The sequence below is a fragment of the Microbacterium hanjuni genome (assembly GCF_043556395.1).
Classification (GTDB): Bacteria; Actinomycetota; Actinomycetes; order Actinomycetales; family Microbacteriaceae; genus Microbacterium.
On sequence record NZ_JBIGIK010000001.1, the window covers coordinates 892356 to 947796 of the forward strand.

Genomic DNA, 55441 nt, shown 5'->3' on the forward strand with positions numbered 1-55441 from the left:
GGCGCACCGCGGTGCCCGGCCTGTACGCGGTCGGCGAGGTCGCCCGCACGGGTGTGCACGGGGCCAACCGGCTCGCCTCGAACTCGCTGCTCGAGGGAGCCGTCTTCGGCGCTCGCGCCGGCGACGTCATCACGCGCGACGCGGCGAGCGCACCCTGGCCGGTGCGTCGGGCCTCGCCCTCCCCGACCCTTCCCGCGACACCCGCGCGGGACGCGGGCCCCTTCTCGCGCGCCGCGCTGCAGCAGCTGATGTGGGCGGATGCCGGCCTCACCCGATCGACCGGGGGGCTCGGGCACGCAGCATCCGTTCTCGCCTCCTGGCAGCACGCCCCCCACACGCTCCGCACCGCCGCCGACCACGAGGACGCCAACCTGCTGCTCGTCGCCGCCCACGTGGTCGATGCCGCGCGGCGGCGCACCGCCTCGGTCGGCGCGCATCACCTCGCCGACCCCGGACGCGCGGTGCGTCCGGTCGTCGAGCTGCGGGGCGGCCATCGATCCCGCGCTGCGGCGCCGCTCGAGAAGGAGCCGCTCGAGAAGGAGCCGCTCGAGAAGGAAGGAACGTTCGCATGCTGAACCGCACGATCATCGACCGCACCGTGGGGGCAGCGCTCGACGAGGACGCCCCGTGGGGCGACCTCACCAGCGAGAGCCTCATCCCGGACACCGCGAGCGCCCGCGCCGAACTGGTCGCCCGCGAGCCCGGCGTGTTCAGCGGCGGTGAGGTCTTCGCGGCGGCGTTCCGCCTCACCGACCCCCGCGTCCGCGTCGACGTCCTGGTGGCGGACGGCACCTCGTTCACCACCGGCACGACACTCGCGCTCGTCACCGGTCCCGCCCGCGGCATCCTCACCGCCGAGCGGGTGGGGCTCAACTTCGTGCAGCGGATGTCGGGCATCGCGACCCTCACCTCCCGCTACGTCGCCGAGGTGGCCCACACCGGTGCGCGCATCGTCGACACCCGCAAGACCACGCCCGGCCTCCGCGCGTTCGAGCGACAGGCGGTGCGCGACGGCGGCGGGCACAACCATCGGTTCTCGCTGTCCGACGCGGTCATGGCCAAGGACAACCACCTCGCCGTCCTGACGTCCAAGGGCGTGAGCGTCACGGCTGCGCTGCAGGGCGCGATCGCCCAGCTGCCGCACACGACCCACGTCGAGGTCGAAGTCGACCGCCTCGATCAGCTCGACGCGGTGCTCGCCGCCGGCGTCGGCACGATCATGCTCGACAATTTCACCCTCGACGACCTCCGCACCGGTGTCGAGCGCATCGCCGCCCGCGCCACCGTGGAGGCCTCCGGCGGGGTGGACCTCTCCACCGTCCGCGCGATCGCCGAGACCGGCGTCGACGTGATCTCGGTCGGCGCGCTGACCCACTCGGCGCCCGCGCTCGATCTGGGCCTCGACATCGACGTCGATCCGAACTGAGCGCGATGCTCTACCTCGACAACGCGGCCACCACCCCGATCCGCCCCGAGGTGCTCGAGGCAATGACGCCGTACCTCACCACGGTGTTCGGCAATCCTTCGAGCGTGCACACCGTGGGCGAACAGGCAGCATCCGCTCTCGACGACGCACGATCGCGGGTGGCCGCCGTGCTGGGGATGCGGCGGGGCGACATCGTGTTCACCTCGGGCGGCACCGAGGCGAACAACCTGGCCGTCAAGGGCATCGCGATCGCCGCGCAGGTCGAACGCGGGGCGCGTCGCGTCGTGACCACCCCCGTCGAGCACGAGTCGATCCTCGCCTCGGCGGATTACCTGCGCCGCATCCACGGCTTCACGGTCGATCTGCTCCCGGTCGACGAGGTCGGCCGGGTCACCGCCGACGATCTCGCCGCGGTGCTGGCGGCAGACACCGCCCTCGTCGCGATCGGGTACGCGAACAACGAGACCGGGACGGTGCAGGATGCTGCCGCCCTCGCCCACGTCGCGAAGCAGGCCGGCGTCGTGCTGCACCTCGATGCCGTGCAAGCGGCGGGGTGGCTGCCGCTGCAGGGTCTCGGCGCCGACGCCCTCGCTATCGCGGGACACAAGCTCGGCGCTCCCAAGGGCACCGGGATCCTGGCGGTGCGGGGACGGGTGAGCATCGAGCCCCTCCTGCACGGCGGCGGTCAGGAGCGCGGCCGGCGGTCGGGTACCCCCGACGTCGCGGGCGCGGTCGGCTTCTCGACCGCTCTCGAACTCGCCGCCCGCGAGCAGGAGGAATCCGCGCGGCGCGTCGGCGCGTGGCGCGACGCGTTCGTCGCCCGGGTGCACGAGCTGGTGCCGGGCGCGCGGTCGACGGGCGACCCCGCCCACCACCTCCCGGGAACGGCCGGCTTCGTGTTCCCGGGCACGAGCGGCGAGGCGATCCTGCTCGAACTCGAGCGGCGTGGCGTCGTATCCTCCAGCGGTTCCGCGTGCGCGGCGGGAAGCGACGAACCCTCGCACGTGCTGACCGCGATCGGCATCGACGCCGACCTCGCCCGCACGGCCGTGCGCTTAACCTTCCCCCACGACCTCGACAGCCCGCTCGATCGGGTGGCCGACGCCGTCGCCGCGGCCGTCACGGCCGTGCGGTCGGCCGGTTGAAGCGAACGCCGTCGCGACCGCGGCCGGTCAGTCGGTGGAGGCGTCGAGGGTGACTTCCTCGGTCAGCACCCGCGACGCGGCCAACTGCTCCGCCGCGAGGCTGGCGTACAGCCCGCCTTCGGCCAGCAGCTGGCTGTGGGTGCCCGACTCGACGATGCGGCCCCCGTCGACGACGTGGATGACGTCCGCCGCGATGATGGTGGAGAGGCGATGGGCGACGGTGAGCGTCGTACGGCCTCGAGCGGCAGCATCCAATGCCTCCTGCACGATACGTTCCGACACCGTGTCGAGCGCGCTGGTGGCCTCGTCGAGCAGCAGCACCGGCGGATCCTTCAGCAGCACGCGCGCGATCGCGATGCGTTGCTTCTCACCGCCCGAGAGGCGGTAGCCGCGCTCGCCCACGACCGTGTCGTAGCCGTTCTCGAATCCGGCGATGACGTGATGGATGTTCGCGGCCCGGCTCGCCGCCTCGAGCTCGGCGTCGGTGGCGTCGGGCTTGGCGTAGCGGAGGTTCTCGCGGATCGTGGCGTGGAAGAGGTAGGTCTCCTGCGAAACGATGCCCACGGCGTCGATGATCGACTCACCGGTGAGGCGGCGTACGTCTTCACCCGCGAACAGCACGGCGCCCCCGGTCGCCTCGTAGAAGCGCGGCGCGAGGTAGAGGATGGTGGTCTTGCCTGCACCGGACGGTCCGACGAAGGCGACGTGCTTGCCCGGCTCGGCGACGAAGGACACGCCGTTCAGCGTGGGACGGGTGGTCTCCGAGGCGTCGGGGTAGGCGAAGGCGACGTCGCGGAACTCGATGCGCCCGACCGGGCCGGGAGCCTCGGAGACGGCGATCGCGTCCGGCGCGTCGCTGATCGCGGGAACGAGATCGAGGTATTCGAAGATGCGGGCGAACAGCGCCGCCGAGGTCTGCAGGTCGAGGGCGACGCGCATGAGTCCCATCAACGGCATGAGCAGCCGCGCCTGCACGGTGGTGAACGCGACGATCGTGCCCGCGGTGATCGTGTCGGCGCCGTCCGTGACGAGGATCCCGGCGACGAGATAGATGATCGCGGGAACGCTCGACATGAGCACCGACACCACCGCGAAGAAGCCCTGACCGCTCATCGCCCGCCGCACCTGCAGGCGCACCTGGTTGATGTTCTCCGCCTCGAACCTGGCGGACTCGGCACGCTGGCGGTTGAAGGATTTCGACAGCAGGATGCCGGAGACGCTCAGCGTCTCCTGGGTGATCGAGGTGAGCTCCGACAGCGATTCCTGCGTCTCGCCCGCGATGCGGGCGCGCACCTGGCCGACGCGACGCTGCACGATGATGAGGAACGGCATCATGACGACGGCGATGAGGGTCAGCCGCCAGTCGATGAGGATCATCGCCACGAGCGACGCGATGACCGTGACGGCGTTGCCGAGGATGCTGGTGACGGTGTTGGTGAGCACTCCCGATACGCCGCCGACGTCGTTCTGCAACCGCGACTGGATCACCCCGGTCTTCGTGCGGGTGAAGAAGCCGAGCTCCATCGACTGCAGATGATCGAACAGTCGCAGGCGCAGGTCGCCGGTGACCGCGTTGCCGACCGTCGCGGTCAGCCAAGTCTGTCCGACCCCCAGCACGGCCGAGAGGAGGAAGAAGGCGATCATCGCCGCGACCAAGCGGGTGAGGAGAGGGATGTCGGGGGCGCCGCCGGCTACCGGGAACAGGGCATCGTCGAACACGCGCTGCACGAGCAGCGGCGGGATGACGGCCACCGCCGCGCCGGCGATGACGAGAATGGCCGTGAACGCGATCCGCCACCGATAGGGCTGGAAGAGGACGATCACCCGTCGGCCGAGGTGGGGCACGCGGGGGGCGGTGGCGTTCAGCTTGCGCTGCGCCTCACGATCGACGCCCCGGAACCCACCGTGGGCGCCCCCAGCCATACTCATGCCGGTCAGCCTATGTCGGCCAGCGGATGCCGAGGGTCGAGCGGGCCAGGTGGGGGCCGTGGATCGCTTCCGGCCGATCGGGAATGAGACGTCGATCGCGATCGTTAGGTTGGGAATGCCACCCGCCCGAGGTGGCGACCAGCCTCCCCCCGCACTTTGAGGAGCCAGACATGGCCGCCCCCGCCGCAACGGACAGCATCCGCGTGTCTTCCACCAACGCCTCCGGCGTCACCCCCGAGCAGAACCGCGTCATCTGGCTGCTGCTCATCGCCGCGTTCGTCGCGATCCTCAACGAGACCACGATGGGCGTCGCGATCCCCGAGCTCATCGTCGACCTCGGCATCACCGCGGTCCTGGCCCAGTGGCTGACGACGGCCTTCATGCTCACCATGGCCGTGATCATCCCGATCACCGGCTTCCTCATGCGCCGCTACTCGACCCGGCAGATGTTCATCGCCGCGATGTCGCTGTTCTCGGCCGGCACGCTGGTCGCCTTCCTGTCGGTCGGCTTCCCCATGCTGCTCGTGGGCCGCATCATCCAGGCCTCGGGCACGGCGATCATGATGCCGCTGCTGATGACCACCCTGATGACCGTCGTGCCGCCGCACCTGCGCGGCCGGATGATGGGGCGCGTCAGCGTCGTCATCTCGCTCGCGCCCGCCATCGGCCCCACCGTCTCGGGCTTCATCGTCGACCAGATCGGGTGGCACTGGAACTTCGGCTTCGTGCTTCCCATCGCCCTGGTGTCGCTCGCGATGGGCGCGAAGTGGATCCGCAACCTCACCGAGCCCGAGCACTCGCGCATCGACGTCGTCTCCGTCATCCTCTCCGCGTTCGGCTTCGGCGGCATCGTCTTCGGTCTCAGCCAGATCGGTGCCGGCGGCCACGGCGGCGACACCGAAGCCGCGCCTTCGGTCATGCCGATGGTGCTCGCCCTGGTCATCGGGGTCGTGGCCCTGGCACTGTTCGGCTGGCGCCAGCTGCGACTGCAGCGCACCGACAACGCCCTGCTCGATCTGCGCGTCTTCCGCGTGCGCAATTTCACCCTCGCCGTCACCCAGCTGGGCGTCATGTCCATGGCGTTCTTCGGCACGATCACCCTGCTTCCCCTCTACCTGCAGCAGGGTCTCGGCCTCGGCGCAGCCGAGAGCGGGCTCGTGCTGCTGCCCGGCGCGCTCGCGATGGGTCTCGCGGGGCCTGTGATCGGCCGGATCTACGACCGGTTCGGCACCCGGGTGCTGCTCGTTCCCGGCGCGCTCCTCGTGAGCGCGATGCTCTGGGCCTACGCGTTCGCGGCAACCACGACCACGCCCATCTGGGTGATCGTGGTCATGCAGACCGCGCTGTCGCTCGGTCTCGCGCTCTCGTTCACCCCGCTCATCACGGCGTCGCTGGGTTCGCTGCAGCCGCGGCAGTACTCCTACGGCTCCGCCGTCGTGAACACGCTGCAGCAGGTCGCCGGTGCCGCCGGGGTCTCGATCCTGATCGCGACGATGGCCGCGGTCATGAGCGCCTCCGCCGAGACCGGAGCGGTCGCCGAATCCTCCGGCGCACGCGGCGCGTTCCTCGTCGCCGCGATCATCTCGCTGCCCCTGATCCTGGGCGCCTTCCTCATCAAGAAGCCCGCGGACGTGCCCGAGGGCCTGCCCATGGGTCACTGACGGCCCCCGCCTCCCGCGGGGCTCGGTACCCTGTCCTCGTGCAGACCACCGAACCCCACGCGGCCGAGCAGCCCACCCTGACGGACGCGCAATGGACGCGGCTCGTCGCCTTCGGCGAGGGTGAGGACGTCGAACCGGGCGATTACGCCTTCCGCTCCGGCGACCGCGATTACGACCTCGTGCTGGTCGACACCGCCCGCCTCGAGATCGTGCGCGACTCGCTGTGGTGGATCGGGGAGACGGTGCTCTCGCACCTCGGACCGCGCACGTTCGCGGGCGAACTCGGACTGCTCAACGGCCAAGGGGCCTTCCTCTCGGCGCGCGTGACGGAGGCCGGTCGCATCGTGCGGATCTCGCGCACGGCGCTTCGCAAGATCATGAGCGAAGACGACGAACTGTGCGATCTGCTGCTGCGCGCGCTGTGGCTGCGCCGCGAATCCCTTCGCAAGGGTCCGGCCGCGCTCACGCTGAAACTCGTTGGAGCGGCCAACTCGAAGGATTTCCAGGCCCTCCGTCGGTTCGCCGAGCGCCTCGACCTGGTCTACTCCGCCGCCGAGGTCGACCTCGACGACCACGCCGACCTCGCGAAGCACAAGATCGTCGTGGACGACCTGCCGATGGCCTACATCCAGGGTGAGCCGCTGCTGCGCGCGACGCCGGGTCTCGTGGCCGACCGGCTGGGACTCAGCTACCAGGGTGACGCTGACGAGGTGGTCGATCTCGTCGTCATCGGGGGCGGACCCGCCGGGCTCGCCGCCGCGATCTACGGCGCGTCCGAGGGCCTCAGCACGGTGCTGCTCGACGCGGTGGCGCCCGGCGGCCAGGCTGCCGCCACGTCTCGCATCGAGAACTTCCTCGGCTTCCCGTTCGGGGTGAGCGGCGAAGACCTCATCGGCCAGGCCTCGCTGCAGGCCCTCAAGTTCGGCGTGCGGGTGTACGCCCCGTGCGAGGCGGTCGATCTGCAGAGCACCGACGACGGACTGGAGATCACCCTGACCGACGGGCGCATCATCCATGCCCGGACGGCGATCGTCACGTCCGGGGCCGCGTACCGCCGGCTTCCGCTCGACCGTTGGGACGACTTCGAGGGCGCCGGCATCTACTACGCCGCCACGCAGCTCGAACTGCGCCGTGTCGTCGACTCCCCCGTCGTCGTGGTCGGCGGGGCGAACTCCGCCGGGCAGGCGGCGTTGTTCCTCTCGGCCGCGGGATGCCCGGTGCGCCTCGTCGTGCGCGGCACCGACCTCAGCGGCCGCATGTCGGCCTACCTCGTCGACCGGCTGCTGGAAGACGCCCGTGTCGACGTGCTCACCGGCGCGAATGTGACAGCCCTCGAAGGCGCCTCCTCCCTCGAGCGGGTGCGCATCGACGCCGTCGGCGACGTGGACGCCCGCGGGCTCTTCTGCTTCATCGGCGCGGAGCCCGCCACCGCGTGGCTCAGCGACCTCGACCGCGACGTCGACGGGTTCCTGCGGACCGGCACCGACATCCCCGAAGACGCGCTCCCCAGCCCCTGGCGTTCGCTCGGGCGCGAACCGCTCCCCTTCGAGACCTCGATCCCGCGCGTCTTCGCCGCGGGCGACGTGCGCCGCGGTTCGATGAAGCGCGTCGCCGCCGCGGTCGGCGAAGGCTCCAGCGCGGTCGCCTCGGTGCACCGGGCCCTCGCCGGCTGAGCGCCGAGGCGCGCGCGGGGCGCAGCATCCCCCCGCCGTCGCCTCGAGAAACCACGATCGGCATCAGACACTCCGCCTGGCGGCGTTTCTCAGCCGGATGTGGTTTCCGACGCCACGAGCGCGGGGTCAGGCGAGCGGAACGCCGCCGGCCTGACGTCGCGGGCAGTACTGCGCGCCGCCCTTCGACCCGGGAACGTCGAGCACGGTGCCGTCGCCGTCGGGGCAGGGCTCGCCGGCGCGACCGTGCACGTTCATCGCCGCGACCTTGGCGGCCTTCTGATCGGGAAGGGGGATGCCTCGGCGCGCGCTCGTGGCCTCGGTGAGCACCTGCCGCATCGCCGTGAACAGTCGCTCGCGCTCGGGGGCGGTGAGCTCAGCCGCGTGCACGAGCGGCGACAGCCCCGCGGCGTAGAGGATCTCGTCGGAGTAGGCGCCGCCGATGCCGGCGATGGACTCCTGCTCCTGCAGCAGGGCGCGCAGCTGCTTGCGCCGCCCGACGAGTACCGCGTCGAACTGCTCGCTCGTGTACGTCGGGTCCGTCGGATCAGGGCCCAGCTTCGCGATCGCCGGAACATCCGAGGCGGCGTCGGCGACCGAGAGGCCGAGCGACAGGAACGACCCCGCGTCGGTCACCGTGAGCACGGAGTCGTCGTCGAATCGGATGCGAGCGAGCACGGCAGCATCCGTCTGCGGCTCTTCGCCCGGTGAGGTGAGCAGTGCCCATCCCGCTCGACCGAAGCTGATGACGAGGTGGGCGCCGGTGGTCTCGATGTCGACGTGCTTGCCGAAGCGGCGCACCGCCGTGACCGTCGAGCCGATCAGCTCGTCGAGGGGGCGCCCGCGCGTCTTGAGGGCGCGGAACTCCTCCAGCTCGACGGCGACGATCGCATGGGACACGAGGCGATCGTCGAGCACCTCGGTGAGGATCTGCACTTCCGGTGACTCGGGCACGCAACCATCCTCACACTGCGGTGCGCCGCCCGCACCGAAAAGAACCCCGGCCCCGCGCCACGGAACGTGGGCGGGGCCGGGGTTCTCCCGCGGGATCCGAGGATCAGTGCGTGGGCGAACCGCCGGTCACGGCGATGGTCTCGCCGATCACGTAGCTCGACTCCTGCGAGGCGAGGAACACGAACGGCGGGGCGAGCTCAACCGGCTGGCCGGGGCGCCCGATCGGCGTCTCCTCACCGAAGGCCTCGATCTTCTCGTTCGGCACGAAGGCGGGCTGCAGGGGCGTCCACACCGGGCCGGGAGCGACGCCGTTCACGCGGATGCCGCGTTCGATGAGCTGCTGCGCCATCGCGCGGGTCCAGTTCGCGATACCGGCCTTGGACACGGCGTACTCCGCGAGCGAGGGCGACGGCACGAAGCCCTGGATGCTCGAGGTGGTGATGATCGACGCGCCCGGCTTGAGGTGCGGCGATGCCGCCTTCGTGAGCCAGAAGAGCGGGTAGATGTTGGCCTTCAGCACGTGGTCGAGCGTCGCCGTCTCGAAGTCGTCGATGCTGTCGACGGTGGGCATCGTGCCCGCGTTGATCACGAGGATGTCGAGGCCGCCGAGTTCGGCGACCGTCTTTTCGACGATCTCCTTGTCGACGTTCTCGTCCTGCAGGTCGCCCGGCAGCAGCACGGCCTTGCGGCCGGCGGCCTCGATCAGCGCAGCGACCTCTTCGGCCTGCGCCTGCTCCTCGGGGAGGTAGCTGATCGCGACATCCGCACCTTCGCGGGCGTAGGCGATGGCGACCGCGCGGCCGATGCCGGAGTCGCCACCGGTGATGAGCGCCTTACGGCCGGGAAGGCGGTTGTTGCCGACGTAGCTCTTCTCGCCGTGGTCGGGAGCGGGGTCCATCAAGTGGATGTCGCCGGGGCCGTCCTGCTGCTGCGGGGGGAACGGCGGGCGGGGGTACTGCGTCGTGGGGTCCTGGGGCGTGTACATGTTCTCGGACATGTGAGCAACGCTAAAGCGAACGACCGTCGCCGCTCCCGGGGGTTGCGGCGACGGTCGTTCGGGGTTACCGGCGTGGGCGCTCAGCGCTTGCGCGGCACGCGGTTCTCGGCGCTGACCATCCAGGCGAGCTGTTCGAGGCGCTCGAGGATCGAGTGCAGGATGTCGGCGCTCGTGGGGTCTTCGTCGTCGACGTCGTCGTGCACTTCGCGCACCGTGGAGGTCGCCGAGTCGAGGCGCTCGGTGATCAGGTCGACGACCTCGCTCGTGTCGACCTCGCCCTGGGGGAACTCCGGCAGGGTGGTGGTCTCGGCGATCGTGTCGCTGCGCCCGTCGGGCAGGGCGTGGAGGGCCCGCATGCGCTCGGCGACGGTGTCGCTGAACTCGCGCGCGGCCTCGATGACCTCGTCGAGCTGCAGGTGGGTGTCACGGAAGTTCTTGCCCACGACGTTCCAGTGGGCCTGCTTGCCCTGGATCGACAGTTCGATGAGATCGACGAGCACGCGCTGCAGGTTCTCGCTCAGTTCGGCCGAGGCGATGAAGCCGCTCTCCGCGTTCTCGGTGGCCGTGAGGCCTGCTCCGGTGCCGCCCTTGGCGGGACGGCGCTTGTTCTTGGGGGTGGTGGTGGTCGACGTGGCCATGTTGTGTCTCCTCACGTTGGCACGGGATTCCACGAGAGACGCTAGACCTGCGCGGTGGGGCGCGGGGCAGGGGTTGTCGCGGCATCCCCGCGTTGCTAGGGATGCCGGGTCACCGGCTAGTCGGGTGGTCGAGCGGGCGCAACCCCGCCGCGTTCCGTCGGCGGGGTTCCTAACGTGGAGGGCATGCCCGATCTCCCCTCTGCCGCCGACGACCTGCGTTCGTACGCTCCGATCGGCGACGGTCGCACCGTGGCGCTGGTGGGACGACGAGGACAGATCGACTGGATGCCGCTTCCCAACCTCGATTCGAAGCCGACCTTCGCGCGGCTCCTCGACGCCGACACGGGCGGCGCGCTCGAGCTGGAACCCACGGCCGAGTACGAGGTGCGGCGGCGCTACGTCGCCCGGACGAATGTGCTGCAGACCACCTTCATCACCGCCACCGGGCGCGCCACCGTCACCGACGCGATGGTGACCGGGGTCGCCGGGCGCCTGCCCTGGGCGGAGCTCGCCCGCCGTGTCGACGGGGTCGAGGGCGAGGTCGAATTCGCGTGGCGCATCCAGCCCGGCACCCAGCTGCAGACCGCGTCGCCGTGGATCGACGAGATCGACGGGGCGTGCATCATGCGCGTCGACGGCATCTCCCTCGCGATCGTCGGCAACAATCACGGTCCGGCCGGCTCCCCCGACGACGGCATCACCGGCCCCAGCATCCACGGCCGTTTCACCACGGCGAAGGATTCGCGTCACGTGCTCGTGCTGGCCGCGACCGAGGACGAACCGCTGCACCTGCCGAACGTCGACAACGTCGACCGAGGCATCGACCGCACGATCGAGGGCTGGCGAGCGTGGTCGCGGGAGTTCTCGTACGAGGGCCCCTGGTCCGAGATGGTGCAGCGCAGCGCCCTCGTGCTGAAGCTGCTCGTGTTCGCCCCGACCGGCTCGATGGCGGCCGCCGCGACGACCTCGCTTCCCGAAGATCCGCGTGGCGGGAAGAACTGGGACTACCGCTTCGCCTGGGTGCGCGACCTCGCCTACGCCGCCCACGCCCTCGTGCTGTTCGGCCTCCGCGAAGAGACGCACGCCGCTCTCGCGTGGCTGCTGCGCACGATCCGACGAAACGGCCCCGACCTGCACGTGATGTACACCTTGAGCGGTGACACCGCGACCGAGGTCGAGCGCTTCGACGTTCCCGGGTTCCAGGGGATCGGCCCCGTCGTGACGGGCAACCCCGCGCAGGGGCAGCTGCAGCTGGGCGTCTACGGCGACCTGTTCGCGATCTGTCGCACCTACGTCGAGGCCGGGAACGTGCTCGACATCGCCACCGGACGGATGCTCGCCGACATGGCCGATCGCACCTGCGACGTCTGGCGCAACCCCGACTCGGGGATGTGGGAGCTGCCCGAGATCCGGCACTACACCTCGTCGAAGATGGGATGCTGGCAGGCCCTCAACGACGCGGTGGCCTTGGCGGAAGCCGGCCAGATTCCCGGCAGCCCGCAGCGGTGGGCGGCGGAGCGGGAGCGCGTGCGCGAGTGGATCGACGAGCACGGGTGGTCCGAGGAGCACCAGAGCTATGTGATGTACCCCGGCTCCGCCGACCTCGACGCCTCCGTTCTGCTGCACGCTCCGAGCGGCTTCGATCGGGGCGAACGCATGTCGGCCACGATCGACGCGATCACCCGTGACCTCGGCGCAGGGCACCTCGTCTACCGCTACACCGGCATGGATCAGGAGGAGCACACCTTCGTCGCCTGCGCCTTCTGGCGGGCCACCGCCCTCGCGTGCGTCGGCCGTCACGATGAGGCCATCGAGGCCATGGCCGACCTGGTCGGCCGCGGCAACGATGTGGGCGTGTACGCCGAGATGATCGCCGAGGACGACGGGGCCGCCTGGGGCAACCTGCCGCAGGCGCTCAGTCACCTCGCGCTCGTCACGACCGCCCTGACCATCCGCGAACTGATCCCCAAGGAGAAGCTCCGTGGCTTCTGAACCGACCGTCTTCCGCGAACTCCGCTCCGTGCTGGTCGAGAGCATCTTCTGGGACGCACGCACCGACGAACTCGCGTGGGTCGACATCACCGCGGGCACCTTCCACCGCGGCCGCCTCGACGCGCCCGTCGACGGGTCAGCCGACCGCGTCGTCTCGCTTCCCGCCCCGCTCAGCGCCGTCCAGCCCGCCGCCGGCGGGGGCTTCGTCGCGGCGCTGAAGGATCGGGTCGTCGCGCTCGATCAAGACGGCCGCATCACGGCAACGCTCGGCACGGTGCGCCACGCACACGACGGCATCCGCTTCAACGAGGGCAAGGTCGACCCCTTCGGTCGCTTCATCGTCGGCTCGATGGATGTGACCGAGTCGGAACCGGATGCTGCTGTCTACGCCTTCGTCGACGGGGCGGAGCCCGAGCTCTGGCTCGGGGGGTTCGGCACGACGAACGGTTTCGAGTGGTCCGACACCGGTGACGAGATGTATCTGACGGATACCGCCACCAAGACCGTCTACCGCAGCGACTACGGTCCCGGAGCGTTCCCATTCGGTGAGCTGCGGCCCCACCTCCGCGGCTACACCTCCGACGGCCTCGCGCGCGATTCCCGAGGCTGGTTCTGGAACGCCGTCTACGGCGACGGTCGCGTGCTGCGGTGGAATCCCGACGGCTCCGTCGCCGGCTCCGTCGCGGTCGCTGCCCCCAATGTGACCTCGGTCGGCTTCGGCGGGCCCGACCTCGGCGCCCTGTTCATCGGCTCGGCGCGGGAGAATCTCACCGAGGAGCAGCTCGAAGCGGCTCCCCTGAGCGGGTCGATCTTCCGTCTCGACATCGACGTCCCCGGGCGGCCGGTCGGCACGTTCGCCGCAGGCTGAGCACCGCACCGGAGCCTCATCGGGACTCTCTCGAGGCCTGTCGCGTCCCGCAGCGTTGCAGTAGCGTCGCGAGCGGTTGCCGTCCTCCCGGACGGCGCGTGTCCAGATGAGGAGAATGTGCAATGTCCGATCTGATTGTGATCGCCTTCGACAACGAAGCCGACGCGGAAGCCGCCTACACGACCGTGCAGGGTCTGCAGGATGACCTCATCGTGCAACTGACCGGGCTCGCCCTGGTGAAGGTCGACCCGGACGGCAAGACGAAGGTGGAATACCCCGGTTCAGCTACCCGGATCGGCGCGGGAGCCACGGGCGGCGCGCTGTTCGGAACCCTCATCGGCATTCTGTTCTTCGTGCCGCTTGCCGGTCTCATCTTCGGCGGCGTGTTCGGAGCGCTCTTCGCGGGGCTCGACAAGACGAGCCTCGACGCGCAGTTCCGAGACCGGGTCAAGACGGCGGTCTCCCAAGGCCACTCGGCCATCGTGATCTACGCGAGCAAGATCACCGAGGACAAGTTCGCCGCGGCCCTCGCCCCCTTCAACGGCACCGTCGTGCAGACCTCCCTTTCCGAAGACGAAGAGCGGGAGCTCATTCAGGACCTGGGCAGCCCGACGACCACGCCCACCACCAGCGCCAGCTGATCCCCGGCGATCATCCGGCGCGGCGGGTCAGGTGAACGCGAGCAGCGCTCCCCCCGCCGCGCCGACCAGCACGACGAGCCACGGTGCCCACCGCCACGACACCAGCAGGACGAAACAGACGAGCGCCAGGACGAAGCTCCACCCGTCGACGATCGCTGACACGAAGACCGGGTCGTAGAGTGCGGCTGCGAGGATCCCGACCACTGCCGCGTTGGCCCCGCGCAGCAGGGCGGACGCCCAGGGGCGCGCCCGCAGGTCGTTCCAGAACGGCATGACCCCGGAGAGCAGGAGAAAGCCGGGGGCGAAGATCGCCGTCAAGGCCAGCACACCGCCGACCACTCCCCCCGGACCGACGTCGGCGAGTGCGCCGAGGTACCCGGCGAACGTGAACAGCGGGCCCGGCACCGCCTGGGCGACCCCGTACCCGGCGAGGAACTGCTCGGGCGTGACCCAGCCCGGCTGAACGACGCCGGCTTCGAGCAGCGGCAGCACAACGTGTCCGCCGCCGAAAACCAGGGCGCCCGCGCGGAAGAACGCGTCGACCAGAGCGAGTGCGCCAGAGCCTGTTGCCGCAGCGATGACCGGCAGCCCCACGAGCAGCAACGCGAAAAGCCCGAGGCACACCGCGCCTGCGGGGCGCGACACCGGGAAATGAAGCGCAGGCCGGACGGTGTCGCTCGCGTCGCGGCACCACAGCAGACCGGCGACTGCCCCGAGGCCGATCGCAACCACCTGGCCGGCGGCACCGAAGAGGAGGACGGTGGATGCCGCCGCGGCGACGGCGATGGTCGCACGCCGCGCGTCGGGGGTCAGCGAACGCGCCATCCCCCACACGGCCTGCGCCACGATGGCCACGGCCACGATCTTCAAGCCCGCGATGATGCCGTCGCCCAGCGGCCCGCCGACGAGGTCAGCGCCGTAGGCGGCCGCGATCATCAGTGCGGCGGACGGCAGGGTGAACGCGAGGAACGCGGCGAGCGCACCGGCGACCCCGGCGCGCAGCATCCCGATCGCGAACCCCACTTGGCTCGACGCGGGGCCCGGGAGGAATTGGCAGAGGGCGACGAGATCGCTGTAGCGCTCGTCGTCGATCCATCGCCGCTTGGTGACGATCTCGTCGCGGAAGTACCCCAGGTGCGCGATCGGCCCGCCGAACGAGGTGACACCCAGCTTGGCGAAGACGCCGAGAACCTCCCTGGCGGTACCGGGTGCGGCCACGACTCAGCCGGCGGGGGCGATCTCGGCGATCAGCGCCTCGACCCGTCCGCGGATGTCGTCACGGATCGGACGAACCGCCTCGATCCCCTGACCGGCCGGGTCATCCAGCTCCCAGTCCTCGTAGCGCTTGCCCGGGAAGATCGGGCACGCGTCGCCGCACCCCATCGTGATGACCACGTCGGACGCGCGCACCGCGTCGACCGTGAGCACCTTCGGCACGTTGTCGGCGATGTCGATGCCCTCCTCCGCCATGGCCGCCACGGCCACCGGATTGACCTGATCCTTCGGCTCGGAGCCGGCGGAGAACACCTCGACGCGGTCACCGGCAAGGGCCTGCAGGAAGCCCGCCGCCATCTGCGAACGACCGGCGTTGTGAACGCACACGAAAAGGACGGTGGGGGGAGGCATGAGGCCAGTATGCCAAGGGATAGCAGCCACCCCGACGCCGGGCAATACCGGCTTGTTCCCCGCCCGCTCCCCCGTAGGATTTCGCGCGATGGATGACAGCGCGATCGAGGACGGCGGCGGGGCGCGCTTCGCGCTCGACGCGGGCGAGCCGGCCACGGCGACGCTCGCCGGTGACCGCGCAGCGGCTGAGTCGGGCTTCGGCACCGACCTCGCAGCAACGCTGGCTTTCGCCGCTCGCGAGGGGCACCGCCTGGTCGCCCTGTCGAAGGGCGATCGGTGGAGCGCCCTGGCCGCCGTGGCGGCCGTCGATGTGGCGGGAGCACGGGTGCTGGAGCCGCACCTCGATGCGTTGAGCATTCTCGACGAGTACGCCGCAGACGGTGGCGGTGAGACGCCGTCTGGGGTGGACGCCGATGCCGGCTCGACGTGGGGCGTGTTCGCCGCCGAGGGCCCCGGCGTGTCCCTGCAGGCCCGCGAGCAGAACGGCACCTGGCGGCTCTCCGGAACGAAGCCGTGGTGCTCTCTCGCCGCCCACCTCACGCACGCCCTGGTGACCGCGTGGACCGCGCCCGACCGGCGACGGCTTTTCGCCGTGGATCTGAGAGCGCCGGGAGTCCACCCTCACGACGGCCCGTGGGTCTCTCGCGGTCTGTCCGAGATCGTCAGCGCGCCGGTGGACTTCGACGAGGTGGCCGCCTCCCCTGTCGGTGGCGACGGCTGGTATCTCCGTCGTCCGGGCTTCGGGTGGGGCGGGATCGGGGTGGCCGCGGTGTGGTGGGGCGCGGCCGCACCGCTCGTGGACCGCATCGTGGCGGCCGCGTCCACGGACGGAGCCGACCAGCTCGCCGCCGTCTACGCGGGAGAGGCGGATGCTGCGTGGTGGGCCGCGCGCGCCGTGCTGCGCGATGCGGCACAGCAATCGGCCTCGACCGACCCGAGCGTCGTGGCGCACCGGGTGCGGGCGATCGTGGCCGGAGCGAGCGAGACGATCCTCTCGGTCGCGGGTCGCGCGCTCGGACCGGGCCCGCTCACCACGGACAAGCCCTACGCGCGGCGAGTCGCCGACCTCGCCCTCTACCTGCGCCAGCACCACGGCGAGCGCGACCTCGCTCGCCTCGGACGCAAGCTCGCGACCTCATGAGCATCGTGTTCGACCACCGCGATCCCGGCACCGCCGAGCAGGCCTGGCAGACCCGCGCGCCGTGGAACGACGCTCCTCCCCTCGCGCTGTCGTTCGATGCGGTGGTCGTGCTCGCCGCGCATCCCGACGATGAGACCCTGGGCGCGGGAGGTCTCCTCGCGGCCTGCGCCGCGCACCGCATCCCCGCGCACGTGGTCATCGTGACCGACGGCCAGGCCTCCCACCCGGGCGTCGACCTCGCGCGCGAGCGCCGACACGAGGTGCTCGACGCGGTCGCCGACCTCGCTCCCGCGGCGAAGCTGACCTTCCTCGGTTTCCCGGACGGCAGCGTGCGTGAGCAGCGCGTCGCCATCACCGCGGCGGTGCGCAGCATCCTCGACCGTCACCGCTCGCACCGCATCCTCGTGGTCGCTCCCTGGTGGGGCGACGGGCACCGCGATCACCGGATCCTCGGTGAGATCGCCCTCGAATTCGCCGACGCGTCGACGACCGTGCTCGGCTACCCGATCTGGCTGTGGCACTGGGGAGACCCCGCCGTCGTGGACACCGCGGACTGGCGCGTGCTGCGTCTCAGCGAGGCGGACCGCGCGCTCAAGACCCGGGCGATCACCCGCCACCGCAGCCAGCTCGAGGCGGGCGTGCACCCCGAGGTAGGGCCGATCCTGCATGACGGGATGCTGCAGCACTTCGACCGCGATGTCGAGGTGTTCATCGGGTCCGTGGGCGCCCAGACGGTCGCCGACAGGAGCGTGGACACCGCCTGGTTCAACGACTTCTTCGCCCGCCATGACGACCCGTGGGGATTCGAGACGCGGTGGTACGAACAGCGCAAGCGCGCCCTCCTGCTCGCAGCCCTCCCCCTCCCCCACTTCGGCGACGCGCTGGAGCTCGGCTGCGCCACCGGAGTACTCACCGCCGAGCTCGCCGGCCGCGTCGACCGCCTCGTCGCTGTGGATGCGGCCGCGGCTGCGGTCGACGCGGCGGCACGCCGGTGCGCCGATCTTCCCGGCGTCGAGGTCTTGCAACGCCGGCTCCCCGACGAGTGGCCGGAGGGCACCTACGACCTCGTCGTGGTGTCCGAGGTGATGTACTACCTGTCCGCGCCGGATCGTGCTCGTTTGATCGCCCGCCTCCGGGACTCCGTGTCGAGCGACGGCTTCGTCGTGGCATGCCACTGGCGCCACCCCATCGCGGGGGCCGCCACCGACGGAGGCGGGGTGCACGCCGAACTCGCCGCCGGCCTCGGTATGACGGTGCTCTTGCGCCACGAGGAGGCGGACTTCCTGCTCGAGATCTTCGCCGTCGACGGCCGTTCCGTGGGCGAGCGGGACGGCGTCGCATGAACGAGGTACGAGCGATCGCGGTCATCGTGCCGGTGCACGACGAAGAGGAGCTCTTGGCCCGGTGCCTCTCCGCGATCGACGCGGCCCGCGAGCGCGTCGCCATGACCGTGGCCGTCATCGTCGTGCTCGACGCCTGCACCGACCGCTCGGCGGAGATCGCCGCCGTCCACGCGGTGCAGACCGTGGTGATCGATGCCCGCAACGTCGGCCGAGCCCGCGCAGCCGGTGTCGCTGCCGCTTCCGAGCTCTTCCGTGAATTGCCGCCCGAGCAGTGGTGGACGGCACACACCGACGCCGATTCCGTCGTGCCGCCGAACTGGCTGCAGCACCAGCTCGACCTCGCGCACCACGGTGCCGACGTCGTGGTCGGCACCGTGCGGCCCGACTTCGCCGACCTCACTGCTCCGCAGCGCGCCGCGTGGCTCGCCCGCCACGTGCCCGGGGTGGCGAACGGCCACGTCCACGGCGCGAATCTCGGGATGCGAGCCGACACCCTGCTCACCGCAGGCGGGTTCCCGCCGCTGGCGGAGCACGAAGACGTCGCCCTCGTCGACAGGGCTCGCGCACTCGGCGCCCGAGTGGTCGCCTCGGACGCCGCCGGGGTGCACACGAGCGGCCGGCAGCACGGCCGTACTCCCGGGGGCTACGCGCGCTATCTGCGTGATGACCTCGTGACGTCGGGCGGCAGCGCGCCGCCGGACGCGGCGTGACACGCTGTCAAGAGCGTGCGCGCGCGGGCGACTCGGCGTAGTTTCAGACCGACACCCCGAGGAGGCGGCCATGACCGACGACAAGAAGCAGATTCCCGACGAGCTCAACGAAGGCTCGTACACCGACGAAGAGACCAAAGACGGTCAGTACACGCACGAAGCCGACGTGACTCCGGGCGAGTACACCGACATCGACCTGGGCGACGGCGCCTCGAAGTAGAACACCCGCCGCCCGCCATGGCACCGAAGGTCGACCTCAAGAGAGAGATCGACGGGTACCGTGCCACGGCGGGCGTGTTCCGGGTGGTGACACTGCCGCCGCTGCCCTATCTGATGATCGACGGCAGCGGCGATCCCAACACATCGCCGGCCTTCACCGGTGCGGTCGAAGCCCTGTATCCGCTCGCGTACGCCCTCAAGTTCGCGAGTAAGAAGCAGCTCGACCGCGATTACGTCGTCATGCCCCTCGAGGGGCTGTGGTGGGCGGACGAGATGGATGCATTCACTGCCCAGCGCGACAAGTCGCGCTGGGAGTGGACGCTCCTCATGATGATCCCCGAGTGGATCGACGACGATCTTCTCGGCGCAGCCGTGGCGAGGGTGGCGTCCGCCTCCGACCCGGTCAGACTCCACGACATCCGCCGCGGGGTGGTCGACGAGGGCACGTGCGTGCAGACCCTCCACGTCGGCTCCTTCGACGACGAGGGCGAGGTGCTCCGGCGGATGCACGAGCAATTCCTTCCGGCGAACGAGCTGCGCTTGACCGGGCGCCACCACGAGATCTACCTCAGCGACGCGCGCAAGACGCCCCCCGAGCGGCGGCGCACGATCCTGCGCCAACCCGTGCGCTGACGCGCGGCGCGCAGCATCCGTGATTCTCGACCGGTAAAGCGCCGGGCGAGTCGGTCGCTAGATTGAGGGTGCACCACACCGCCGCGTCGGACTTCGCCCGACGCCCGACGCAGGAGTCGCAATGGAACTGGCCGGAATCGGATTTCTGATCATCATCGGGTTGGTGGTCGCAGCCGTCGTGCTGTTGATCGTCGTCGTGCTGATCCGCTCGTGGTACCGCGTGGCGAAAGCCGACGAGGCTCTGGTCATCGTCGGTAAGCGCCAGCGGAGCACCGACGGGCAGAGCTCCTCGCGTATCACCGTCATCACCGGCGGCGGCGCCATCGTCAACCCGCTCACCCAGCGCGCCGAGATGATCTCGCTGCGGGCGCGCCAGATCAAGATGGAGCCGACCGCGCAGTCGGCGAACGGCGTGACCGTCAACGTCAGTGGTGTCGCCCTCGTCAAGATCGGGTCCGACCCCGACCAGGTACGACGTGCAGCCGAGCGCTTCGCGTCGCAGGATGCGGCCATCGAGCAGTTCACCACCGAGCAGCTCGAAGGAGCCCTGCGCGGCGTCGTCGCCACTCTGACGGTGGAAGAGCTGATGCGTGACCGCCAGCGCCTGTCCGACCAGATCGCCGAGGGCATCAAGAACGACCTCGCCTCCCAGGGTCTGATCCTCGACTCGTTCCAGATCCAGGGCATCACCGACTCGAACGGTTACATCTCCGCCCTCGGTGCTGCCGAAGTGGAGCGCGTCAAGCGTGAGGCGGAGGTGGCCCGCATCAATGCCGTCCGCGAGGTGCGCGCGCGCCAGATCTCGAGCGACGAGGCGAACCTGATCGAGCAGACCGCGCTCGACAAGAACAATGCCGCCGCCAAGGCCGAGGTCGGTCGCGCCAACGCCGAGGCGGAGCAGGCCGAGGCCCTCGCCCGCGCTGAGCGTCAGCAGGCGGTGCTCGTGCAGGAGGCCGAGAACACCCAGGCGCGGCTCGAGTCCGACGTGAACAGGGTCGCGGACGCCGACCTCTACCAGCGCCGACAGGACGCCGACGCGACCGCGTATTCACAGGTCAAGGCGGCCGAGGCCCGGGCCCAGATCGCCGCTCAAGAGGCGACCGCCGTGAGGCTGCGGGCCGAAGCCGAGTCGGAGGCCGTGCGGCTGACCGGTCTCGCTCGCGCCGCCGCGATCAGCGCGGAGGCTGAAGCGCTCTCCAAGAACCAGCAGGCGCTGCTCGCCCAGCGAGCCCTCGAGACGCTCGTGCCGATGATGACGGAGTTCGCCAAGGGCTACGACAAGGTCGGATCGATCACCGTGCTGGGAGGCGAAGGGGCGAGCAGCCACCTCGCGGCGGAGTCTGCCACCGGGCTTCGCGCCTCGTTCGACGCCGTTCGCGCGGCGACGGGCATCGACCTGTCCGCGATCATCCAGGGCCGCGCGGTGGGCGAAGCGATCGCCGACGGCACAGCTCGGGAACGGGATGCTGCGCCCGCTCCGACCGTGAGCTGACACCTCGGTGGTACGAGGGGGCGACCGCCGGATCGGCGGTCGCCCCCTTGCTTTACGGGCCTAGCTGACGTCAGGCACGTGCCCGACGCGAGCGCCAGACGAGCAGTCCACCGAGCGCGAGCGTGCCGGCACCTGCGGCGTAGAGCCACGCGGGAAAAGCGTCGGAGCCCGTAGCGGCGAGTGCACGCGGCTGGGCGGTCTCCGTGGTCGTGACCGACTCGAAGGTCGGCTGCTCGACGGGCGGGGTCACCACAGGCGCCTCCTCGACCGGGGGCGTCACCACGGGCGGCTCCTCAACCGGCGGGGTCACCACAGGCGGCTCCTCAACCGGGGGCGTTACCACGGGGGGCTCCTCGACCGGCGGGGTCACCACGGGCGGCTCGACCGGCGGGGTCACCACGGGGGGCTCTTCAACGGGGGGCGTCACCACAGGCGGCTCAACCGGCGGGGTCACCACGGGGGGCTCGACCGGGGGCGTCACCACAGGCGGCTCAACCGGGGGCGTCACCACAGGCGGCTCAACCGGGGGCGTCACCACAGGCGGCTCAACCGGCGGCGTCACCACAGGGGGCTCGACCGGCGGGGTCACCACAGGGGGCTCGACCGGCGGGGTCACCACGGGCGGCTCGCACGGGGTCGTGCTGCCGCTCTTCTTCCAGTCGTAAGCGTCGCCGTCGGACGAGTCGACGACGACCGAGAACGTGTGCGCGACGGTGGAGTCGAGCTTGATGACGCCCGAGGAGTAGCTGTTCGTGAACGTCTGGGCCCCCTGGGTCTTCCCGTCGATCGTCGTGAGCACCGTCGAGTCGGCCGGGTAGCCCGTCAACGAGATCTCGAGCGAGTCGCAGTCGGACGCGAGCTCAGGGGTGTGTGCCTGCGCGGCGGCAGGTATGCCGAAGGTGACGAGGGCGGCGGCGCCCAGGCCGAGGAGGCCGAGAGTGGATTTTTTCATGGTGGCGTAGTGCCTTTCGGGTTGGTCGATGCGCGGGCGTCGGTTGACGGAGGCGCGGCGGACCGCCTCGGGCACGCCGAAGGCGCGACGAGACGACCCTGAGCCGGACGCACAGCTCAGCGCTCCCCCAAGAAGCGCTGGCGGTCGGGGCTCAGAGAGCGACGAGCACCGGGACGTCCGTGAAGACGGGCGCCGGGATCGTCGTGGAAGCGCTACTGCAGCGCAGGCCTGCCGTGGGGCAGGTCAGCGGACAGCCGCGCACGGCGAGATGGCATAGCCGAGGGCATGGTCGTCGGCGCAAGCAAGGCGCCGTCTGCGCCCGCGATAGCGGGCACGAGCATCAGCGAGACGGACTGTCGTCCATCGATCGCCGGCGTGGTCTGCGTTCCCCCGAACGCGAGAATGTTGGTGACAGCAGAAACCGCCGTCGCGTGAAATCTTCCCCCTGAAGAAATGTGTGCTTCTGATCGTTTTACCTGGCCGAGGGTGCTATGCACCTGTACCTCCGGTTTTCAGGCCCCCCCGAGCACCGCGCCGCAACTCTACGGCCGAAACCTCAGTGGACAAACACGAGCGCCGACCCTTGCGCGCTGCGCCGCGGTGGCCTACGGTTCGCGCGCGCCCCCCGGTCGGACGAGCCCCCCGAGCGGGGCCGCGGCGCTTAACATCAGAACGGCTCCTCACCACCATGGAGGGGCCATCCATGTGCTGGCGGCGAGGAGCCGTTCGACGCTGTAGAGCTTGCCACGTTTGCGTGGCTTGTCCACCAAAAGGGGGACAAGAAAAGCGCAAGATTTCCCCCGGTAAATCGCCAATCGAGCGGCCGCCACACGTCACAGCCCAGGCATTCCAAAATCGGAATATGCCGCTGACCGGGCGATCCTTCCGCCTCACCCGAGATCGGTCACGGTCCGCGCCACAGCGTCCCAGCGACGCAATCCCAGCGCGAATCCGTGGAGCTCTTGACCGATCAAGGCAAGGGCGGTCGGGAGCGACTCCGATCGCGCCCTGCGGGCGAGTGTGACGTGCGGCATCCACTCCTCCGGCGCGGTATGAGGGAGGTCGACGCCGTCGCCCACCGACGAATGCACCTCCGCGTGCAGCGCGAGCAGTCGGGCGGACGGGATCACGCTCCGGGCGAGCACCCTCCGCTCACCCGACCCGAAAAGCACGGGGGCGCCGAGCGTGATGGGGAGAGGAAGCATCCGCTTTCCGATCCCCCCACCGATCTCGACGGGTCCGTTGCGAGCGAGGAGGGTGATGTGCGGCCGGTTGCTTTCCGAGGTGTGGGCGGCCATGCTCGACAGCCCCGCCGCGGCGAGCGCCTCCCATTCCGCTCGGACGGCAGCCTCGGTCGCCGGATCGAGGAGCAGCTCGATACTGGTGACCTCGCTCATGCGTCGGATGCCCGACGCGGCGTCCAGCCCAACGGCCGCGGACCCTCGATCGTCGCGCGGTGAAGGTCGGCGCGCGCCGACCAGCCTTGTGCGGCGTCGACCGCGTCAAAACCCCCGCGCGCGACGCGGACGCCGACGTCATCATGGCTCATGCGCGGCGCACCCCCGCGCCGGGTAGAAGCTCGCACGCTCCAGGCGTCGTCGGCGAAGCCACCACCGCGGAACACTCGGTCCTCGTCGTAACGCGCCGGGTCGAGAAAGTCCCAGCACCACTCCCAGGCGTTGCCGAGCGTGTCGAACAGTCCGTTGAGATTGGGCAGCTTCAGGCCGACGTCCTGCGGAGACGACACCCCGTCGGCACTGGTCCAGGCGACGTCCGCGAGCGGCCCGTAGTGAGGGCCCGTCGAACCTGCGCGACAGGCGAGCTCCCATTCCGCCTCGGTCGGCAGGCGATAGCCGTCGGAGTCGACGTGCCAGCTGACCGCTTCCCCGTCGAAGGTGTAGGCGGGATCAAGCCCCTCCCATTCCGACGCGGCATTGCACAATCGGACGGCGCGCAGCCAACTCACCTCCACAACAGGACGAAGCGGATGCGGAGCGGACCCGCCGATGAGCTCTGCTGCCTGCTGCTGCGTGATGGCGAAGACGCCGATCTCGAAGGATTCGAGCGCGACAGCCCACCGCTGCTTCTGCCGGGCATCGTGGAGGGTGACCTCTCCCCCCGCGATCGCCGCCATCTCGATGTCGGTCACCGGCGCAGTCTTTCACGTGGCGGTCAATCCCAGCCGAGGTAGTCCTCGATCTCGGCGCCGATCTCACCCGGGTGGGTCAGGACGAAGAGGTACCCGCCGCCCGCGATGGTGGCGAGGCTCGCCCGTTCCGGGGCGGACGCCCGAAGCCGCTCACCGTTGGCGGGGACGGCGATGGCATCGTCGGATCCCTGGATGATGGCGACCGGGATCCGCGGCGCGAGGGACGACCACTCCGCCCCGGGGGTGGCTGCGAGCGCTGCGCTCAACATCGGCTCGACCGCGAGGTCGCGGTTGCGCGAGAGTGCCCGCCGCGCGAAGCCCGGGTCGACGGAGGGGCCGGCGACCAGGCGAATCACCTCGTCGCTCGCGGTCTCGTCGACATCCGAGAGCGCCGACTGCAGGGCGCGAGCCGCCGTCTCGTCGACCGGCTCGGCACCCTCGACGCCCAACAGCACCAATCCCTCGACACGGTCGGGGTGATCGAGGGCCACGGTGCGGGCGACCGCCCCGCCGAACGCGTGGCCACCCACCCACGTCGTGGAGACATTCAGCTCGGTGAGGAGGTCGACCACGTCCTGCGCCAGATCGTGCATCGTGAGCGCGGCATCGGCGACCGGGCGGCGGTAGCCGACGCGGAGGATGCGGAACCCTTCCTCCTCCAGTACGTGGGAGAGCGTGCCGAGCGAGGCGATGCTCAAGCCGCGTGCCGGAAGCAACACGACGAGCGGACCCTCTCCCTCCTCGCTGAACGGGATGGCGCGGCCGTCGGGCTCGAAGGTCTGGGACGTGCTCGTAGTCATGGACCCATTCTCTCGGACGTCCCGGCCGCCTGTGTCCTCGCACAGACGGCACCGCCGGGCAACTGAGATGATCGAGGTGTGAACATCACGCTGCTTTCCCGCTTCGTCGCGGTCGCTGAAGAGCTGCACTTCCCGCGCGCGGCGATCGCTCTGCAGATCCCGCTGCCGTCGTTGTACTCGTCGATGGACAAACTGGAGGCCGAGGTCGGGCATCCGCTCTTCACCCGCGTCGAAGGGAAGACGGCGCTCAGCCCGGCCGGGGAGCTTCTGCTGGAGGAAGCACGGCAGCAGATCGCCGACGCACCCGCAGCGGAGACGAAGCCGGCGGTTCCCGCGGGCGGCAAGGCCAAGGCTTCGAAGGGCAAGGGACGCGCCCCGGTGGTCAAAGGCCAGCCGAAGCCGTACAAGAAGCGCCAGGGGCGCTGAGCGTCACAGCTCGCTGACCTGCCCGGCGTCCACTTGCCAGTGGCGGTCGGTGTGCACGGCCTCCAGCATCCGCCTGTCATGTGTCACCAGCAGCAGGGTGCCCTCGTAGGAGTCGAGGGCCTGCTCCAGCTGCTCGATCGCGGCCAGGTCGAGGTGGTTCGTCGGTTCGTCGAGCACGAGAACGTTCACCCCGCGCGCCTGCAGCAGGGCGAGGCCCGCGCGGGTTCGCTCCCCCGGTGACAGCTCGTCGACCGGGCGGTTGACGTGGTCTGCCTTCAGGCCGAACTTGGCGAGCAGGGTGCGCACCTCGGCGGGAGACAGGTCGGGCGCGAGCGTCTCGAACGTCGCAGCCAAGGACCCTGCCCCCACGAAAAGTGAGCGGGCCTGGTCGATCTCGCCGATCTGCACGTTGGCCCCGAGGCTCGCCGACCCCTCGGTGGGAGCCTGCCGCCCCAGCAGCGCGCGCAGCAGCGTCGACTTGCCGGCACCGTTCGGCCCGGTGATTCCGATGCGCTCGCCCGCGTTCACCTGCAGCGACAGCGGACCGAGGGTGAACGTGCCCTGGGTCAGCACCGCGGAGCTCAGGGTGGCCACGACCGAGCTCGAGCGGGGTGCGGCGCCGATCGTGAACTCGAGCTGCCACTCCTTCCGCGGCTCGTCGACCTCGTCGAGCCGCGCGATGCGACTCTCCATCTGGCGCACCTTCTGCGCTTGCTTCTCGCTGGACTCCGTCGCAGCCTTCCGGCGGATCTTGTCGTTGTCGGGCGACTTCTTCATGGCGTTGCGCACGCCCTGGCTCGACCACTCCCGCTGCGTGCGCGCCCGCGAGACGAGGTCGGCCTTTTTCTCGGCGAACTCGTCGTACTGCTCGCGCGCGTGACGGCGCACCGTTGCCCGCTCCTCGAGGTAGGCGTCGTAGCCGCCGCCGAAGATGCGGTGGGAGTTCTGCGCCAGATCGAGCTCCAGCACCCTCGTCACCGAGCGCGCCAGGAACTCACGGTCGTGGCTCACCAGCGCCACCCCGCCGCGGAGGCCGCGGACGAACGCCTCGAGCCGCTCGAGGCCGTCGAGGTCGAGGTCGTTGGTCGGCTCGTCGAGCAGAGCGATGTCGAAGCGCGACAACAGCAGCGCGGCCAGGCCGACCCGGGCGGCCTGGCCGCCGGAGAGGGAGGTCATCGACGTCTCGGTCGGAGCGCTACCAAGATCGAGACCGAGGTCGGCGAGCACCGCCGGGATGCGCTCCTCGAGGTCGGCCGCACCGCTCGCCAGCCACCGGTCCAACGCCCATGAGTAGGTATCGGCCGGGTCGAGGCCGCCTGTCTCGGGCGGCGTGGCGAGCGCTGCCGCCGCCGCGTTCATGTCCTCGGTGGCCTGGGCGCAGCCCGTGCGCCGAGCGATGTACGCCGCAACGCTCTCGCCGGGGACGCGTTCGTGTTCTTGGGGCAGCCAGCCGACGAACGCGTCGGCGGGTGACAGCGTGATCGCGCCGGCCTGCGGCTGGTCGACACCGGCGAGCAGGCGCAGCAGTGTGGACTTGCCCGCTCCGTTCGCGCCCACGACGCCGACGACGTCGCCCGGAGCGAGGGTGAGGTCGAGCCCTTCGAAGAGCGTGCGGTGGCCGTGGCCACCCGCGAGTCCTCGGGCGACGAGCGTTGCAGTCATCCCTCCATCCTGCCTGGTGCGCCGGAGTCCTCGTTGTGGGGGTCGCCAGCGGGCCTGCCAGGCGGTTGCGAGGCTCCCCTATCCTTCATTCATGACCCGTATCCCACGAACCATTTTCGACATCACCGACGACCTGACCGGCGAGACGCTGTCCTCGGATGACGCCGTGAACATCCAGTTCACCTACGACGGCCTGGACTACGAGGTGGACGTCAGCCGCGAGAGTGCGAAGAAGTTCGAGGACTTCCTCAAGCCGTACATGGACGCCCGAGGGCCGAAGAACCGCTCGAAGGGGCGGCCCACTTCAGGCGTCGATGGCAACGCGCGGGCGCAGAACAAGCTCATTCGCGAGTGGGCGGCGGAGAACGGCTTCACGGTCGCTCCCCGCGGTGTCATCCAGCAAGAAGTGCGAGACGCCTACCACCAGTCCCACTGACGCGCCGGCGTCACCATCCGTCAACCGGTTGTCCGTTGTCGAAGCGGAAGTCCACCCGTTGCGCTAAGAGGTGTGCGGGCTCCTCAGCGCATCGACGATGACCCGGGCGTCGACATCGAGGTTTCCGGTGGCAATAGAACGCCGGCGCCGCTTGCCTCCGTCCTGGCGAGTGAACTCCACGCGTGCTGCCTGCAGACCAGACGCGGGGAGGATCTCGGCGCTCGTCCCCTCCCGGGTCCACTCCTCGGCACGTATCCGGGGCGCCAACGCCGACGGCCGGTCAAGGGCAGGAAAGAGCACGGCGGCGGGGGTGATCGTGACCGCGACCTCGGGCACGCGCGGCTGGCGCCGGAGTTGCCGCACTCCCAGCGCGCCGAGTGCCACGGGAACCACGAGCAGCACGATCGCGCCGAGGAAGAAGGCCGCGTCGACACCGTCCACGGCGGTTGCCGCGGCAACGAGCGGCACGAGCACGAGGACTCCGAAAAGCACCCCGAGGATCAGCAGCAGAATGCCTTGCTTGCGCACGAGGCTTCGGAGGGTCTGCTCGACGGCCGCTCGGCTGGCCTCACCGTAGCGCACGACGACCGTCGCATCGGAGGTCATCGATCGCCCGCAGCAGAGCCCTCGGGACCCTCACCGGCGTCGTGGACGTATGTCCAGCCGTTGAGTTTCTCCTCGTCAATGGCTTCCTTGGCGACGATCGCGCGGCGCATGACATCGGCGGCGTCCGAGGCCACCTGGTCTTGCGACGGGCGCGCCGCATGCTGACGCGCCTGGTCTACGGCGTCGTCGAGCGCGCGACGTTGCTTCTCGTCGAGCGCGGGCGGCTCCGCGAGGAGCTGCATCTGAGACCCGAAAGCCTCTCGCCATTTCGGATCCGCGAGCAGGGTCCGCAGCGGTCGTTTCCCGCTCGCGACGAGGCGTAGTCGGCTGGCGTACGCCTCCTCGTCCGTCGCGTCGGCAGCCTCGATGAGCCTCGCCCGCAGTTTCTGGGCGAAGTCGTCGCCCGTGGTGCGCAGCAGCGCAGCAGACACGTCAGGTCGGTCCACGTCAGGCCTCCGGAAGCGGGACGAACTCGATGGTGGTGGTCGCGGAGCCGACGGTCGCTCCTGCCGCGATCGCCACCGAGGTCGCGGTCATCATCATGCCCCACGCGGCGGAGAACGCCTCCACCGCCGCGATCACCGCCGAGACGATGGCGGCCGGAGCCATACCCCCGAGGGTGAAGAGTGCGGCGATCGCCTCGGCGACCGAGGACACTCCCATCGCCGCGGCGATGACCGCATCCACGAGGGTGTCGATCGCCGAGAGCATGGCCTGACACGCCCCGAAGGCGGCCCACGCCGCGTTGGTGTATTTCGTCTCAAGGTCGCCGTACACCTCGGGCTGGGCCGCGAACGCAGCCACGAGCTCCGCGAAGTACTCACCGGCACGGTCTGCACCCTCCCCGCTCGACCAGGTGGCAAAGATGTCCACGGAAAGGTTCTGAAGAGCTGCGGAGAGCTCCTCGAAGAACTCCCCGACGTGACCGAAGGCGCTGCCCGCGAGCGCCACTTTGTCCCAGTCGCCGCTGATCTTCTGCGCGAGGAATTCGAACACATCCTGTCCCCCGGTCCACCCCGGTTGGATCAGCTGGATCACGCCGTTGATGATCTCGCGCGCCCAGTAGGACAAGGAAAGGTAGTCGGGCCAATTGATGACGTCCCACACGACCTGGAAGGCCGGGTCAGCCAGCGACGATTCGGGCGCCACCAGCGCGCCGACGGGGGAAGCGAACGCGAGGCTCTGACGACCGGTGCTGGTGGTGATCGGCGCCGTCGCTGCCGTGGGGTCGAGGTCGCGGAAGAGGTCGCGGACATCTACCTGGGCGTCGTTCTCGGTGTCGTCGAAGCGCTGCGCGACGTCATCCAACGCACCCTGAGTGGCGACCATCAGCGCCTTGGAGCGCAGGAGCCCCGACTCGACATTGGCCGCGAATGAACTGTGCTCGGCGAGGAGCCAGTCCATCATTGCGCCGGCTACCCACGACTGCGACGTGTCGATGTGGGAATCGAAGTACTCCAGAGCGCGATTCACATCGGAAGCGAGCTCTCCAGACGTCTCACCGCCACCTCGAACAATGGATGTATCGACCTCGATCGTCATGCGCGTCTCCCCCCGGACTGGTCGTCAGCCTACACACGGGGTTCGTCGTCCGCCTGCGCAGCGGTCTCGGCCTGTCGCGCGCACACGCCACTCAGTTGTTGAAGCGGAACTCCACGACGTCGCCGTCCTGCATGACGTAGTCCTTGCCCTCGAGGCGGGCCTTGCCCTTCGCGCGGGCCTCGACGACCGAGCCGGTGGCGATGAGGTCGGCGAACGAGATGACCTCGGCCTTGATGAAGCCCTTCTCGAAGTCGGTGTGGATGACGCCGGCTGCTTGCGGGGCCTTCCAGCCCTTGCCGATCGTCCACGCGCGCGCCTCTTTCGGGCCGGCGGTGAGGTAGGTCTGCAGGCCGAGCGTGTCGAAGCCGATGCGGGCGAGCTGGTGGAGACCCGACTCTTCCTGCCCGGTCGAGGCGAGCAGCTCCGCCGCGTCCTCGGGCTCGAGGTCGATCAGTTCCGACTCGATCTTCGCGTCGAGGAAGACGGCCTGCACCGGGGCGACGAGCGCCGCGAGTTCGGACTTGCGCGCAGCATCCGTCAACACTGCCTCGTCGACGTTGAACACGAAGATGAAGGGCTTCGCGGTCAGCAGGCCGAGCTCGCGGATGGGCGCGATGTCGATTCCCGACGCCGACAGCAGCTCGCCGCGCTGCAGCTCATCCCGCGCGGCAACGGCCGTCTCGAGCACCGAGGGGTCGATCTTCTTGCCCTTGACCTCTTTCTCGTAGCGCGTGATCGCCTTCTCGAGCGTCTGGAGGTCGGCGAGCTGCAGCTCCGCGTTGATCGTCTCCATGTCGTTCTTCGGGTCGACCGCGCCGTCGACGTGCACGACGTCGTCATCGGCGAAGCCGCGCACCACCTGAGCGATCGCGTCGGCTTCACGGATGTTCGCGAGGAACTGGTTGCCGAGCCCCTCTCCCTCGCTGGCGCCGCGCACGATGCCGGCGATGTCGACGAACGACACCGCGGCCGGCACGATGCGCTCGCTCGAGAACACCTCGGCGAGCTGGTCGAGCCGGGGGTCGGGAAGGTTCACGACGCCGACGTTCGGCTCGATCGTGGCGAACGGGTAATTCGCCGCGAGAACCGAGCTCTTGGTCAGAGCGTTGAACAGGGTGGACTTGCCGACATTGGGCAGTCCTACGATTGCGATGGTAAGAGCCACGAGCCCCAAGTCTAGGCGGGCGGATGCTGGCGCATCCCCGCGCGGCGGTCGCGGGCGGGCTCAGGGCCGAACGAAGCGGAACGCCTCGGTCGCGTAGGGAAGGTCGACCGTTGCTTCCCCGACGGCGCCGATGTCATCGCACAACCGGCCGAGCTCGAGGTCGATGCGTTCGCGTTCTTCGGGCGTCGCGGTGAGCACATAGCTGCGCGAATGCGCCATCGCGAAGAGGGTGTCGCGCGTCATCGGCCGGCTCCAGTGCCACGTGCGGTGCTCCCCCGCCGCGAAGGGCGCGGACACGGGCGGGGCACCCTCGGCGAGCATCCGCTCGGCGTTGCTGAGCGACATCACCTCGGTGAGCCGCTTCACCCAGGCGATGTGCTCGTCGCGGATGTTCCAGATCAGCCCGAGCACGCCGCCGGGCCGCAGCACCCGAGCGATCTCGGCGGAGGCCGCGTCGGGCTGCACCCAGTGCCAGGCCTGGCCGACGATGATCGCGTCGAGCGAGCAGTCGGGCAGGGGCAGCTGCTCGGCCGTGCCCACGAAGGTCGGCACCCCGGGCACGTGGAGGCGGAACGTCTCGAGCATCTGCGCATCGGGGTCGACCGCCACGATCTCGGCCCCGAGGTCGGCGGCGACGCGGGTGAGCTTGCCGGTGCCCGCGCCCACGTCGGCCACGCGCGGGGCCCGGTCCGCCGTGCGGGCGGGCTGCAGCATCCACTCGACCGCTTCCCGCGGGTAATCGGGCCGCCCCGCCTCGTAGGTCGCCGCCGCCGTGCCGAAAACCCGTGCCATCTCTTCGCGCTCCGCCATGTGCCGAGCCTGTCGCGCCGCCGGGCCGGACACAACTCCTCCTTCTCGCACGCCGATGGCAGCAGATCTGGGTCGGGGGGCCTCTGGGCCACCGGATGGGAGGAGTTGTGTCCGCGACGGCGCGCCTGACAGATCAGCGGGGCCGGGCGAACAGCGGGCCCCGGGGAGGCGTATCCGCACCGGCGAGCCAGACACAACTCCTCCATTTCGTCTTCGAGATCCGGCAATCCGGAGCCAGGGGCCGGTGGGGCGACCGGATCGGAGGAGTTGTGTTCGCGACGGCGCGCCTCCCCCTGACCGGCGCCGGGGCAGGCGACCCTGAAACCGTGACCCTGGACTTCACCGCGATCGACTTCGAAACGGCGAACTCCTCCAACGCCTCGGCGTGCTCGGTCGGCCTCACCCGCGTGCGGGACGGCCGCGTGGTGGCCACCGCAGGCTGGCTGATCAAACCGCCGCCCGGACACGACCGCTTCGTCGACTTCAACATCGGCATCCACGGCATCCGGCCGGCCGACGTTGCCGACGCCCTGGGCTGGTCGGCGCAGCTCGACGCTCTCGCCGCGTTCGCCGGCGCCGATGTGCTCGTCGCCCACAACGCCGGATTCGACATGGCCGTGCTCCGACGGGCGTGCGAAGCGACCGGAGACCTCTGCCCGCCGTTCCGCTACCTCTGCAGCGTGCAACTCGCCCGCAAGGTCTACGAGCTGCCCTCCTACCGGCTGCCGTTCGTCGCGGCCGAGGCCGGATTCACCGACTTCGCCCACCACGACGCGGTGGCTGACTCGCTCGCGTGCGCGCACATCATCATCGACGCCGCCCGCCGCGTGGGAGCTCGCGATCTCGCCTCCCTTGCCGACGCGGTCGGCATCCGGGTGTCGCAGATCGCGGTCGCCGATCCGTCCGACCGCGCTCTCGCCGCTGTCGCCTGAGACACACGCCCGCGGGCGTGGCGTGACGCGATGTCGGAACCTCCCGGCAGGCTGACGGAATGGATGCTTTCGCTCTCGCGCTGACGGTCATCGGATGCCTCGCCGTCGGGCTGCTGGTGGGATTCGGCGTGGGCGGCACTCGGGCCGAAGCGCGGGCGGTGCGCGAACGTTCCGATCTCGCCGCACGCCTCGCGGCTGCCGACGCGGCGCGTCTGGGGGTGCAGGCGCAGCTCGATCACCAGCAGCTGCTGTATCGCGAGCTGGCCGGTCAGTCGCGTGCCGATCAAGCCGCCCGTGAAGAACGCGAGCGGCGCGAACAGACCGTGCTGCGCGCGCTCGCGCCGGTGCGCGAGTCGCTCGACGCGATGCAGTTCAAGGTCGCCGAGCTCGAACGCGAACGCGGGCTGCAGTTCGGCACGCTCAGCGAGCAGCTGCGCCGTTCGCACGAGTCCGACGAGGCGTTGCGCGCGACGACCGAGGCCCTCGCCTCCGCGATGCGCTCGGGCAGCACCCGAGGCGTCTGGGGCGAGACCCAGCTGCGCCGCGTCGTCGAGGCCGCGGGCCTCACGCGTTACGTCGACTTCGACACGCAGACCACGATCAGCACCGACGACGGCACCGGCCGGCCCGACCTGATCGTGCGCCTCCCCGGCGACAAGGCGCTGGCCGTCGACGCCAAGGTGCCGCTCGACGCCTACCTCGAAGCGAGTGCGATCCCGCTCACCGCGATCGGCGAAGAGGGCGCACGCCGCAAGAGCCTGCTCGAGCGACACACCCGCGCCGTGCGGGCGCACGTCGACGCCCTCGCGAAGAAGTCGTACTGGAGCGGGCTGAGCTCGAGCCCCGAGTTCGTCGTCTGCTTCATCCCCAGCGAGTCACTTCTGGCAGCGGCGCTCGAAGAGGATCCCTCGCTGCTCGATTACGCCTTCGGCAAGCGGGTGGCCCTGGCCTCCCCCGTCAACCTGTGGGCCGTGCTCAAGACCGTCGCCTACACGTGGACGCAGCAGGACGTCTCCCAGGAAGCCCGCCAGCTCTTCGCGCTCGGCACCGAGCTGTACGAACGGATCGGCACGATGGCCGGCCACGCCGACGACCTGCGCCGGGCGATCGAGCGCACCGTCGACAGCTACAACAAGTTCGCCGGTTCCCTCGAGTCGCGGGTGCTCGTCACGGCGCGGAAGTTCCCCGGCATCGACGACACCCGCCTCGAGGCCGCCGTGGCGCCGCCCGCGATCGAGAAGAACACGCGGCGGTGGACAGCATCCGAGCTGCTCGGAGACGCCGAGATCACGACGGCCGACCTGGGAGAGGTACGCGGCCGACTGTAGGGCGGAGCGCTCAGGCGCCGCCGGGCACGAAGCTCAGCAGCACGATGACGGCGGCCGAGACACCGACGAAGGCGCCGATCATCCACCACACGCTGGGCTGGTGGCCCTCTTCGCGGCGAACCCGGAACAGCACGTCGGGGCGGCGCGCCGGATCGATCGGTTCGACAGCGGCGGCATGAGCGACGGCGTCGGCGATGACCGCCTGAGCACCGGTCTGCGGCGCTGACGGACTCGACTGAGCGGACATGTCCACTTCCCTCACGTGTCTCAAGACTTCGGACGCGTCGCCGTTGACACGCTAATGATCTTCTCAGACACCGGGCGCGCAGAGCGTCACGACTCGATCACGACCGCAAAGCCCCACCGGCTTCACAGCCTGGCGATGCCGACGCTCAGAGCCACTTCGAGGTGAGGTGCTCCGACGTGATGCGGCGCAGGGTGCCCGAGTTGCCGCGCAGCACGACGCTCTCGGTGTAGATGTAGCCGCCCTCGCGGCGCACACCGGCGACGAGCTGACCGTCAGTCACTCCCGTGGCCACGAAGATCGTGTTCTTGCCCTTGACGAGGTCGTCGGCCTCGTAGACGAAGTCATCGAACTTCAGCCCCGCGTCGAGCCCGCGCTGCTTCTCGGCGTCGGTGCCCGGGCGGAGGATCCCCTGGATGTGCCCGCCCAACGCCTTGATGGCGCAGGCGGTGACGATGCCTTCGGGGCTGCCGCCGACGCCGACGCACATGTCGGTGCGCGCGTTGTGCCGGGCGGCATTGATGCCCCCGGCAACATCGCCGTCGCTCATCAGTCGGGTACCGGCGCCGGCCTCGCGGATGTCCGCGATCAGCTGCTCGTGACGGGGGCGGTTCAACACCGACACCACGATCTCGTCGATGGGCTTGCCCAGCGCTTCTGCGAGCAGGCGGATGTTCTCGCCGATGGGGAGGCGGATGTCGACGACCCCGACGCCGGCGGGGCCCGTGACGAGCTTGTCCATGTAGAACACCGTCGAGGCGTCGAGCATCGTGCCCGCATCGGAGACGGCGATGACCGAGAGCGCGTTCTGGCGCCCGGCGGCGGTGAGCGAGGTGCCGTCGATCGGATCGACGGCGACGTCGCACTTCGGGCCGCGGCCGCTGCCGACGCGCTCGCCGTTGTAGAGCATGGGGGCTTCGTCCTTCTCGCCCTCGCCGATCACGATCGTGCCGTCGAAGTCGACGGTGGTGAAGAACGCCCGCATCGCGTCGACGGCGGCGCCATCGGCGGCCAACTTGTCGCCGCGGCCGATGAAGGGGACGGCCCGGATGGATGCTGCCTCGGTCGCACGCACCAGCTCCAACGCGAGGTTGCGGTCGGGGTGGAGGGGGGTGAGGTCGGGCGTGAGGGTCGGCATGCCGCCAGCCTATCCGCGGGCCCTCCCGACCACCGGGGTGAGAGTGCGCCCTCGGCCGAAGGATTGCCGATTCTTAACCGGACGGCATCCCGCCCCGGCGATCGGTGGACGACAGACCGCTTCGCTAGGCTGGCAACGATCTACGCCTCGACCAAGGAGTCCGAACATGCCCGTCGCCACACCCGAGCAATACGCCGACATGCTGGACCGCGCGAAGGCCGGCGGCTTCGCCTACCCCGCGATCAACGTCTCGAGCTCGCAGTCGATCAACGCCGTCCTCCAGGGGCTGACCGAGGCCGGCTCCGACGGCATCATCCAGGTCACCACCGGTGGCGCCGACTACTTCGCCGGACAGAGCGTCAAGGCACGCGCGACCGGCGCGCTCGCCTTCGCGAAATTCGCGACCGAGGTGGCCAAGAGCTACCCGATCACCGTCGCGCTGCACACCGACCACTGCCCGAAAGACGCGCTTCCCGGCTTCGTGCTGCCGCTGATCGAAGCATCCGAAGAAGAAGTGCGCGCCGGGCGCAACCCGATCTTCCAGTCGCACATGTGGGACGGCTCTGCCGTGCCGCTCGATGAGAACATCGCGATCGCCCAGGAGCTGCTCCCCCGCCTCAAGGCCATCCACGCCATCCTCGAGATCGAGATCGGCGTCGTCGGCGGCGAAGAGGACGGCGTGCAGCACGAGGGCTCGAACGAGGCCCTGTACACGACCGTGGCCGATGTGACGAAGGCCGTCGAAGCCCTCGGCCTCGGCGACCAGGGCCGCTACATCGCCGCCCTCACCTTCGGCAACGTGCACGGCGTCTACAAGCCGGGCGGCGTGAAGCTGCGCCCCGAGCTGCTCGGTGAGATCCAGGCCGGCATCGCCGAGCGCTTCCACACCGCGCCCAAGCCGCTGGACCTCGTCTTCCACGGCGGCAGCGGATCGAGCGACGCCGAGATCGCGACGGCCGTGTCGAACGGCGTCGTGAAGATGAACATCGACACCGACACGCAGTACGCCTTCACCCGCTCGGTCGCCGGCTACATGTTCTCCAACTACGACGGCGTGCTCAAGATCGACGGCGAGGTCGGCAACAAGAAGGTCTACGACCCCCGCGCCTGGGGCAAGGTGGCCGAGTCCGGAATGGCCGCTCGCGTGGTCGAGGCCACGAAGCAGCTCGGCTCGTACGGCAAGTCGCTCGGCGCCTAGAACCGCCCCGTGACCGCGAGACCCGATCTCCGCGGCGAAACCTCTGCAGAATGTCGGGGTTTCGTCGGGGGAATCGGGTTTCGGCGTTCAAGCCCCGTCAGCGCGGGCTGCGGTAGCCGTCGAGCAGGCGGGGCGCGCCGGCGGGGGCGGGTACGACGGTGATCTCGTCGCCGGCTTGGATGCTGCCGGCTCGGCGCACGCGCAGGTACGGCCCGAGGCGCCGCTCCGCGTCGAAACGCTTGACCCAACCGCGCTCGTGCGGCGCGCCGACCCACCGCGCGAACGTCGCGCACGGGGTGCGGGGCTCGGTGACCTCCACCCGCACGGTGTCGCCGATCTGCCAGATGTCGCCGATGTGCGCGGCGTTGACGTCGAGGCCCTCCACCCGGAGGTTCTCGCCGAACCATCCGGGAGCGAGCGAGCGACCCAACTCGCCCTCCCAGAACTGCGCGTCCTCCTGCGCGTACGCATAGAGCGCCTTGTCGTGGCCGCCGTGATACTTGCGGCTCGCCTGCACGTCGCCGCGCACCCCGAACGGCCCGACGCGCACGGCCCCCTCGAGGGCGCGTTTGTCGATCGCGGTCACCCCCACCGAACCGGAATCACGACGCAGTTCGTGGACGGCACACACGGCGATCAGGCGAGGCATCCCGCGATCCTACGGCCCGCTCGTTCCGGCCACATTGCGGGCGGATGATCGGATGCTGCGCCTCAGCCCGCCATCTGCGGGAAGAGCTGGGCGAACGCGGGGTCGCCGACCAGCGGAATGGTGACGCACACGGTGATCAGCACCAGGGTGACGGCCGCACCGACCAGCGGCACCCAGAACGCGAGCTTTCGCCGACGGAGACGCCGCCACGCGAAGAACGCCGTGAGCAGCCATCCGACGACCAGCACGATGGCGGCCACCGTGCCCCACAGCCGCCCTGTGGCCAGGTTGCTGAACGACTCGTTCGACCCCCACATCTCGAGGGCGGAATCGGCGAACTGCTCGAACATGAGCAGCATCGGCACGGTGCCCAGCAGGTTGATGAGCCCGTAGGTGAGGAGGAAGACCGTGATGACGCTGTCGATGAGCTGCCCCCGGGTGCGCGGACCCGAGATCGGCGCACCACTCGGCCGCGACGGCGTCGAGGCCTGTTGCTCGGCGCTGTCCTGCGCCGAGGCGGCGACCGGACCGCGGGTACCGAAAGCAGGGCCGGCGTCAGCGGGCAGGTCGAGCGACTCGCCCGCGCTCAGAGCGTCGGTGGCGTTGGGCTGAGCGATGCGCGCGCGCTGCTCCTCCGGCGTCGCGTACTCGCCGTACTGGGGGCGCGGACGCGCGTCCGCGCGGGAATTCTCGTCCGACGATGAGCCGGCGTCGCTCACGCGCGGCCCCGGCCGCCGAGGGCGCGAACGTCGCGGCGGCCCGCAGCATCCGTCCGCAGTTCCTTGGGGAGCGAGAACTGCAGGTCCTCCTCGGCCGTGCGCACCTCTTCGACGTCGCGGTAGCCGGCGTTCGCGAGCTCGGCCAGCACCTCGTCCACGAGCACCTCGGGCACCGAGGCGCCGCTGGTGACGCCGACGGTCTCGACACCGTCGAGCCATTCCTGCTTGACCTCTTCGACGTAGTCCACCCGGTAGGCGGCCTTCGCGCCGTGCTCGAGGGCCACCTCGACGAGGCGCACGCTGTTGGAGGAGTTGGCCGATCCCACGACGATCACGAGGTCGGCGCCGACGGCCACCTTCTTGATCGCCACCTGGCGGTTCTGGGTGGCGTAGCAGATGTCATCCGAAGGCGGATCCTGCAGCTGGGGGAACCGGGCGCGCAACCGACGCACGGTCTCCATCGTCTCGTCGACCGACAGCGTGGTCTGCGAGAGCCAGACGACCTTCGACGGGTCGCGCACCTCGATGAGGTCGGCGTGCTCCGGCGAGTTGACGACGGTGGTGTTCTCGGGCGCCTCACCCGCGGTGCCTTCGACCTCTTCGTGCCCCTCGTGACCGATGAGCAGGATCTCGAAGTCGTCGCGCGCGAAACGCACGGCCTCGCGGTGCACCTTGGTGACCAGGGGGCAGGTCGCGTCGATCGCCTGCAGGCCCCGATCGGCCGCGGCGTTGACGACGGCCGGCGAGACACCGTGGGCGCTGAAGACGATGTGGGCGCCCGGCGGCACTTCGTCGACCTCGTCGACGAAGACGGCGCCCTTGGCCTCGAGCTCGGTGACGACGTGGATGTTGTGCACGATCTGTTTGCGAACGTAGACGGGCGAGCCGAAGCGCTCGAGCGCCTTCTCGACGGCGATCACGGCGCGATCCACGCCCGCGCAGTAACCACGGGGAGCGGCGAGCAGCACCTTCTTCTGTCCCCGCACCGGGATATCCTGGAGCCGCCCGCTACGCCTCGGCATGCGGGGCACGGGAAGCTGTACGACAGGAGTGCTCACCCCTCGATTCTACGGGGGTGCCCCCTGGACAGCGGCCGATACTTCACCCCCACGAACATCCACGGAGCCCATGACCACGTTCGAGCCCGAGACGGTGCCCGGTCAGGCGCCTCCGCCCGACTCCGTCCCACCGCGGGACTCCTCGGCGCAGGCGCCCACCTCGGTGGCGCGGCTGAACGACACCATCCGGGGTTTCATCGAGAACTGGGGCTCGGTGTGGGTCGAGGGCGAGATCACCTCGTGGAATCAGCGCGGCGGCAACGTCTTCGGACGGATCAAAGACCTCGTCACCGACGCGACGGTATCGGTGCGCATCTGGTCGAGCACGCTGCAGCGCCTCCCCCGCGACCTCAAGGTCGGCGACCACGTCATCGCCTGCGTGAAAGCGGACTATTTCTCCCGCACGGGTGATTTCAGCTTCTCGGTCTCGGCGATGCGTCACGTCGGCCTCGGCGATCAGCTCGAGAAGCTCGAGCAGCTGCGCACCCGGCTGCGCGCCGAGGGCCTTTTCGATGCCGCGCGCAAGAAGCCCCTGCCCTTCCTCCCCCACATGATCGGGTTGATCACGGGCGAGAACTCGGACGCCGAGAAGGACGTGCACCGCAACGCCGAGCTGCGCTGGCCCCACGTCGACATCCGCACGAAGCACGCGGCCGTGCAGGGTGACCGCTGCGTGCCCGAGACGATCGCCGCCCTGAAGGCGCTCGACGCAGACCCGAACATCGACGTCATCGTGATCGCCCGCGGAGGCGGCGACCCGCAGACCCTGCTGGGATTCAGCGACGAGCGTCTGCTGCGCGCGGTGGCGGCGGCATCCACTCCCATCGTCAGCGCGATCGGACACGAGAACGACCACCCGCTGCTCGACGACGTGGCCGACCTTCGCGCCTCCACCCCCACCGACGCCGCGAAACGCGTGGTCCCCGACGTCTCCGAACAGCGCGCACTCGTCGCGCAGTTGCGGGCACGACTGGTCGGACGACTGTCGCAGCGGGTGAAGCACGACGTCGCCCAGCTCGAGCAGTTGCGCTCGCGCCCGGCGCTCCGCGCCCCCGGTTCGGTACTGACCTCCCGCGCTCAGGAGATCTGGATGCTGGTGAGCCGAGGTCGCGACCTCGTCGAGCGTCGCGTCGAGAGCGGTGGTCGGCGCACGATGGAGCTGCGCGCGTCGCTGCGGGCCCTCTCCCCCGTGGCCACCCTCGAGCGCGGGTACGCGATCGCCCACCTCGCGGACGGCGTCATCGTGCGCGACGCCGAACAGGCCCCCGCCGGCACCCGGATGACCATCACGGTCGCGCGGGGCTCGGTGGCCGCACGCTCCGACGGCGAGATCCCCGAGTCCGACGCCGACTAAGAGGTGAACTGCGCGCTCAGCGCACCGTTCGAGGTCCGACCGAGCGTGCCCTGATAGCGGAACTCGATCGGCGCGGTAGCGCCCTCGACGCTGTCTGAACGCGTCTCGAACTGCCACTGCCGCCCGTCGTCCGTCCACACCCGATCGATGATCGAGTATTGCCCTCCCGGCTCGGACCCTGGTGCGACGGTCGCACCCGCGAGCTGCGTGGGGCAGCGTGCGCCCGTGAAGCCGGCGGCGACGCAATCGGCCATTGCCTCCGAGAGCACCGACGCTGCCTCGCCCTGCACGACCGAGAGAGCTCCCTCCGAAACGGCGGGAAGGGAGGCGGGGTCCACGTCGAGACCGATCGCCGAACCGCCGGGAACGCTGTAGATCATCTGTTCCCAGCGATCCAGGACACCGGTGGGGTCGACGATGTCGATGCGGTACGTACCCGGCCACGCCGGCACCGTGACCTTCGCATCCTCCACCGGTATGCGACAGTCCTCCTCGACGACCAGCTCAGCGACGACCGGGGCATCGAAACCGATCGCGATCTCGAAGCTCTCCGGCAGCTCGACGCGCCAGTCGTCCTCTTCGCGGACGAGATCGAAGGTGTCCGACTGCTCGTCGGGCGAGCTGTAGGACACCTCGGCGGTGGCGCGGTCGCCGCGCTCCTCGACGCCGATGACTTCGGGGGCTGCCATCGCCATGTCCGCCCCGTTGGAAACCATCGCGGGACACGCGAAGTCGGACGCCTCCGCGGTGCTCAACTCCAGCGCGTCTGCCAGCCGCCCGTCCGACAGCGCCTCGACGAAGTCCGTGATGGTCGCCTCCGCCCCGCCCCCTTCGGTGCTGGGTGCGGGCTGGGCGGCCGGAGCACAGGAGACGAGGGCGACACCGGCCGTGGCGGCGAGAACGGCGAGAAGAAGGGCGCGCGGGCGTCGGATCACCCGCTCACTCTCACACGCGCGGTGATATTCCACCAAGGTCCTCCCCGTGGCAGACGAGCCCTGCAATGCCGCCGCGGCGGCGTCGGTGCATCGACGTAGGATGGGGGTATGACCGCGTCGCCCCCGGATACCTCCACGGACGTCGCGACCCTCTCGTTCGAGCAGGCCCGCGACGAGCTCGTTCGCGTCGTCGCCGAGCTCGAACAGGGCGCACCGACGCTCGAAGAATCCCTCGCCCTCTGGGAGCGCGGTGAAGCGCTCGCCGCGCGGTGCGAGGAGTGGTTGTTGGGCGCCAAGCGGCGCCTCGACGCCGCCCGCTCCGCCCCGGCGACCGACACCGCCCGGGAGTCCTGATGGCCCGCGTCGTCGCCGAGCTCGGCCGTCCCGAGACCCCGGAAGAGACCGCCACCCGCAAGGCGCAGTTCTCTCAGCGCTACCGCGCCAGCAAGACCTTCACGAACCTCCTCGCCGCCGTCCTCGTCACGGTCGGGGTGATCCTCGTCGTCGTGCTGGGAGTTCCGCGCGGCGAGCCCGCCGAGCGGCCGCCGATCGACGTGTCCGCCGAGGCGAGCGCCCTGGCCACCAGCCTGCAGCGCACGGTGATCGACCCGCCCCTGCCCGACTCGTGGCGCGTCAACGGTGCTCAGCTCGAGGGCAGCACCGACGCGTGGACGATCACCTACGCGCCCGACGATGCGACCGGGTTCCTGCGCGTCGCTCAGGGCTTCGACGCGAGCGAATCGTGGCCCGTCGAGGTGCTGAACGGTGCCGGCAGCAGCGCCACGGTCACGCTCGACGGCATCGTCTGGGACGAATACTCGATCGCGAACCCCGGCGACTCCGGCAACATCTCGTACGCCCTCGGCACCGCAGCGGGCGCTGACCGCATCCTCGTCTACGGGTCATCGTCGTCCGAGGTCATCCAGGGTGCCGCCGATGCGCTGGGCGCCAGCGTGCGTGAGCTGCGCGAGGAAGCCCGGTGAGCGAAGCGCGCTCCACACCGCGTGAGGTGTGGGATGAGATGCGCCGCGGGAACGAGCGGTTCGTCGCGGGGAAGCCGCAGCACCCCCGCCAGGACGTCGAGCGCCGGCACGAGCTCGCCGGGGGCCAGACGCCTCGCGCCGCCCTCTTCGGGTGCGCGGATTCACGGCTCGCCGCCGAGATCATCTTCGACGAAGGACTCGGCGACCTGTTCGTCGTGCGCAACGCCGGCCAGGTCATCTCCGACTCGGTCGTCGGCAGCCTCGAATACGCCGTCGGCGTGCTCGACGTGGCCCTGATCGTGGTGCTCGGTCACGACGCCTGCGGCGCCGTGGGTGCGGCGATCGAGAGCACGGCCGCCGACTCCCCCGATCTGCCGCCGCTCATCTGGCGCCAGATCGCCCCCATCGTGCCGGCCGTGCGCCGCGTCCGCCGCGCGAACGGCGAAGGACCCATCGACCCCGAGCAGGTCGGCCGGGAGCACCTGCGCGACACCGTCGCCGTGCTGCTGCACTCCTCGGAACTCATCAGCGATGCCGTCGCCACCGGCCGCCTGGCGATCGTCGGGGCGAACTACCGGCTCGACGAGGGACTGGTCGTTCCCGACGTCATCGTCGGCGACGCCGGCGACACGCACCCCTGACAGCATTCGAACCACCGCACAATCGGCAACTGGAGGACGACGACGTGACCGACACCGAGTACCGCATCGAACACGACACGATGGGGGAAGTGCGCGTCCCGAAAGACGCGCTCTACGCCGCGCAGACCCAACGCGCGGTCGAGAACTTCCCCATCTCCGGGTCGGGCCTCGAGTCATCGCAGATCGCGGCCCTCGCCCGCATCAAGAAGGCGGCGGCACTCGCGAACAAAGACCTCGGCACCCTCGACGCCGCCATCGCCGACGCGATCGCGGGGGCGGCCGACGATGTCATCACCGGCCGTTACGACGACCAGTTCCCCGTCGACACGTACCAGACCGGCAGCGGCACCTCCTCGAACATGAACATGAACGAGGTGCTCGCCACCCTCGCCACGGCCCGCCTCGGCGCGCCCGTTCATCCCAACGACCACGTCAACGCCTCGCAGTCCTCGAACGACGTCTTCCCGACCTCGGTGCACATCGCCGTGACCCAGGGCCTCATCGACGACCTCATCCCCGCGCTCGACCACCTCGCGGTGGCCCTCGAGGCCAAGGCCGAGGCATGGAAGACGGTCGTCAAGTCGGGCCGCACCCACCTGATGGACGCGACCCCCGTGACCCTCGGTCAGGAGTTCGGCGGCTACGCCCGCCAGATGCGCCTGGGCATCGAGCGGGTGCAATCGGTGATCCCCCGCGTCGGCGAGGTGCCCTTGGGCGGCACCGCGACCGGTACCGGCATCAACACCCCCCTCGGATTCCCGCAGAAGGTCATCGAGCTGCTGGCAGCCGAGACGGAGTTGCCGATCACCGAGGCGAAGGACCACTTCGAAGCGCAGGCGAACCGCGACGGCCTCGTCGAAGCATCCGGAGCTCTCCGCACCATCGCCGTGTCACTGACGAAGATCAACAACGACATCCGCTGGATGGGTTCGGGCCCGAACACCGGTCTCGGCGAACTGCACATCCCCGACCTGCAGCCCGGCTCCTCGATCATGCCCGGCAAGGTCAACCCGGTCGTGCCGGAAGCGACGCTCATGGTCTGCGCCCGCGTCATCGGCAACGACGCGACGGTCGCGTGGGCCGGCGCTTCGGGGTCGTTCGAGCTCAACGTCGCGATCCCCGTGATGGGAACGGCGCTGCTCGAATCGATCCGGCTGCTGTCCAACGCGATGCGCGTGCTGGCCGACAAGACCATCGACGGTCTCGAGGCGAACGTCGAACGCGCCGCCGCTTACGCGGGCATGTCTCCGTCGATCGTCACCCCGCTCAACAAGCTCATCGGCTACGAGGCGGCGGCGAAGATCGCCAAGCACGCGGTCGCGAACGGCGTCACCGTGCGCGAGGCGGTGCTCGAACTCGGCTACGTCGATCGCGGTGAGCTGACCCTCGCGCAGCTCGACGAGAAGCTCGACCTGCTGTCGATGACCCACCCGGGCTGAACCGCGCCGGAGCGTGAAGCGGATGCTTGCGGGGCGGGCTCACTCCCAGCGGTAACCCGCTCCGCGCACCGTCGCGATGCGGTCGTGGCCGAACTTGCCGCGCAGGTATCGCACGTACACGTCGACGACGTTCGAACCGGGGTCGAAATCCATGCCCCAGACGCTGCTCAGCAGCTGCTCGCGGCTCAGCACCTGCCCCGGGTGGCCGAGGAATTGTTCGGCGAGCGCGAATTCGCGCGCGCTGAGATCGACCTCTCGGCCCGAGACGGTGGCACGGCGGGTACGCACGTCGAGCGAGACGTCGAGGTGGGCAAGGCCTGCCGCCGGGGCCGGCACGTTGTCGCGCAGGCGTGAGCGCACGCGGGCCAGCAGCTCGTCGAACTTGAACGGCTTCGCGATGTAATCGCTGGCACCGGCGTCGAGCCCGTCGACGGTGTCTCGGGTGCTCGAGCGGGCGGTGAGCATGATCACGGGCAGCGACGCCCCCTGCCCCCGGAGGTGGCGCAGAACCTCGAAGCCGTCCATCGTGGGCAGCCCGACGTCGAGCAGCACGAGATCCACCTCGCCCGACAGCGCGATGTCGAGCGCGGCTTCACCGTCGTCGGCGACGACGCTCTGGTAGCCGGCGGATTCGAGCCCGCGTGCCACGAAGGCGGAGATGCGGGGCTCGTCCTCCGCGACGAGGATGCGGGTCATCCGGCGGCCTCTCGTTGGATCACGACGTCGCCCGCGCGCACCGGGGCCGGAAGATCGGCGCGGACGGCACCACCACCCCGGGGAAGGCGCAACACGAACGTGGCTCCCCCGCCGGGAGTGTCACCGACCGCGCAGTGACCGTCGTGGCCCTTCGCGATGGCGTCGACGATGGCGAGACCGAGACCGGAACCGCCCACGGTGCGCTTGCCGAGAGCGCGGTCGAAGCGACGGAAGATGCGGTGGCGGGCGGCCGGAGGGATGCCCGGGCCGTGGTCGCGCACCCAGAGGGTCGCGCCCTGGTCGTCCACAGCGCTGCCGATCTCGACCGCCGAACCCGGGGGCGTGTACTTGGCGGCGTTGTCGGCGAGCTGCAGCCACGCCTGCAACAGGCGGTCGTAATCGCCCTCCACCCGACCGCCGCCGCGCGCTTCGACCGTCCAGTCGTGGCCGGGAATCACGGAGACGAGCTCGCCCACACGCGAGGTGAGGGCATCGACGTCGACGACACCCATCTCGAAGCCGCCACCCTCGACGGCGGCGAGCATGTCGATGTCGTCGACCAGTCGCGCGAGCCGGTCCAACTCGCTGATCCCCAGCTCGCGGGTGTTGGCCACGTCCTCCGGGTCGGCGGGGTTCATCAGCTCGAGGTGTCCGCGTACGATCGTGATCGGGGTCTTCAGCTCGTGTCGCACGTCGTCCAGCAGCTGCCGCTGCCCGTCGACCGAGATCTCGAGTCGGTCGAGCATCGAGTTGACCGTGCGCCCGAGGTCGGCGATCTCGTCGTTGCCCTCGCTGGGGATGCGGGTGCCGAGATCGGTGATCGTCACGGATGCTGCAGCGTCGCGCAGCCGGTGGATGGGGGCCAGGAGCCGCCCTGCCGCGAACCAGGCGACGACGCCGGTACCCAGCAGCATGACGAGCCCGGCGACGGCGTAGGTGCCGAAGCCGAGCGTGACGATCTGCAGGCTGGCGTCAGGATCGACGCTCGCGCGAGCGCGATCCAGCTGCACCCAGAAGGTCACCCCGCCCACGAGGACGACTCCGACGATCGCGGCGACGAGGATGGTCCCCAGAATCTGCACGCGTGCCGAGATCACCCTCGGGTTGCCACTCATGCTCTGATTATGACCGTTCTGTGAGGTTCTGGTCAGCGCGCCACGGACAAAAGGAGAGCCCCCGGCGCGGGGGACGCCGGGGGCTGTGGAGTGCCGGAGAGGGGGGGTCTGCGGCTTTTCGCTCGGGTCGTATGACGGCGCCGATGCGTCTCCGTGCGGACCAGAATGGTCCGACTCTTTCCTGGGGGGAATCCGCCGGTGGGCGGAAGCGAGTCGCCTCGCTGGATCCCATTGTGCGGGCAATCCGTGAGAGCAGGAGGAGGCCCGGGTGAGAGTCTTCTCATGTTCAGCTCACACCCTCGCGAGCGCGGAAAAGGGCGGGATGCTGCAGCATCCCGCCCTCCCTCGCATCGGCCCGTGGCCGCGCGATCACGCCAGTTCGCTGGCCTCCAGGAGTTCTGTCACGAGCGCCGCGATGGCCGAACGCTCCGAGCGGGTGAGGGTGACGTGACCGAACAGGCCGTGCCCCTTCAGCGTCTCGATCACCGAGGCGATGCCGTCGTGACGACCCACGCGCAGGTTGTCGCGCTGCTGCACGTCGTGCGTGAGCACGACGCGCGAGTTCTGACCGATGCGGCTGAGCACGGTGAGCAGCACGTTGCGCTCCAGGGACTGCGCCTCATCGACGATCACGAACGCGTCGTGGAGCGACCTGCCTCGGATGTGGGTCAGGGGCAGCACCTCCAGGAGGCCGCGGGCGACCACCTCTTCGATGACGTTCGGGGAGACGACCGATCCGAGCGTGTCGAAGACGGCCTGGCCCCACGGGTTCATCTTCTCCGCAGCATCGCCGGGCAGGTAGCCGAGCTCCTGCCCACCCACGGCGAACAGCGGGCGGAAGACGATGATCTTCCGCTGCTGCTGGCGCTCCAGCACCGCTTCCAGGGCAGCGCACAGGGCGAGCGCCGATTTGCCGGTTCCCGCGCGTCCGCCGAGCGACACGATGCCCACCTCGGAGTCGGTGAGCAGGTCGATCGCGATGCGCTGCTCGGCCGAACGGCCGTGCAGGCCGAACACGTCGCGGTCGCCGCGCACGAGCTTGAAGGAGCCGTCCCCGGTCACTCGACCGAGCGCTGAACCCCGCTCGGAGTGGATGATGAGCCCGGTGTTGATCGGCAGCCCCACCACGTCGTCGCTGGACGCGACTTCGCTCTCGTAGAGGTCGCTCATGTCGTCTCCCGACACGTCGACCGTGGCGATGCCGGTCCACCCCGAGTCGACGGCCTGCTCGGCGAGGTACTCCTCGGCGGCCAGGCCGAGAGAGGAGGCCTTGACCCGCATGGGGAGGTCCTTCGAGACCACGGTGACTTCGTTGCCGTCCTGGGACAGGTGCATGGCGACGGCGAGGATGCGGCTGTCGTTGTCGCCCAGGCGCATGCCCGAGGGCAGCACCGAGGGATCGGTGTTGTTCAGCTCGACGCGGAACGTGCCGCCCGTGCCGACCGGTACCGGGTAGTCGAGGCGACCGTGCTCGATGCGCAGTTCGTCGAGGTGGCGCAGGGCCTGGCGGGCGAAGTACCCGATCTCGGGATCATGGCGCTTGCCTTCCAGTTCGGTGATCACCACGACGGGGATCACGACGGAGTGTTCGGCGAAGCGGAACAGGGCGCGGGGATCACTCAACAGAACGGAGGTGTCGAGCACGTAGGTGCGCAGCACCTGTTCCGTCCCCTGGATCTCCTCGGTGATGTCCTGGCGCTGTTTCTGAGGTGCTCGTACGGTCACAACCCACTCCCGACCCGGGACGGTTTCCCGGTAAATCACGAGTCGACCAGGGGTCACGAGTCGCGATCCAGAAGGCCGACTCGACCAGGCGCCATGCCCGATGCGCTCAAGCTACGACTGCGGGACTGTCGGACGGAAGCGACACGCCCCTTGCGCCACGTTACGAGTGGATGAATTTCGTCGCGGTGAACGCCGCGAGCGCATCGGCCAACTGAGCGAGCGTGTCGGAGCTCGTCCCGGCGTGCACGGCGACGCGCACCATGCCCGATCGGGCAGTGATGGCGAGGCCGTGATTCGCGAGGGCGGCGGCGAGCGGAGCGGCGTCCGCCGCGTCGGGCGCGAGCGCCACGATCCCGGCACGGTGCTGGGGTTCGCGCGGGGTCGCGATGGCGATGCCGTGGTGGTCGGCGAGCGCGATGACCTGGGCGCTCACCTCGGCGATCCGCGACTCGATCTCGCCAACGCCCGCGGCGGAGACCTCGCGCACGGCCGTGGCGAGCCTTCCCGCGGCGAGCGGGTCGGCCTCGCTGACGGTGAACCCGCGGGCCGAGTGCGCCGGTGGGGGCACCTCGTCGAGGGGCAGACCCTCGGCCTCGGTGCCCGCGAATCCGGACAACACGGGGTCGAGACGCTCGAGCGCCCGTTCGCTGAAGGAGGAGAATCCGGTGCCCCGGCCGGCGCGCAGCCATTTGTAGCCGTTTCCGCAGACGACGTCGGCGGAGGCGTAGTCGGCGTCGGCGACACCGAATCCCTGGATGGCGTCGACGATCAGCAGGCGGTCGCCGATCACGTCGCGGAGCGCCTCGAGGTCGGCGCGATAACCCGTGCGGAAGTCGACGAGACTCACCGCCAGCGCGGTCACCTCGTCGGTGAGGGCGCCGCGCACCACCTCGGGGGTGACGTACCCGGCGGGCGGGGTCATCCACGACACCGAAGCACCGCCGACGGCTGCCGAGCGGGCGGCGGCCACCGTCAGGCTGGGGAATTCCGCACCCGACACCAGCAGCGAGCCACGGAGGCCGTAGATCGCCTGCATCAGGCCGTGCGAGGTCGACGGCTGCAGCACCACCTGGTCTGCGCGCGATCCGAGTGCGTCGGCGATCGCAGACCGCGCGTCGGAGATGTGGTCGACGACGAGGTCGATGCTCGAGGGGCGGCCGGTGCCGAGCAGTTCGGCGTCCGCCTGTCCCTCGGCGCGCACCGCGGGCGAGAGGGGGCCGAATGAGGCCCAATTGAGGTAGCCGGTCTCATCCGCGAAGGAGTCGAGGTAGGCGGGGAAATCGGTCACAACCGACCATTCTCGCATCCTGGCGTGGGCGCGCTCAGCTGCCGTAGCGGCGGTCGCGCTTGGCGAAGTCGCGGATCGCCCGCAGGAAGTCCACCTCGCGCAGATCGGGCCCGAGCGCCTCGACGAAGTAGAACTCGCTGTGCGCGCTCTGCCACAGCAGGAAGTCGCTCAAGCGCTGCTCGCCCGACGTTCGGATCACCAGGTCGGGGTCGGGCAGCCCGCCCGTGTACAGGTGCTCCCCGATCTGCTCGGGAGTGAGGCTGGCGGCCAACTCCTCGAGCGAGCCGCCCTCGCTGTCGTGCTGAGCGATGATCGAGCGCACAGCATCCACGATCTCGCTGCGCCCGCCGTACCCCACGGCGAGGTTGACGTGCAGGCCGGTGTGCAGGCGCGTGCGCTCCTGGGCCTCGGCGAGCACGCGGGCGAGTTCGCCCGGCAGGTTGTCGGAGCGCCCGACGTGCTGAACCCGCCAGTTCGGTTCCCGCGAGATCTCGTCGGCGAGCTCGGCGATGATGTCGATGAGATCGGCCAGCTCCACCGAGTCGCGCTTGCGCAGATTGTCATTGGACAGCAGGTACAACGACACGACCCCGATACCGAGGTCGTCGCACCACCCCAGGAACTCCCGCATCTTCGCCGCACCCGCGCGATGACCGTGGGCGGCGGAGTCGTACCCCAGCTGCCGCGCCCATCGGCGGTTGCCGTCAATCATCATCGCGACGTGATGCGGAACGGCCTCGCGTGCGAGGGTCCGGCGCAGACGGTTGATGTAGAGACGGTAGAGCGGCCCTCTGCCCTCGTTCGCCCCGACGTCCGTCACGTCACTACGCTACCCCCGGCTGCCGATGCGCGCGGATGCCTCGAGTACTCCGCGGGGCATGTGGGCGGTCGTAGGCTCGTGGAGTGACAGATCACACCACGGACGACGGCGTGGAGATGCCCGAGCTTCCCCTCATCGATGCCGCCGCCGCGGGCGCGAACAGCGAGCTGAAGCCGACGTGGCGCGGCTGGATCCACGCCGCCACGCTGCCCGTCGCGATCGTGGCCGGGATCGTCTTGATCGCCCTCGCTCAGGGGGCTCCCGCCAAGTGGGCCTCTGCCGTGTTCCTGGCGACGTCGATCCTGTTGTTCGGCAACTCCGCGCTGTACCACCGTTTCGACTGGAAGCCGAAGACCAAGGCCGTCCTCAAGCGGATCGATCACGCCAACATCCTGCTGCTGATCGCAGGAACCTATACCCCGCTCTCCGTGCTCGCGCTCCCGACTGACAAGGCGATCATCCTGCTGTCGATCGTGTGGGGCGGGGCGATTCTCGGAATCATCTTCCGCGTGTTCTGGATCGACGCGCCGCGATGGCTGTACGTCGCCCTCTACCTCGCACTGGGGTGGGCGGCGGTGATGTACATGGGCGACCTGTTCGCCGCGAACTTCGCGATGATGGTGCTGGTCATCGTGGGGGGACTGCTCTACTCCGCGGGCGCCGTCGTGTACGCCCTGAAGCGACCGAACCCGTGGCCCGGGCACTTCGGCTTCCACGAGATCTTCCACGCGTGCACTGCGCTGGCGTTCCTCTGCCACTGGACGGCGAGCCTGCTGATCGCCATGCACCCCGCGTTCCACGGGGGCTGAGCCCACTCAGCGTCGCGCGGGGTCGTCCTCCGGGTCGATGTCCTGGTCGTCGACGTCGGACATCTCGACCGCCGCTTTCGCCTGGGCCTCCGCAGCATCCAGGTCTTCATTCACCTCGGCGCGGTAGCGTCCTCGCCGGATTCGACGGAGCATGTCCCACACCAGCAGGAAGACGGCGAGCGCGACGAACGCGATCGCCGCGAAGCCCCAGGGGCCCGGCGTGACGAGCTCGGGCGGGGGTGAGGTCGGTTCGGGACTGGCGACTGCCAGCAAGATCGCCGCGTACATTCGACATCCCCGTTCCGCGCGAGCGCATAGCCTGGAGTTCCACCCTAGATCCGCCCCGAGGACACGATGACACAGCAGATGCTCGACGAGCGATACGGACGCACGCGTTCGACGCGGCGACGCCTCCTGGGGTGGGTCATCGTCGGCGTGGTCGCTGCGGCGCTGATCGGATACGTCGGTTGGGGCGTGATCGCCCGATCGGTCGATGAGGTGAGCGTCGACGGCACGGGCTACGACATCCCCGACGCGCACCGCGTGTCGGTGTCGTTCCAGATCACCTCTCCGCAGGGCCGCGCGGTCGCGTGCGCCCTCGAGGCACAGGACGAGCAGCACGGAATCGTCGGTTGGCGGATCGTGCAGTTCCCCGCTTCCGACGACCACGCGCGCGCCTTCGTCGAGGAGATCCCGACCGTCGCACTGGCCACCACGGGTTTGGTGAACAGCTGCTGGGTCACGTAAACTTCCGGCAACGTTCGATCGACGCCCCGGCCGATGCCGGGGCGTTTCCACGTGTCGGAGGTTGCGCGCCGACCATCTGCCGCGCGCACCGCCGCCGCTCGCCCACCTCGAAGGAGACGACGTGTCCAACGACGCCACCGACACATTCCTCACGCAGGACGCTTTCGACCGCCTCCACGCGGAGCTGGATCACCTCTCCACCACGGGACGCGAAGAGATCGCCAAACGCATCGAGAGTGCGCGCGAAGAGGGCGACCTGAAAGAGAACGGCGGCTACCACGCGGCCAAGGACGAGCAGGGCAAGCAGGAGGCGCGGATCCGCACCCTGCAGGCGCTCCTCAAGTACGCGAAGGTCGGCGTCGCACCCGAGAGCACCGGAGTGGTGCAGTCCGGCACGGTCGTCACGGCGGTCGTCGCCGGCGGCGAAGAGCGGTTCCTCCTCGGAAACCGCGAGATCGCGGCGAACTCCGAACTCGACGTCTACAGCGAAGCCTCCCCCCTCGGCGCCGCCATCATGGGCAAGCGCGAAGGTGACTCGGTCACCTACACCGCCCCGAACGGCCGCGAGATCCCCGTCGAGGTCGTCAAGGTCGAGACCTACTCCGGACAGTGACCGCCCCGCGTTCGGCGCGGGAGGTCAGCCCGGAACGATCGTGACGACGAAGCCCGCTTCTTCGAGCGTGGAGATCACGAGGTCGCGATGGTCCTGGCCGCGCGTCTCGACGCTGAGCTGAAGCACCACGTCGCTGATCTGCATGCCCTGCCCGTGGCGGGTGTGCAGCACCTCGATCACGTTCGCCCCCGCCTGCGCCAGCAGTTCCGAAACACGCGCGAGCTGACCCGGACGGTCGGGCAGGGGGATGCGCAGCGACATGTAACGACCGGATGCTGCGAGTCCGTGCGCGACGACGCGCTGCAGCAGCAGCGGGTCGATGTTGCCGCCGGAGAGGATGAGCGCGGTCGGACCCGAGGCCGTCACCTTGCCGGCGAGGATCGCGGCCACTCCCACGGCTCCCGCGGGCTCCACGACCTGCTTCGCCCGCTCGAGCAGCACGAGCAGTGCGCGGGCGATGTCGTCTTCGGTGACCGTCACGACCTCGTCGAGGTGGCGGCGGATGAGTTCGAAGGGCAGCACGCCGGGGCGCGCGACGGCGATACCGTCGGCGATCGTCGGCCGCGTCTTCACCTGCAGCGGCTCCCCCGCTGCAAGCGATGCGGGGTAGGCGGCGGAGTTCTCCGCCTGCACTCCGATGACCCGCACGGTGCGCCCCTCGGCGGCAGCGCGTGCCTTCACGGCGGCAGCGACTCCCGACGCGAGCCCTCCCCCGCCGATACCGACCACCACCGTCTCGAGGTCGGGGATCGAGTCGTACAGCTCGAGGCCGAGAGTGCCTTGACCCACGACGATGTCGGGGTGGTCGAAGGGGTGGATGAGCACGGCCCCCGTGCGCTCGGCGTATTCCGCGGCCAGCTGCAACGGCGTCTCGACGGTCTCACCCTCGAGGATCACCTCGGCGCCGTAGCCGCGGGTGGCGAGGAGCTTCGGCACCGGCACGCCCCACGGCATGAAGATCGTCGCCGAGATGCCGAGCTGCTGGGCGGCGAGAGCGACACCCTGGGCATGGTTGCCGGCGGATGCTGCGACCACACCGCGTGCCCGCTCTTCAGCCGTGAGGCGGGAGAGGCGGTAGGTGGCACCGCGGATCTTGAACGATCCGGTGCGCTGCAGGTTCTCCAGCTTCAGGTGGACCGGCACCTGCAGCAGTTCGCTGAGGTGCTGCGATTCGTCGAGCGGGGTGCGCGTGATGATGCCGCGGAGCATCTCCGCGGCATCCTCGAACTGCGCGAGCGTCGGGTCGCTCATGCCTGCCCTCTCTGGGTACGGGGTCGTGGGCGGGGGCGCGGCACCGTGCGCCAGATCAGGTCTTCTCGGGGCGGCGTGTCGTCGCCGGTCTTCCAGGCTCCGGAGGACAGGTAGACCGCGACGACGTTGACGAACGCCGCGAGCGGCACGGCGAACAGGGCGCCGGGGATACCGCCGACCATCGCGCCACCGGCGACCACGAGCACGACGGCGAGGGGGTGCACCTTCACGGCGGAGCCCATCAGGATCGGCTGCAGGATGTGACTCTCGATCTGCTGCACCGCGAGCACGACGAGCAGCATCCACAAGGCCGTCCACGGGCCGTTGTACACGAGGGCGATGAACACTGCGACGGCGCCCGTGACGACGGCGCCGACGAACGGCACGAACGCGCCGAGGAAGACGAGCACCGCGATGGGGATCGCGAGCGGGACGCCGAGGAGGAACGCCCCCACGCCGATGCCGACGGCGTCGATGGTGGCGACGAGAAGCTGGGTGCGTGCGTAGGTGACGACGGTGCGCCATCCGGCGCGACCGGCGCCGTCCACGGCCGGGCGCGCGGCCTTCGGGAACAGCCGGGTCGTCCACCTCCAGATCCCTCCGCCGTCGGCGAGGATGCACAGCAGGATGAAGAGGGTGAGCAGCACGCCCGTCGCGACGTGCCCGACGGTGGAGCCGACGGCGAGCGCTCCGGAGAGCAGCAGATCGGCCTGCTGCTGGGCGAAGTCCGCGGCCTGACCGAGCGCCCCGTCGATCTGCGCTGCCGTGAGGTGCAGCGGGCCGTCGATCAGGTAGGCGCGGAACTGCGTCGTCGCGTCGACCGTTCGATCGCGCACCGAGCCCCATTCGCGCATGATCTGCCAGACCGCCAGCCACAGCAGCCCCCCGACGATCGCGAGGGTTCCGAGCACCGTGACGACGATCGCCGACCAGCGCGGCCAGTGGTGGCGCAGCATCAGCGAGAACGCCGGCCAGGTGAGCGCGGAGATGAGGATCGCGATGAGCAGCGGGATGACGAGCAGCTTGAGCTGGATCACCAGCCAGATGAGCACACCCACGGCGGCGGCGAGCACCAGGAAGCGCCACGCGTAGGCGGTGGCGATGCGCAGACCCGGAGGTACCGGGGTGGTGGCGGGCTCGGGAGCGACGACGACAGCGGGCTTCGCGGGCGTGACCTCGGCGGCCGAGCGCCGTCGACGTCGCGCACCGAAGAACGATCCGCGTGATTCGGGGGCGGGGTCGCTCATCACGCCAGTCTAAGCGCGCCCTATTCCCCTCGAGGCATGACCGTGTCGGGGGCCATGGTTAGGCTGGCGCCGTGAAGGAGACGCTCAGCAGGGCCGAGGCGCGACGGGTGGCGCTGGCCGCCCAAGGTTTCGCCCGCCCGCGGCCGGAGATCGTCGGAACCCGTCAGTTGAACGGCGCGCTGGCGCGGATGGGAACTCTGCAGATCGACTCGGTGAACGTCTTCGCGCGCTCCCACTACATGCCGCTGTTCTCGCGCCTCGGAGCGTACGACACCGCGCTCGCCGACAAGCTGCTGTTCGCCCGGCGACCGCCCTATGTCGAGTACTGGGCGCACGTGGCCGCGTTCATCCCCGCCGCCGACTGGGGCCTGTTCCGCTTCCGCATGGACGAGCATCGTGCGAAGTACGCGACGGCGCCCGACAGTTGGGTGCAGACCCACGCCGAGATCGTCGATTGGGTGCGCAGCGAACTGGCGACGCGGGGTCCGCTGCGTCCCGCAGAGATCGAGCACGACGCCGCCGAGGCTCGACGCGGGCCCTGGTGGGCGTGGGACGACGTCAAGCTGGCGCTCGAGTACCTGTGGCTGCTCGGCGAGGTGGCGATCGCCGGGCGCCGCGGTTTCGAACGCCGCTACGGACTCGCCGAGCAGGTCATCCCGGCTGCAGTACTCGCCGCTCCGGTGGCGCGCGCCGACGCCATCCGCGAGTTGGTCCGCCGTGCCGCGCGCGCCTACGGTGTCGCGACCGCCGCCGATCTCGCCGATTACTGGCGCATCCGCGATCGACCCGCGGTGCTGGCGGCGATCGACGATCTCGTCGACGCGGGTGAGCTGCACCCCGTCTCGGTCGAGGGCTGGCTCACCGGTTCCCGGCCTGCGA

58 protein-coding genes (2 of these 58 only partly in view) are annotated in these 55441 nt (G+C 69.9%); 28 read left to right on the plus strand and 30 right to left on the minus strand.

Going from position 1 to position 55441, the window contains the following annotated elements:
• The 3 genes in view from nadB to ACFXP5_RS04555 are tightly spaced (at most 5 nt apart) and all read left to right on the plus strand, a layout consistent with a single transcriptional unit that may run on beyond the window.
• Positions 1-575: the 3' portion of an L-aspartate oxidase gene (gene nadB, locus ACFXP5_RS04545; RefSeq protein ID WP_394543675.1), read on the plus strand. Its footprint begins 1045 nt before the window's first position; the window shows 575 of its 1620 coding nt (coding positions 1046-1620); its start codon lies beyond the left edge, outside the window; it ends in the stop codon at positions 573-575.
• Positions 569-1426, plus strand: a complete 858-nt coding sequence (nadC, locus tag ACFXP5_RS04550) for a carboxylating nicotinate-nucleotide diphosphorylase (RefSeq protein ID WP_394543676.1) — start codon at positions 569-571, stop codon at positions 1424-1426. Before nadB ends, nadC begins: the two co-directional genes overlap by 7 nt.
• A 5-nt stretch (positions 1427-1431) precedes the next feature.
• Positions 1432-2571, plus strand: coding sequence for a cysteine desulfurase family protein (locus ACFXP5_RS04555; protein WP_394543678.1), 1140 nt, complete (start codon positions 1432-1434; stop codon positions 2569-2571).
• A 27-nt stretch (positions 2572-2598) separates the two neighbouring features.
• Here the strand turns inward: ACFXP5_RS04555 and ACFXP5_RS04560 are convergent, their stop codons facing one another.
• Positions 2599-4494: an ABC transporter ATP-binding protein gene (locus ACFXP5_RS04560; protein WP_394544178.1), complete on the minus strand. Its 1896-nt coding sequence runs from the start codon at positions 4492-4494 to the stop codon at positions 2599-2601.
• A 176-nt stretch (positions 4495-4670) separates the two neighbouring features.
• Here ACFXP5_RS04560 and ACFXP5_RS04565 point away from each other — a divergent pair, with 176 nt between their 5' ends.
• Both ACFXP5_RS04565 and ACFXP5_RS04570 read left to right on the plus strand, forming a co-directional pair.
• On the plus strand, positions 4671-6161 hold the full coding sequence (locus tag ACFXP5_RS04565) for a DHA2 family efflux MFS transporter permease subunit (protein ID WP_394527253.1): 1491 nt from the start codon (positions 4671-4673) through the stop codon (positions 6159-6161).
• A gap of 38 nt (positions 6162-6199) precedes the next feature.
• Complete coding sequence (locus tag ACFXP5_RS04570; RefSeq protein WP_394543680.1) at positions 6200-7834, plus strand: FAD-dependent oxidoreductase; 1635 nt, start codon at positions 6200-6202, stop codon at positions 7832-7834.
• A gap of 126 nt (positions 7835-7960) precedes the next feature.
• Here the strand turns inward: ACFXP5_RS04570 and ACFXP5_RS04575 are convergent, their stop codons facing one another.
• From ACFXP5_RS04575 to ACFXP5_RS04585, 3 genes are all read right to left on the minus strand, one after another.
• Positions 7961-8785, minus strand: coding sequence for a DNA-formamidopyrimidine glycosylase family protein (locus ACFXP5_RS04575; RefSeq protein ID WP_394543682.1), 825 nt, complete (start codon positions 8783-8785; stop codon positions 7961-7963).
• Between the two features lie 103 nt (positions 8786-8888).
• Complete coding sequence (locus ACFXP5_RS04580) at positions 8889-9782, minus strand: SDR family oxidoreductase (RefSeq protein WP_394527257.1); 894 nt, start codon at positions 9780-9782, stop codon at positions 8889-8891.
• Between the two features lie 80 nt (positions 9783-9862).
• A complete protein-coding gene (locus ACFXP5_RS04585; RefSeq protein ID WP_394527259.1) occupies positions 9863-10420 on the minus strand; it encodes a Dps family protein in 558 nt (185 codons plus the stop codon).
• Between the two features lie 183 nt (positions 10421-10603).
• Here ACFXP5_RS04585 and ACFXP5_RS04590 point away from each other — a divergent pair, with 183 nt between their 5' ends.
• The 3 genes from ACFXP5_RS04590 to ACFXP5_RS04600 all read left to right on the plus strand — a co-directional run bounded on the left by ACFXP5_RS04590 (position 10604) and on the right by ACFXP5_RS04600 (position 13921).
• The gene (locus ACFXP5_RS04590) at positions 10604-12412 is read left to right on the plus strand and encodes a glycoside hydrolase family 15 protein (protein ID WP_394543684.1); all 1809 of its coding nucleotides are present in this window, start codon (positions 10604-10606) and stop codon (positions 12410-12412) included.
• A complete protein-coding gene (locus tag ACFXP5_RS04595; protein WP_394527262.1) occupies positions 12402-13280 on the plus strand; it encodes an SMP-30/gluconolactonase/LRE family protein in 879 nt (292 codons plus the stop codon). Before ACFXP5_RS04590 ends, ACFXP5_RS04595 begins: the two co-directional genes overlap by 11 nt.
• A 122-nt stretch (positions 13281-13402) precedes the next feature.
• Complete coding sequence (locus ACFXP5_RS04600) at positions 13403-13921, plus strand: DUF1269 domain-containing protein (protein ID WP_394527264.1); 519 nt, start codon at positions 13403-13405, stop codon at positions 13919-13921.
• A 27-nt stretch (positions 13922-13948) separates the two neighbouring features.
• Here the strand turns inward: ACFXP5_RS04600 and chrA are convergent, their stop codons facing one another.
• Positions 13949-15139: a chromate efflux transporter gene (chrA, locus tag ACFXP5_RS04605; protein ID WP_394543686.1), complete on the minus strand. Its 1191-nt coding sequence runs from the start codon at positions 15137-15139 to the stop codon at positions 13949-13951.
• A 3-nt stretch (positions 15140-15142) separates the two neighbouring features.
• Positions 15143-15547, minus strand: coding sequence for an arsenate reductase ArsC (locus ACFXP5_RS04610; protein WP_394543688.1), 405 nt, complete (start codon positions 15545-15547; stop codon positions 15143-15145).
• Positions 15548-15635: 88 nt separating this feature from the next.
• Between ACFXP5_RS04610 and ACFXP5_RS04615 the strand changes: the two genes are divergently transcribed.
• From ACFXP5_RS04615 to ACFXP5_RS04640, 6 genes are all read left to right on the plus strand, one after another.
• Positions 15636-16688 (plus strand): acyl-CoA dehydrogenase middle domain-containing protein, encoded by a 1053-nt coding sequence (locus ACFXP5_RS04615; protein ID WP_394543690.1) that lies wholly within the window; start codon positions 15636-15638, stop codon positions 16686-16688.
• Complete coding sequence (locus ACFXP5_RS04620; protein ID WP_394543692.1) at positions 16685-18031, plus strand: bifunctional PIG-L family deacetylase/class I SAM-dependent methyltransferase; 1347 nt, start codon at positions 16685-16687, stop codon at positions 18029-18031. Before ACFXP5_RS04615 ends, ACFXP5_RS04620 begins: the two co-directional genes overlap by 4 nt.
• Positions 18028-18741, plus strand: coding sequence for a glycosyltransferase family 2 protein (locus ACFXP5_RS04625; RefSeq protein ID WP_394543694.1), 714 nt, complete (start codon positions 18028-18030; stop codon positions 18739-18741). Before ACFXP5_RS04620 ends, ACFXP5_RS04625 begins: the two co-directional genes overlap by 4 nt.
• A gap of 70 nt (positions 18742-18811) precedes the next feature.
• Positions 18812-18961: a hypothetical protein gene (locus tag ACFXP5_RS04630; protein WP_394543696.1), complete on the plus strand. Its 150-nt coding sequence runs from the start codon at positions 18812-18814 to the stop codon at positions 18959-18961.
• 17 nt (positions 18962-18978) lie between these two features.
• Entirely contained in the window at positions 18979-19593 is a 615-nt protein-coding gene (locus ACFXP5_RS04635; RefSeq protein WP_394543697.1) for a GyrI-like domain-containing protein, read from the plus strand.
• 121 nt (positions 19594-19714) lie between these two features.
• A complete protein-coding gene (locus ACFXP5_RS04640; RefSeq protein WP_394543699.1) occupies positions 19715-21085 on the plus strand; it encodes an SPFH domain-containing protein in 1371 nt (456 codons plus the stop codon).
• Positions 21086-21155: 70 nt separating this feature from the next.
• Here ACFXP5_RS04640 and ACFXP5_RS04645 read toward each other — a convergent pair whose 3' ends face one another.
• From ACFXP5_RS04645 to ACFXP5_RS04660, 4 genes are all read right to left on the minus strand, one after another.
• Positions 21156-22037 carry an LPXTG cell wall anchor domain-containing protein gene (locus ACFXP5_RS04645; protein ID WP_394543701.1) on the minus strand — a complete coding sequence of 294 codons (882 nt, stop codon included), beginning with the start codon at positions 22035-22037 and terminating at the stop codon, positions 21156-21158.
• A gap of 890 nt (positions 22038-22927) precedes the next feature.
• Complete coding sequence (locus ACFXP5_RS04650) at positions 22928-23434, minus strand: 2'-5' RNA ligase family protein (protein WP_394543703.1); 507 nt, start codon at positions 23432-23434, stop codon at positions 22928-22930.
• Positions 23431-24186 carry a formylglycine-generating enzyme family protein gene (locus tag ACFXP5_RS04655; protein ID WP_394543705.1) on the minus strand — a complete coding sequence of 252 codons (756 nt, stop codon included), beginning with the start codon at positions 24184-24186 and terminating at the stop codon, positions 23431-23433. Before ACFXP5_RS04655 ends, ACFXP5_RS04650 begins: the two co-directional genes overlap by 4 nt.
• A gap of 23 nt (positions 24187-24209) precedes the next feature.
• Entirely contained in the window at positions 24210-24986 is a 777-nt protein-coding gene (locus tag ACFXP5_RS04660; protein ID WP_394543707.1) for an alpha/beta fold hydrolase, read from the minus strand.
• 78 nt (positions 24987-25064) lie between these two features.
• Here ACFXP5_RS04660 and ACFXP5_RS04665 point away from each other — a divergent pair, with 78 nt between their 5' ends.
• The gene (locus tag ACFXP5_RS04665) at positions 25065-25412 is read left to right on the plus strand and encodes a LysR family transcriptional regulator (RefSeq protein WP_394527284.1); all 348 of its coding nucleotides are present in this window, start codon (positions 25065-25067) and stop codon (positions 25410-25412) included.
• Between the two features lie 3 nt (positions 25413-25415).
• Here the strand turns inward: ACFXP5_RS04665 and ACFXP5_RS04670 are convergent, their stop codons facing one another.
• Positions 25416-27074, minus strand: coding sequence for an ABC-F family ATP-binding cassette domain-containing protein (locus ACFXP5_RS04670; RefSeq protein WP_394543709.1), 1659 nt, complete (start codon positions 27072-27074; stop codon positions 25416-25418).
• Positions 27075-27165: 91 nt separating this feature from the next.
• Here ACFXP5_RS04670 and ACFXP5_RS04675 point away from each other — a divergent pair, with 91 nt between their 5' ends.
• Positions 27166-27510 (plus strand): histone-like nucleoid-structuring protein Lsr2, encoded by a 345-nt coding sequence (locus ACFXP5_RS04675; protein ID WP_394543710.1) that lies wholly within the window; start codon positions 27166-27168, stop codon positions 27508-27510.
• 63 nt (positions 27511-27573) lie between these two features.
• Here ACFXP5_RS04675 and ACFXP5_RS04680 read toward each other — a convergent pair whose 3' ends face one another.
• From ACFXP5_RS04680 to ACFXP5_RS04700, 5 genes are all read right to left on the minus strand, one after another.
• On the minus strand, positions 27574-28116 hold the full coding sequence (locus ACFXP5_RS04680) for a hypothetical protein (RefSeq protein ID WP_394543711.1): 543 nt from the start codon (positions 28114-28116) through the stop codon (positions 27574-27576).
• Positions 28113-28547 (minus strand): hypothetical protein, encoded by a 435-nt coding sequence (locus tag ACFXP5_RS04685; protein ID WP_394543712.1) that lies wholly within the window; start codon positions 28545-28547, stop codon positions 28113-28115. The genes ACFXP5_RS04680 and ACFXP5_RS04685 overlap by 4 nt, the downstream gene beginning before the upstream one ends.
• 16 nt (positions 28548-28563) lie before the next feature.
• Entirely contained in the window at positions 28564-29589 is a 1026-nt protein-coding gene (locus ACFXP5_RS04690; protein ID WP_394543713.1) for a hypothetical protein, read from the minus strand.
• A gap of 160 nt (positions 29590-29749) precedes the next feature.
• A complete protein-coding gene (gene ychF / locus ACFXP5_RS04695) occupies positions 29750-30823 on the minus strand; it encodes a redox-regulated ATPase YchF (RefSeq protein ID WP_394543715.1) in 1074 nt (357 codons plus the stop codon).
• Between the two features lie 60 nt (positions 30824-30883).
• Entirely contained in the window at positions 30884-31633 is a 750-nt protein-coding gene (locus ACFXP5_RS04700) for a class I SAM-dependent methyltransferase (RefSeq protein WP_394543717.1), read from the minus strand.
• 326 nt (positions 31634-31959) lie between these two features.
• Here ACFXP5_RS04700 and ACFXP5_RS04705 point away from each other — a divergent pair, with 326 nt between their 5' ends.
• The gene (locus tag ACFXP5_RS04705) at positions 31960-32565 is read left to right on the plus strand and encodes a 3'-5' exonuclease (RefSeq protein ID WP_394543718.1); all 606 of its coding nucleotides are present in this window, start codon (positions 31960-31962) and stop codon (positions 32563-32565) included.
• Between the two features lie 59 nt (positions 32566-32624).
• Positions 32625-33893, plus strand: coding sequence for a DNA recombination protein RmuC (locus ACFXP5_RS04710; protein ID WP_394543719.1), 1269 nt, complete (start codon positions 32625-32627; stop codon positions 33891-33893).
• A gap of 10 nt (positions 33894-33903) precedes the next feature.
• Here the strand turns inward: ACFXP5_RS04710 and ACFXP5_RS04715 are convergent, their stop codons facing one another.
• A complete protein-coding gene (locus ACFXP5_RS04715) occupies positions 33904-34140 on the minus strand; it encodes a UDP-N-acetylmuramyl pentapeptide phosphotransferase (protein WP_394527302.1) in 237 nt (78 codons plus the stop codon).
• Positions 34141-34285: 145 nt separating this feature from the next.
• On the minus strand, positions 34286-35275 hold the full coding sequence (glpX, locus tag ACFXP5_RS04720) for a class II fructose-bisphosphatase (RefSeq protein ID WP_394527303.1): 990 nt from the start codon (positions 35273-35275) through the stop codon (positions 34286-34288).
• A gap of 166 nt (positions 35276-35441) precedes the next feature.
• On the opposite strand from glpX, the gene fbaA reads away from it, so the two are divergent.
• Positions 35442-36473, plus strand: coding sequence for a class II fructose-bisphosphate aldolase (fbaA, locus tag ACFXP5_RS04725; RefSeq protein WP_394543720.1), 1032 nt, complete (start codon positions 35442-35444; stop codon positions 36471-36473).
• A 97-nt stretch (positions 36474-36570) separates the two neighbouring features.
• Here the strand turns inward: fbaA and ACFXP5_RS04730 are convergent, their stop codons facing one another.
• The 3 genes from ACFXP5_RS04730 to ACFXP5_RS04740 all read right to left on the minus strand — a co-directional run bounded on the left by ACFXP5_RS04730 (position 36571) and on the right by ACFXP5_RS04740 (position 38863).
• The gene (locus ACFXP5_RS04730) at positions 36571-37122 is read right to left on the minus strand and encodes an MOSC domain-containing protein (protein ID WP_394543721.1); all 552 of its coding nucleotides are present in this window, start codon (positions 37120-37122) and stop codon (positions 36571-36573) included.
• Positions 37123-37184: 62 nt separating this feature from the next.
• Positions 37185-37841 carry a DUF6264 family protein gene (locus ACFXP5_RS04735; protein WP_394543722.1) on the minus strand — a complete coding sequence of 219 codons (657 nt, stop codon included), beginning with the start codon at positions 37839-37841 and terminating at the stop codon, positions 37185-37187.
• Positions 37838-38863 carry a 4-hydroxy-3-methylbut-2-enyl diphosphate reductase gene (locus tag ACFXP5_RS04740; protein WP_394527577.1) on the minus strand — a complete coding sequence of 342 codons (1026 nt, stop codon included), beginning with the start codon at positions 38861-38863 and terminating at the stop codon, positions 37838-37840. Before ACFXP5_RS04740 ends, ACFXP5_RS04735 begins: the two co-directional genes overlap by 4 nt.
• Before the next feature lie 106 nt (positions 38864-38969).
• On the opposite strand from ACFXP5_RS04740, the gene xseA reads away from it, so the two are divergent.
• Positions 38970-40253: an exodeoxyribonuclease VII large subunit gene (xseA, locus tag ACFXP5_RS04745; protein WP_394527309.1), complete on the plus strand. Its 1284-nt coding sequence runs from the start codon at positions 38970-38972 to the stop codon at positions 40251-40253.
• On the opposite strand, the gene ACFXP5_RS04750 is transcribed toward xseA, so the two are convergent.
• Complete coding sequence (locus ACFXP5_RS04750) at positions 40250-41188, minus strand: Rv0361 family membrane protein (protein ID WP_394543723.1); 939 nt, start codon at positions 41186-41188, stop codon at positions 40250-40252. The two genes, xseA and ACFXP5_RS04750, sit on opposite strands and share 4 nt — an antisense overlap.
• 108 nt (positions 41189-41296) lie before the next feature.
• Here ACFXP5_RS04750 and ACFXP5_RS04755 point away from each other — a divergent pair, with 108 nt between their 5' ends.
• From ACFXP5_RS04755 to ACFXP5_RS04770, 4 genes are read left to right on the plus strand one after another with little or no spacing between them, the layout of a single operon-like run.
• Positions 41297-41542: an exodeoxyribonuclease VII small subunit gene (locus tag ACFXP5_RS04755; protein ID WP_394527312.1), complete on the plus strand. Its 246-nt coding sequence runs from the start codon at positions 41297-41299 to the stop codon at positions 41540-41542.
• Positions 41542-42171, plus strand: coding sequence for a DUF4245 family protein (locus tag ACFXP5_RS04760; protein ID WP_394543724.1), 630 nt, complete (start codon positions 41542-41544; stop codon positions 42169-42171). The genes ACFXP5_RS04755 and ACFXP5_RS04760 overlap by 1 nt, the downstream gene beginning before the upstream one ends.
• Before the next feature lie 38 nt (positions 42172-42209).
• Positions 42210-42812, plus strand: a complete 603-nt coding sequence (locus tag ACFXP5_RS04765) for a carbonic anhydrase (RefSeq protein WP_394544179.1) — start codon at positions 42210-42212, stop codon at positions 42810-42812.
• Between the two features lie 44 nt (positions 42813-42856).
• On the plus strand, positions 42857-44251 hold the full coding sequence (locus ACFXP5_RS04770; protein ID WP_394543725.1) for a class II fumarate hydratase: 1395 nt from the start codon (positions 42857-42859) through the stop codon (positions 44249-44251).
• Positions 44252-44290: 39 nt separating this feature from the next.
• Here ACFXP5_RS04770 and ACFXP5_RS04775 read toward each other — a convergent pair whose 3' ends face one another.
• From ACFXP5_RS04775 to ACFXP5_RS04795, 5 genes are all read right to left on the minus strand, one after another.
• Positions 44291-44947: a response regulator transcription factor gene (locus ACFXP5_RS04775; protein WP_394527317.1), complete on the minus strand. Its 657-nt coding sequence runs from the start codon at positions 44945-44947 to the stop codon at positions 44291-44293.
• Entirely contained in the window at positions 44944-46062 is a 1119-nt protein-coding gene (locus ACFXP5_RS04780) for a sensor histidine kinase (protein ID WP_394543727.1), read from the minus strand. Before ACFXP5_RS04780 ends, ACFXP5_RS04775 begins: the two co-directional genes overlap by 4 nt.
• A gap of 369 nt (positions 46063-46431) precedes the next feature.
• On the minus strand, positions 46432-47739 hold the full coding sequence (locus ACFXP5_RS04785; RefSeq protein ID WP_481825238.1) for a PhoH family protein: 1308 nt from the start codon (positions 47737-47739) through the stop codon (positions 46432-46434).
• 208 nt (positions 47740-47947) lie between these two features.
• Positions 47948-49075 carry an aminotransferase class V-fold PLP-dependent enzyme gene (locus ACFXP5_RS04790; RefSeq protein WP_394543728.1) on the minus strand — a complete coding sequence of 376 codons (1128 nt, stop codon included), beginning with the start codon at positions 49073-49075 and terminating at the stop codon, positions 47948-47950.
• 34 nt (positions 49076-49109) lie between these two features.
• Positions 49110-49895: an isoprenyl transferase gene (locus ACFXP5_RS04795; protein WP_394543729.1), complete on the minus strand. Its 786-nt coding sequence runs from the start codon at positions 49893-49895 to the stop codon at positions 49110-49112.
• Between the two features lie 116 nt (positions 49896-50011).
• On the opposite strand from ACFXP5_RS04795, the gene trhA reads away from it, so the two are divergent.
• Complete coding sequence (gene trhA / locus ACFXP5_RS04800) at positions 50012-50704, plus strand: PAQR family membrane homeostasis protein TrhA (protein WP_394527580.1); 693 nt, start codon at positions 50012-50014, stop codon at positions 50702-50704.
• 6 nt (positions 50705-50710) lie between these two features.
• Here the strand turns inward: trhA and ACFXP5_RS04805 are convergent, their stop codons facing one another.
• Entirely contained in the window at positions 50711-50992 is a 282-nt protein-coding gene (locus ACFXP5_RS04805) for a hypothetical protein (protein WP_394527327.1), read from the minus strand.
• A gap of 66 nt (positions 50993-51058) precedes the next feature.
• Here ACFXP5_RS04805 and ACFXP5_RS04810 point away from each other — a divergent pair, with 66 nt between their 5' ends.
• Together ACFXP5_RS04810 and greA are read left to right on the plus strand one after the other, a co-directional pair.
• Positions 51059-51451 (plus strand): DUF4307 domain-containing protein, encoded by a 393-nt coding sequence (locus ACFXP5_RS04810; RefSeq protein WP_394527329.1) that lies wholly within the window; start codon positions 51059-51061, stop codon positions 51449-51451.
• Positions 51452-51572: 121 nt separating this feature from the next.
• Entirely contained in the window at positions 51573-52064 is a 492-nt protein-coding gene (greA, locus tag ACFXP5_RS04815; RefSeq protein ID WP_394527330.1) for a transcription elongation factor GreA, read from the plus strand.
• Positions 52065-52088: 24 nt separating this feature from the next.
• Here greA and ilvA read toward each other — a convergent pair whose 3' ends face one another.
• Together ilvA and ACFXP5_RS04825 are read right to left on the minus strand one after the other, a co-directional pair.
• A complete protein-coding gene (gene ilvA, locus ACFXP5_RS04820) occupies positions 52089-53315 on the minus strand; it encodes a threonine ammonia-lyase (RefSeq protein ID WP_394527332.1) in 1227 nt (408 codons plus the stop codon).
• Positions 53312-54562 carry an AI-2E family transporter gene (locus ACFXP5_RS04825; RefSeq protein ID WP_394543731.1) on the minus strand — a complete coding sequence of 417 codons (1251 nt, stop codon included), beginning with the start codon at positions 54560-54562 and terminating at the stop codon, positions 53312-53314. The genes ilvA and ACFXP5_RS04825 overlap by 4 nt, the downstream gene beginning before the upstream one ends.
• Before the next feature lie 71 nt (positions 54563-54633).
• On the opposite strand from ACFXP5_RS04825, the gene ACFXP5_RS04830 reads away from it, so the two are divergent.
• A protein-coding gene (locus ACFXP5_RS04830; protein ID WP_394543733.1) for a winged helix-turn-helix domain-containing protein crosses the window boundary here: on the plus strand, positions 54634-55441 show its 5' portion. 488 nt of this gene lie beyond the right edge of the window; only the first 808 of its 1296 coding nucleotides appear in the window; the start codon lies at positions 54634-54636; its stop codon lies beyond the right edge, outside the window.

Bases quoted from the DNA above. Each gene is read 5' to 3' on its own strand.
- ACFXP5_RS04590 (WP_394543684.1), top strand. From the start codon at position 10,604: ATGCCCGATCTCCCCTCTGCCGCCGACGACCTGCGTTCGTACGCTCCG.
- ACFXP5_RS04775 (WP_394527317.1), bottom strand. From the start codon at position 44,947: ATGACCCGCATCCTCGTCGCGGAGGACGAGCCCCGCATCTCCGCCTTC.
- ACFXP5_RS04580 (WP_394527257.1), bottom strand. From the start codon at position 9,782: ATGTCCGAGAACATGTACACGCCCCAGGACCCCACGACGCAGTACCCC.
- ACFXP5_RS04635 (WP_394543697.1), top strand. From the start codon at position 18,979: ATGGCACCGAAGGTCGACCTCAAGAGAGAGATCGACGGGTACCGTGCC.
- ACFXP5_RS04625 (WP_394543694.1), top strand. From the start codon at position 18,028: ATGAACGAGGTACGAGCGATCGCGGTCATCGTGCCGGTGCACGACGAA.
- ACFXP5_RS04825 (WP_394543731.1), bottom strand. From the start codon at position 54,562: ATGAGCGACCCCGCCCCCGAATCACGCGGATCGTTCTTCGGTGCGCGA.
- ACFXP5_RS04675 (WP_394543710.1), top strand. From the start codon at position 27,166: ATGACCCGTATCCCACGAACCATTTTCGACATCACCGACGACCTGACC.
- ACFXP5_RS04740 (WP_394527577.1), bottom strand. From the start codon at position 38,863: ATGCCGAGGCGTAGCGGGCGGCTCCAGGATATCCCGGTGCGGGGACAG.
- ACFXP5_RS04670 (WP_394543709.1), bottom strand. From the start codon at position 27,074: ATGACTGCAACGCTCGTCGCCCGAGGACTCGCGGGTGGCCACGGCCAC.
- ACFXP5_RS04645 (WP_394543701.1), bottom strand. From the start codon at position 22,037: ATGAAAAAATCCACTCTCGGCCTCCTCGGCCTGGGCGCCGCCGCCCTC.
- ilvA (WP_394527332.1), bottom strand. From the start codon at position 53,315: ATGAGCGACCCGACGCTCGCGCAGTTCGAGGATGCCGCGGAGATGCTC.
- ACFXP5_RS04805 (WP_394527327.1), bottom strand. From the start codon at position 50,992: ATGTACGCGGCGATCTTGCTGGCAGTCGCCAGTCCCGAACCGACCTCA.
- ACFXP5_RS04630 (WP_394543696.1), top strand. From the start codon at position 18,812: ATGACCGACGACAAGAAGCAGATTCCCGACGAGCTCAACGAAGGCTCG.
- ACFXP5_RS04615 (WP_394543690.1), top strand. From the start codon at position 15,636: ATGGATGACAGCGCGATCGAGGACGGCGGCGGGGCGCGCTTCGCGCTC.
- ACFXP5_RS04650 (WP_394543703.1), bottom strand. From the start codon at position 23,434: ATGAGCGAGGTCACCAGTATCGAGCTGCTCCTCGATCCGGCGACCGAG.
- ACFXP5_RS04715 (WP_394527302.1), bottom strand. From the start codon at position 34,140: ATGTCCGCTCAGTCGAGTCCGTCAGCGCCGCAGACCGGTGCTCAGGCG.
- xseA (WP_394527309.1), top strand. From the start codon at position 38,970: ATGACCACGTTCGAGCCCGAGACGGTGCCCGGTCAGGCGCCTCCGCCC.
- ACFXP5_RS04585 (WP_394527259.1), bottom strand. From the start codon at position 10,420: ATGGCCACGTCGACCACCACCACCCCCAAGAACAAGCGCCGTCCCGCC.
- ACFXP5_RS04565 (WP_394527253.1), top strand. From the start codon at position 4,671: ATGGCCGCCCCCGCCGCAACGGACAGCATCCGCGTGTCTTCCACCAAC.
- glpX (WP_394527303.1), bottom strand. From the start codon at position 35,275: ATGCCGACCCTCACGCCCGACCTCACCCCCCTCCACCCCGACCGCAAC.
- ACFXP5_RS04765 (WP_394544179.1), top strand. From the start codon at position 42,210: ATGCGCCGCGGGAACGAGCGGTTCGTCGCGGGGAAGCCGCAGCACCCC.
- ACFXP5_RS04780 (WP_394543727.1), bottom strand. From the start codon at position 46,062: ATGAGTGGCAACCCGAGGGTGATCTCGGCACGCGTGCAGATTCTGGGG.
- ACFXP5_RS04640 (WP_394543699.1), top strand. From the start codon at position 19,715: ATGGAACTGGCCGGAATCGGATTTCTGATCATCATCGGGTTGGTGGTC.
- ACFXP5_RS04700 (WP_394543717.1), bottom strand. From the start codon at position 31,633: ATGGCGGAGCGCGAAGAGATGGCACGGGTTTTCGGCACGGCGGCGGCG.
- ACFXP5_RS04710 (WP_394543719.1), top strand. From the start codon at position 32,625: ATGGATGCTTTCGCTCTCGCGCTGACGGTCATCGGATGCCTCGCCGTC.
- ACFXP5_RS04620 (WP_394543692.1), top strand. From the start codon at position 16,685: ATGAGCATCGTGTTCGACCACCGCGATCCCGGCACCGCCGAGCAGGCC.
- ACFXP5_RS04600 (WP_394527264.1), top strand. From the start codon at position 13,403: ATGTCCGATCTGATTGTGATCGCCTTCGACAACGAAGCCGACGCGGAA.
- ACFXP5_RS04560 (WP_394544178.1), bottom strand. From the start codon at position 4,494: ATGGCTGGGGGCGCCCACGGTGGGTTCCGGGGCGTCGATCGTGAGGCG.
- ACFXP5_RS04660 (WP_394543707.1), bottom strand. From the start codon at position 24,986: ATGACTACGAGCACGTCCCAGACCTTCGAGCCCGACGGCCGCGCCATC.
- ACFXP5_RS04755 (WP_394527312.1), top strand. From the start codon at position 41,297: ATGACCGCGTCGCCCCCGGATACCTCCACGGACGTCGCGACCCTCTCG.
- ACFXP5_RS04810 (WP_394527329.1), top strand. From the start codon at position 51,059: ATGACACAGCAGATGCTCGACGAGCGATACGGACGCACGCGTTCGACG.
- ACFXP5_RS04760 (WP_394543724.1), top strand. From the start codon at position 41,542: ATGGCCCGCGTCGTCGCCGAGCTCGGCCGTCCCGAGACCCCGGAAGAG.
- ACFXP5_RS04555 (WP_394543678.1), top strand. From the start codon at position 1,432: ATGCTCTACCTCGACAACGCGGCCACCACCCCGATCCGCCCCGAGGTG.
- nadC (WP_394543676.1), top strand. From the start codon at position 569: ATGCTGAACCGCACGATCATCGACCGCACCGTGGGGGCAGCGCTCGAC.
- ACFXP5_RS04610 (WP_394543688.1), bottom strand. From the start codon at position 15,547: ATGCCTCCCCCCACCGTCCTTTTCGTGTGCGTTCACAACGCCGGTCGT.
- ACFXP5_RS04730 (WP_394543721.1), bottom strand. From the start codon at position 37,122: ATGCCTCGCCTGATCGCCGTGTGTGCCGTCCACGAACTGCGTCGTGAT.
- trhA (WP_394527580.1), top strand. From the start codon at position 50,012: ATGCCCGAGCTTCCCCTCATCGATGCCGCCGCCGCGGGCGCGAACAGC.
- ACFXP5_RS04680 (WP_394543711.1), bottom strand. From the start codon at position 28,116: ATGACCTCCGATGCGACGGTCGTCGTGCGCTACGGTGAGGCCAGCCGA.
- fbaA (WP_394543720.1), top strand. From the start codon at position 35,442: ATGCCCGTCGCCACACCCGAGCAATACGCCGACATGCTGGACCGCGCG.